General features: G+C 59.8%; 58 protein-coding genes, 2 tRNA genes and 2 pseudogenes (1 of these 62 running past the window's edge). 37 read left to right on the top strand and 25 right to left on the bottom strand.

Annotation, left to right across the window (positions count from 1 at the left end; all coding sequences use genetic code 11):
- Positions 1-1,330: 1,330 nt before the first annotated feature.
- Together RHP74_RS31490 and RHP74_RS31495 are read left to right on the top strand one after the other, a co-directional pair.
- Positions 1,331-1,390, top strand: a pseudogene (locus RHP74_RS31490) (hypothetical protein); the annotation flags it as partial.
- A 198-nt stretch (positions 1,391-1,588) separates the two neighbouring features.
- Entirely contained in the window at positions 1,589-2,293 is a 705-nt protein-coding gene (locus tag RHP74_RS31495; RefSeq protein WP_372242822.1) for a methyl-accepting chemotaxis protein, read from the top strand.
- A 95-nt stretch (positions 2,294-2,388) separates the two neighbouring features.
- Here the strand turns inward: RHP74_RS31495 and RHP74_RS26005 are convergent, their stop codons facing one another.
- Genes RHP74_RS26005 through RHP74_RS26015 form a run of 3 tightly spaced genes read right to left on the bottom strand, consistent with a single transcriptional unit; the run spans position 2,389 to position 3,500 of the window.
- Positions 2,389-3,012, bottom strand: a complete 624-nt coding sequence (locus tag RHP74_RS26005) for an SOS response-associated peptidase (protein WP_010458207.1) — start codon at positions 3,010-3,012, stop codon at positions 2,389-2,391.
- 35 nt (positions 3,013-3,047) lie between these two features.
- Positions 3,048-3,308, bottom strand: coding sequence for a putative signal transducing protein (locus RHP74_RS26010; protein WP_010458208.1), 261 nt, complete (start codon positions 3,306-3,308; stop codon positions 3,048-3,050).
- A 9-nt stretch (positions 3,309-3,317) separates the two neighbouring features.
- On the bottom strand, positions 3,318-3,500 hold the full coding sequence (locus tag RHP74_RS26015) for a CPXCG motif-containing cysteine-rich protein (protein WP_010458210.1): 183 nt from the start codon (positions 3,498-3,500) through the stop codon (positions 3,318-3,320).
- Between the two features lie 139 nt (positions 3,501-3,639).
- Here RHP74_RS26015 and RHP74_RS26020 point away from each other — a divergent pair, with 139 nt between their 5' ends.
- The gene (locus RHP74_RS26020; protein ID WP_077749002.1) at positions 3,640-4,806 is read left to right on the top strand and encodes a 1-acyl-sn-glycerol-3-phosphate acyltransferase; all 1,167 of its coding nucleotides are present in this window, start codon (positions 3,640-3,642) and stop codon (positions 4,804-4,806) included.
- A 231-nt stretch (positions 4,807-5,037) separates the two neighbouring features.
- Here RHP74_RS26020 and RHP74_RS26025 read toward each other — a convergent pair whose 3' ends face one another.
- Complete coding sequence (locus tag RHP74_RS26025) at positions 5,038-5,316, bottom strand: hypothetical protein (RefSeq protein ID WP_010458213.1); 279 nt, start codon at positions 5,314-5,316, stop codon at positions 5,038-5,040.
- Positions 5,317-5,508: 192 nt separating this feature from the next.
- On the opposite strand from RHP74_RS26025, the gene RHP74_RS26030 reads away from it, so the two are divergent.
- Positions 5,509-5,715: a hypothetical protein gene (locus tag RHP74_RS26030; protein WP_010458215.1), complete on the top strand. Its 207-nt coding sequence runs from the start codon at positions 5,509-5,511 to the stop codon at positions 5,713-5,715.
- Between the two features lie 97 nt (positions 5,716-5,812).
- Here RHP74_RS26030 and RHP74_RS26035 read toward each other — a convergent pair whose 3' ends face one another.
- Complete coding sequence (locus RHP74_RS26035; protein WP_010458217.1) at positions 5,813-6,397, bottom strand: YajG family lipoprotein; 585 nt, start codon at positions 6,395-6,397, stop codon at positions 5,813-5,815.
- A 205-nt stretch (positions 6,398-6,602) separates the two neighbouring features.
- On the opposite strand from RHP74_RS26035, the gene RHP74_RS26040 reads away from it, so the two are divergent.
- Together RHP74_RS26040 and mqo are read left to right on the top strand one after the other, a co-directional pair.
- Positions 6,603-6,836 (top strand): hypothetical protein, encoded by a 234-nt coding sequence (locus RHP74_RS26040; protein WP_010458219.1) that lies wholly within the window; start codon positions 6,603-6,605, stop codon positions 6,834-6,836.
- A gap of 738 nt (positions 6,837-7,574) precedes the next feature.
- Positions 7,575-9,083 carry a malate dehydrogenase (quinone) gene (gene mqo / locus RHP74_RS26045; protein WP_077749003.1) on the top strand — a complete coding sequence of 503 codons (1,509 nt, stop codon included), beginning with the start codon at positions 7,575-7,577 and terminating at the stop codon, positions 9,081-9,083.
- Between the two features lie 202 nt (positions 9,084-9,285).
- Here mqo and RHP74_RS26050 read toward each other — a convergent pair whose 3' ends face one another.
- Together RHP74_RS26050 and RHP74_RS26055 are read right to left on the bottom strand one after the other, a co-directional pair.
- On the bottom strand, positions 9,286-9,573 hold the full coding sequence (locus RHP74_RS26050) for a PA4642 family protein (RefSeq protein WP_010458223.1): 288 nt from the start codon (positions 9,571-9,573) through the stop codon (positions 9,286-9,288).
- A 63-nt stretch (positions 9,574-9,636) separates the two neighbouring features.
- A complete protein-coding gene (locus RHP74_RS26055) occupies positions 9,637-10,122 on the bottom strand; it encodes a hypothetical protein (protein WP_010458225.1) in 486 nt (161 codons plus the stop codon).
- A gap of 151 nt (positions 10,123-10,273) precedes the next feature.
- Here RHP74_RS26055 and dauA point away from each other — a divergent pair, with 151 nt between their 5' ends.
- A complete protein-coding gene (dauA, locus tag RHP74_RS26060) occupies positions 10,274-11,995 on the top strand; it encodes a C4-dicarboxylic acid transporter DauA (RefSeq protein ID WP_311096644.1) in 1,722 nt (573 codons plus the stop codon).
- Positions 11,996-12,004: 9 nt separating this feature from the next.
- Here dauA and RHP74_RS26065 read toward each other — a convergent pair whose 3' ends face one another.
- Positions 12,005-12,478, bottom strand: coding sequence for a WbuC family cupin fold metalloprotein (locus RHP74_RS26065; protein ID WP_311096645.1), 474 nt, complete (start codon positions 12,476-12,478; stop codon positions 12,005-12,007).
- 4 nt (positions 12,479-12,482) lie between these two features.
- Positions 12,483-13,040 carry a hypoxanthine-guanine phosphoribosyltransferase gene (locus RHP74_RS26070; RefSeq protein ID WP_010458232.1) on the bottom strand — a complete coding sequence of 186 codons (558 nt, stop codon included), beginning with the start codon at positions 13,038-13,040 and terminating at the stop codon, positions 12,483-12,485.
- A 164-nt stretch (positions 13,041-13,204) separates the two neighbouring features.
- Between RHP74_RS26070 and upp the strand changes: the two genes are divergently transcribed.
- Together upp and RHP74_RS26080 are read left to right on the top strand one after the other, a co-directional pair.
- Entirely contained in the window at positions 13,205-13,843 is a 639-nt protein-coding gene (gene upp / locus RHP74_RS26075; protein ID WP_010458234.1) for a uracil phosphoribosyltransferase, read from the top strand.
- Positions 13,844-13,845: 2 nt separating this feature from the next.
- Positions 13,846-15,120 carry a uracil-xanthine permease family protein gene (locus RHP74_RS26080; protein WP_010458235.1) on the top strand — a complete coding sequence of 425 codons (1,275 nt, stop codon included), beginning with the start codon at positions 13,846-13,848 and terminating at the stop codon, positions 15,118-15,120.
- Between the two features lie 104 nt (positions 15,121-15,224).
- Here RHP74_RS26080 and hemH read toward each other — a convergent pair whose 3' ends face one another.
- Together hemH and RHP74_RS26090 are read right to left on the bottom strand one after the other, a co-directional pair.
- Complete coding sequence (hemH, locus tag RHP74_RS26085; protein ID WP_282411257.1) at positions 15,225-16,250, bottom strand: ferrochelatase; 1,026 nt, start codon at positions 16,248-16,250, stop codon at positions 15,225-15,227.
- Between the two features lie 13 nt (positions 16,251-16,263).
- Positions 16,264-17,166, bottom strand: a complete 903-nt coding sequence (locus RHP74_RS26090; protein WP_010458241.1) for a TIGR01777 family oxidoreductase — start codon at positions 17,164-17,166, stop codon at positions 16,264-16,266.
- Positions 17,167-17,362: 196 nt separating this feature from the next.
- Here RHP74_RS26090 and RHP74_RS26095 point away from each other — a divergent pair, with 196 nt between their 5' ends.
- The 12 genes from RHP74_RS26095 to RHP74_RS26150 all read left to right on the top strand — a co-directional run bounded on the left by RHP74_RS26095 (position 17,363) and on the right by RHP74_RS26150 (position 27,488).
- Positions 17,363-18,349 carry an NAD(P)/FAD-dependent oxidoreductase gene (locus tag RHP74_RS26095; protein ID WP_311096648.1) on the top strand — a complete coding sequence of 329 codons (987 nt, stop codon included), beginning with the start codon at positions 17,363-17,365 and terminating at the stop codon, positions 18,347-18,349.
- A complete protein-coding gene (locus tag RHP74_RS26100) occupies positions 18,346-18,561 on the top strand; it encodes a TIGR02450 family Trp-rich protein (protein ID WP_010458245.1) in 216 nt (71 codons plus the stop codon). The genes RHP74_RS26095 and RHP74_RS26100 overlap by 4 nt, the downstream gene beginning before the upstream one ends.
- Before the next feature lie 203 nt (positions 18,562-18,764).
- Positions 18,765-19,727, top strand: a complete 963-nt coding sequence (locus RHP74_RS26105) for a DUF523 and DUF1722 domain-containing protein (RefSeq protein WP_010458247.1) — start codon at positions 18,765-18,767, stop codon at positions 19,725-19,727.
- Positions 19,727-20,668, top strand: coding sequence for a MerR family transcriptional regulator (locus RHP74_RS26110; protein WP_311096650.1), 942 nt, complete (start codon positions 19,727-19,729; stop codon positions 20,666-20,668). The genes RHP74_RS26105 and RHP74_RS26110 overlap by 1 nt, the downstream gene beginning before the upstream one ends.
- A gap of 11 nt (positions 20,669-20,679) precedes the next feature.
- Positions 20,680-22,125: a deoxyribodipyrimidine photo-lyase gene (gene phrB / locus RHP74_RS26115; protein ID WP_311096652.1), complete on the top strand. Its 1,446-nt coding sequence runs from the start codon at positions 20,680-20,682 to the stop codon at positions 22,123-22,125.
- The gene (locus RHP74_RS26120; RefSeq protein WP_077749009.1) at positions 22,118-22,540 is read left to right on the top strand and encodes a nuclear transport factor 2 family protein; all 423 of its coding nucleotides are present in this window, start codon (positions 22,118-22,120) and stop codon (positions 22,538-22,540) included. Before phrB ends, RHP74_RS26120 begins: the two co-directional genes overlap by 8 nt.
- Positions 22,537-23,319, top strand: a complete 783-nt coding sequence (locus RHP74_RS26125; protein WP_311096654.1) for an SDR family NAD(P)-dependent oxidoreductase — start codon at positions 22,537-22,539, stop codon at positions 23,317-23,319. Before RHP74_RS26120 ends, RHP74_RS26125 begins: the two co-directional genes overlap by 4 nt.
- Positions 23,316-24,563, top strand: coding sequence for an NAD(P)/FAD-dependent oxidoreductase (locus tag RHP74_RS26130; RefSeq protein ID WP_282411258.1), 1,248 nt, complete (start codon positions 23,316-23,318; stop codon positions 24,561-24,563). Before RHP74_RS26125 ends, RHP74_RS26130 begins: the two co-directional genes overlap by 4 nt.
- Positions 24,560-25,375, top strand: a complete 816-nt coding sequence (locus tag RHP74_RS26135) for a DUF1365 domain-containing protein (RefSeq protein ID WP_311096655.1) — start codon at positions 24,560-24,562, stop codon at positions 25,373-25,375. Before RHP74_RS26130 ends, RHP74_RS26135 begins: the two co-directional genes overlap by 4 nt.
- Positions 25,362-26,633, top strand: coding sequence for a cyclopropane-fatty-acyl-phospholipid synthase family protein (locus tag RHP74_RS26140; RefSeq protein WP_077749013.1), 1,272 nt, complete (start codon positions 25,362-25,364; stop codon positions 26,631-26,633). The genes RHP74_RS26135 and RHP74_RS26140 overlap by 14 nt, the downstream gene beginning before the upstream one ends.
- Positions 26,626-27,129, top strand: coding sequence for a DUF2878 domain-containing protein (locus RHP74_RS26145; RefSeq protein WP_010458261.1), 504 nt, complete (start codon positions 26,626-26,628; stop codon positions 27,127-27,129). Before RHP74_RS26140 ends, RHP74_RS26145 begins: the two co-directional genes overlap by 8 nt.
- A gap of 53 nt (positions 27,130-27,182) precedes the next feature.
- Positions 27,183-27,488, top strand: a complete 306-nt coding sequence (locus RHP74_RS26150) for a YkgJ family cysteine cluster protein (protein ID WP_102594936.1) — start codon at positions 27,183-27,185, stop codon at positions 27,486-27,488.
- Between the two features lie 129 nt (positions 27,489-27,617).
- Here RHP74_RS26150 and RHP74_RS26155 read toward each other — a convergent pair whose 3' ends face one another.
- The 6 genes from RHP74_RS26155 to hemA all read right to left on the bottom strand — a co-directional run bounded on the left by RHP74_RS26155 (position 27,618) and on the right by hemA (position 32,986).
- Positions 27,618-28,136 carry an acyloxyacyl hydrolase gene (locus RHP74_RS26155; protein WP_010458265.1) on the bottom strand — a complete coding sequence of 173 codons (519 nt, stop codon included), beginning with the start codon at positions 28,134-28,136 and terminating at the stop codon, positions 27,618-27,620.
- Between the two features lie 117 nt (positions 28,137-28,253).
- Complete coding sequence (murI, locus tag RHP74_RS26160) at positions 28,254-29,045, bottom strand: glutamate racemase (protein WP_311096657.1); 792 nt, start codon at positions 29,043-29,045, stop codon at positions 28,254-28,256.
- Positions 29,038-29,793, bottom strand: a complete 756-nt coding sequence (locus RHP74_RS26165; protein ID WP_282411260.1) for a molybdopterin-synthase adenylyltransferase MoeB — start codon at positions 29,791-29,793, stop codon at positions 29,038-29,040. The genes murI and RHP74_RS26165 overlap by 8 nt, the downstream gene beginning before the upstream one ends.
- Positions 29,787-30,617 carry a peptide chain release factor N(5)-glutamine methyltransferase gene (gene prmC / locus RHP74_RS26170; RefSeq protein ID WP_172791640.1) on the bottom strand — a complete coding sequence of 277 codons (831 nt, stop codon included), beginning with the start codon at positions 30,615-30,617 and terminating at the stop codon, positions 29,787-29,789. The genes RHP74_RS26165 and prmC overlap by 7 nt, the downstream gene beginning before the upstream one ends.
- Positions 30,618-31,700, bottom strand: coding sequence for a peptide chain release factor 1 (prfA, locus tag RHP74_RS26175; protein ID WP_172791641.1), 1,083 nt, complete (start codon positions 31,698-31,700; stop codon positions 30,618-30,620).
- Positions 31,697-32,986, bottom strand: coding sequence for a glutamyl-tRNA reductase (gene hemA, locus RHP74_RS26180; protein WP_010458274.1), 1,290 nt, complete (start codon positions 32,984-32,986; stop codon positions 31,697-31,699). The genes prfA and hemA overlap by 4 nt, the downstream gene beginning before the upstream one ends.
- 182 nt (positions 32,987-33,168) lie before the next feature.
- On the opposite strand from hemA, the gene RHP74_RS26185 reads away from it, so the two are divergent.
- From RHP74_RS26185 to ychF, 8 genes are all read left to right on the top strand, one after another.
- A complete protein-coding gene (locus RHP74_RS26185) occupies positions 33,169-34,893 on the top strand; it encodes a tetratricopeptide repeat protein (protein WP_311096658.1) in 1,725 nt (574 codons plus the stop codon).
- A 4-nt stretch (positions 34,894-34,897) separates the two neighbouring features.
- The gene (gene lolB, locus RHP74_RS26190; protein WP_010458278.1) at positions 34,898-35,515 is read left to right on the top strand and encodes a lipoprotein insertase outer membrane protein LolB; all 618 of its coding nucleotides are present in this window, start codon (positions 34,898-34,900) and stop codon (positions 35,513-35,515) included.
- A gap of 2 nt (positions 35,516-35,517) precedes the next feature.
- The gene (gene ispE, locus RHP74_RS26195; RefSeq protein WP_010458280.1) at positions 35,518-36,369 is read left to right on the top strand and encodes a 4-(cytidine 5'-diphospho)-2-C-methyl-D-erythritol kinase; all 852 of its coding nucleotides are present in this window, start codon (positions 35,518-35,520) and stop codon (positions 36,367-36,369) included.
- Between the two features lie 36 nt (positions 36,370-36,405).
- Positions 36,406-36,480: transfer RNA gene (locus RHP74_RS26200), tRNA-Gln, on the top strand.
- A gap of 46 nt (positions 36,481-36,526) precedes the next feature.
- Positions 36,527-37,468 (top strand): ribose-phosphate pyrophosphokinase, encoded by a 942-nt coding sequence (locus tag RHP74_RS26205; RefSeq protein ID WP_010458281.1) that lies wholly within the window; start codon positions 36,527-36,529, stop codon positions 37,466-37,468.
- A gap of 141 nt (positions 37,469-37,609) precedes the next feature.
- A complete protein-coding gene (locus tag RHP74_RS26210; protein WP_010458284.1) occupies positions 37,610-38,212 on the top strand; it encodes a 50S ribosomal protein L25/general stress protein Ctc in 603 nt (200 codons plus the stop codon).
- Positions 38,213-38,382: 170 nt separating this feature from the next.
- The gene (pth, locus tag RHP74_RS26215; RefSeq protein WP_010458286.1) at positions 38,383-38,967 is read left to right on the top strand and encodes an aminoacyl-tRNA hydrolase; all 585 of its coding nucleotides are present in this window, start codon (positions 38,383-38,385) and stop codon (positions 38,965-38,967) included.
- Positions 38,968-38,989: 22 nt separating this feature from the next.
- On the top strand, positions 38,990-40,090 hold the full coding sequence (gene ychF / locus RHP74_RS26220) for a redox-regulated ATPase YchF (RefSeq protein ID WP_010458288.1): 1,101 nt from the start codon (positions 38,990-38,992) through the stop codon (positions 40,088-40,090).
- Between the two features lie 175 nt (positions 40,091-40,265).
- On the opposite strand, the gene RHP74_RS26225 is transcribed toward ychF, so the two are convergent.
- Positions 40,266-41,483 (bottom strand): MFS transporter, encoded by a 1,218-nt coding sequence (locus RHP74_RS26225; RefSeq protein WP_311096660.1) that lies wholly within the window; start codon positions 41,481-41,483, stop codon positions 40,266-40,268.
- Positions 41,484-41,815: 332 nt separating this feature from the next.
- On the opposite strand from RHP74_RS26225, the gene RHP74_RS26230 reads away from it, so the two are divergent.
- Together RHP74_RS26230 and RHP74_RS26235 are read left to right on the top strand one after the other, a co-directional pair.
- Positions 41,816-43,873, top strand: coding sequence for a methyl-accepting chemotaxis protein (locus RHP74_RS26230; RefSeq protein ID WP_010458292.1), 2,058 nt, complete (start codon positions 41,816-41,818; stop codon positions 43,871-43,873).
- 116 nt (positions 43,874-43,989) lie between these two features.
- Positions 43,990-44,066: transfer RNA gene (locus tag RHP74_RS26235), tRNA-Met, on the top strand.
- A 71-nt stretch (positions 44,067-44,137) separates the two neighbouring features.
- Here the strand turns inward: RHP74_RS26235 and RHP74_RS26240 are convergent.
- Positions 44,138-45,247 (bottom strand): DUF2817 domain-containing protein, encoded by a 1,110-nt coding sequence (locus RHP74_RS26240; protein ID WP_311096661.1) that lies wholly within the window; start codon positions 45,245-45,247, stop codon positions 44,138-44,140.
- Between the two features lie 164 nt (positions 45,248-45,411).
- On the opposite strand from RHP74_RS26240, the gene ggt reads away from it, so the two are divergent.
- From ggt to RHP74_RS26255, 3 genes are all read left to right on the top strand, one after another.
- A complete protein-coding gene (gene ggt / locus RHP74_RS26245) occupies positions 45,412-47,244 on the top strand; it encodes a gamma-glutamyltransferase (protein WP_311096662.1) in 1,833 nt (610 codons plus the stop codon).
- A 246-nt stretch (positions 47,245-47,490) separates the two neighbouring features.
- On the top strand, positions 47,491-47,793 hold the full coding sequence (locus RHP74_RS26250; protein WP_077749021.1) for a type II toxin-antitoxin system HigB family toxin: 303 nt from the start codon (positions 47,491-47,493) through the stop codon (positions 47,791-47,793).
- Positions 47,794-47,796: 3 nt separating this feature from the next.
- Entirely contained in the window at positions 47,797-48,168 is a 372-nt protein-coding gene (locus RHP74_RS26255) for a type II toxin-antitoxin system HigA family antitoxin (protein WP_077749022.1), read from the top strand.
- A gap of 76 nt (positions 48,169-48,244) precedes the next feature.
- Here RHP74_RS26255 and RHP74_RS26260 read toward each other — a convergent pair whose 3' ends face one another.
- Both RHP74_RS26260 and ddlA read right to left on the bottom strand, forming a co-directional pair.
- Positions 48,245-48,589 (bottom strand): gamma-glutamylcyclotransferase family protein, encoded by a 345-nt coding sequence (locus RHP74_RS26260; RefSeq protein WP_010458309.1) that lies wholly within the window; start codon positions 48,587-48,589, stop codon positions 48,245-48,247.
- A 33-nt stretch (positions 48,590-48,622) separates the two neighbouring features.
- A complete protein-coding gene (gene ddlA / locus RHP74_RS26265) occupies positions 48,623-49,717 on the bottom strand; it encodes a D-alanine--D-alanine ligase (protein ID WP_010458310.1) in 1,095 nt (364 codons plus the stop codon).
- Between the two features lie 186 nt (positions 49,718-49,903).
- Between ddlA and RHP74_RS26270 the strand changes: the two genes are divergently transcribed.
- Together RHP74_RS26270 and RHP74_RS26275 are read left to right on the top strand one after the other, a co-directional pair.
- Positions 49,904-50,713: an AraC family transcriptional regulator gene (locus RHP74_RS26270; protein WP_311100563.1), complete on the top strand. Its 810-nt coding sequence runs from the start codon at positions 49,904-49,906 to the stop codon at positions 50,711-50,713.
- A gap of 76 nt (positions 50,714-50,789) precedes the next feature.
- Positions 50,790-51,158: a cupin domain-containing protein gene (locus tag RHP74_RS26275; RefSeq protein WP_010458312.1), complete on the top strand. Its 369-nt coding sequence runs from the start codon at positions 50,790-50,792 to the stop codon at positions 51,156-51,158.
- Positions 51,159-51,170: 12 nt separating this feature from the next.
- On the opposite strand, the gene RHP74_RS26280 is transcribed toward RHP74_RS26275, so the two are convergent.
- The 4 genes and pseudogenes from RHP74_RS26280 to RHP74_RS26290 all read right to left on the bottom strand — a co-directional run bounded on the left by RHP74_RS26280 (position 51,171) and on the right by RHP74_RS26290 (position 54,585).
- Entirely contained in the window at positions 51,171-51,770 is a 600-nt protein-coding gene (locus RHP74_RS26280; protein ID WP_311096664.1) for a flavin reductase family protein, read from the bottom strand.
- A gap of 56 nt (positions 51,771-51,826) precedes the next feature.
- The gene (locus RHP74_RS31500; protein WP_372242823.1) at positions 51,827-52,435 is read right to left on the bottom strand and encodes a methyl-accepting chemotaxis protein; all 609 of its coding nucleotides are present in this window, start codon (positions 52,433-52,435) and stop codon (positions 51,827-51,829) included.
- A pseudogene (locus RHP74_RS31505) lies at positions 52,415-53,191 on the bottom strand (PAS domain-containing protein); the annotation flags it as partial. The gene RHP74_RS31500 and the pseudogene RHP74_RS31505, both read right to left, overlap by 21 nt.
- A gap of 80 nt (positions 53,192-53,271) precedes the next feature.
- Positions 53,272-54,585, bottom strand: a complete 1,314-nt coding sequence (locus RHP74_RS26290; protein ID WP_311096665.1) for an MFS transporter — start codon at positions 54,583-54,585, stop codon at positions 53,272-53,274.
- A gap of 201 nt (positions 54,586-54,786) precedes the next feature.
- Here RHP74_RS26290 and RHP74_RS26295 point away from each other — a divergent pair, with 201 nt between their 5' ends.
- Positions 54,787-55,315, top strand: the 5' portion of a protein-coding gene (locus RHP74_RS26295) for a short-chain fatty acid transporter (RefSeq protein WP_010458328.1). It continues 890 nt past the right edge of the window; only the first 529 of its 1,419 coding nucleotides appear in the window; its start codon is at positions 54,787-54,789; the stop codon falls past the right edge of the window.

The raw sequence follows: 55,315 nt of genomic DNA on the forward strand, positions 1-55,315 counted from the left end.
TAACGGCGCTCGCCACGGCCGCCAACGCCCGGCAATGATTCATTTACGACATCAACCACTCCAAAACAGCCATTTCGCGCTGCCTCGCTCATGGCCCTCCAGCATCCTGCCGATACACCACCGCAGACGTCCTCTTGCGTGCGGAGCACCCATGAAATTCAAGTCGATCCAGTTTTCCGTGGCCGCCCTCGCCGGCGCCATCGTCCTTAGCGTAGTCGCCGCGCTGGTGCTGTACGCACTGTTTTCCGGCGCCCGGACGCAAGACATGGTCCAGGAGCGGACCCAGGCGCAATTCGAGCAAGTCATCGAGCAGCGCCTGACCTCTCTGGCGCAAACCCAGGTCAGCCAGATCCAGCGCGAACTCGAAGCGCCGCTGCTGATCGCTGGCGGCCTGGTGCGGGTCAACGCGCTGATCGGTACGCCGGGGGCCGATGGCCAGCCGACATTGAGTCTGAGCCGGGAGCAGTTGATCAGCCTGATCAAGGAAAACGTGGCCAAGAACCCGAAAATTCTCGGCACCTATATAGGTTGGGAAAAAGACGCGCTCGATCACAACGATGCGGCCTACGTCGACACCAAGGTGGTCGGCATCGACGCCAGCAACGGGCGCTTCCTGCCGTGGTGGTTTCGCAACGAGGACGGCACCCTGGGCCTGGACAAACTGGTGGACGTCGATGACCAGAAAACCCTGTCCACCGGCGTGCGTGCCAGCGAGTACTACCTGTGTTCGAAAGAAACCAAGAAGTCCTGCGTGATCGATCCGGCGCCCTACAAGGTCGGCGACAAAATCGTCATGCTCGCCTCCTTTATTGAACCGATCATGCTCAACGGCGCCTTCCAGGGCATCGTCGGTGCCGACCTGTCGGTGAACTTCATCCAGGAAATGTTGCTGGGGGCGAATCAGAAACTGTACAGCGGCGCAGGGGAAATGGCGCTGATCGGCGGTAATGGCCGGATCGTTGCCTACACCAAGGACCCGAGCAAATTCGGCGAAAAGGTCAGCGACATTCTCGACAGCAAGCAGATCGCCAACATGACCCACCTCAAGGGCGGCGAAGTGACTTACACCGTCGACAAGGCCCAGGGCAGGATCGAGTTGTACCTGCCCTTCGGCATCGGCCAGACCGATGCGCGCTGGACCTTGATGCTGCAACTGCCGCTGAACGCCGTGATGGCCGACCTGCAAAAACTCCAGGGCGACCTGGACGCTCAGCGCAAATCCGACACCTTCGGAATGGCCATGGTCGGTTTGTTGATCGCCGGTATCGGTCTGTTGGTGATCTGGCTGGTGGGCCACGGCATCGCCCGTCCGCTCAAGCAAATGGTGGCGATGCTCGACGATATCGCCAAAGGCGAAGGCGACCTGACGCGCCGCCTGACCAGCGACCGCGCCGACGAACTGGGCTCGATTGCCAAAGGCTTCAACACGTTCCTCGCCAAGCTACAGGCGATGATCACCCAGGTCGTGACCTCGGTGCAGAGCGTCAGCGATTCATCGGAACACACCGCCGACATTGCCATCCGCACCAACATCGGTGTGCAGAAGCAAATGGCCGAGATCGATCAAGTGGCGACGGCGGTGCATGAAATGACCGCCACCGCCCAAGACGTGGCACGCAACGCCACCCAGGCCGCGCAAGCTGCCAGCCATGCCGATCAGGCAGCGGCCCAGGGCATGCAAATTGTCCGGGATACGTCGAATTCGATTGGCGTCCTGGCAATTGAAATCGGCAAGGCTGTGGGCGTGGTGCAAACCCTGGCCAAGGACAGCGAGAACATCAACGCGATCCTGACCGCCATTCGCGGGATCGCTGAACAAACCAATCTGCTGGCCTTGAATGCGGCCATTGAAGCGGCACGCGCGGGCGAACAGGGCCGCGGTTTTGCGGTGGTGGCCGATGAAGTGCGCAACCTGGCGCAGAAGACTCAGAAAGCCACTGAAGAAATCCAGACCATGATCCAGCAACTGCAACAAGGCACCCGCGATGTAGTGCGGGTCATGGAGGACAGCCAGAACCGCACAGACGAAAGCGTGCAACATGCGGCGAAAGCGGCCGAGGCCCTGGAGACCATTACTCAGGCGGTGTCGGTGATCAATGACATGAACACCCAGATTGCCAGTGCGGCCGAAGAGCAGAGCGCGGTGGCGGATGACATCAACCGTAACGTGATCAACATCGGGCAAGTGGCCAATGAAGTGGCCGGCGGGGCGGATGAATCCAGTGCGGCGAGTGCGGATCTGACCAAGTTGGCTGAGCAGCAGCGGCGGTTGATCAATCAGTTCAAGGTTTGATCCAAAAAACCCTTCGCGGGCAAGCCTCGCTCCTACAGAACACGGTGGTCCGTAGGAGCGAGGCTTGCCCGCGAAGGCGTCAGCACAGGCAACCTTTAACCAGGGGTCAGACACTCCGGCCCATTCAGCTTCGGATCATTCACCAGATTTGCCAATACCCGCTCGCGCAACGCCGCGGGCTCACTGGCCAGCAACCCTTGTAATACATGCAGCGGCGTCTCGGGATCAAGCCACGCCGCCTGCCCTGCCTCATCCAGAATCAACGGCCGACGCTGACTCGCGGCCGGCTGGGTGATCACCGCCGTGCTCAGCCACACCTGCTCCTGCACCGGATACGCTTCCCAGATCGCCGCAAAAAACAAGGTCGAGCCTTCTCCCGGCGTCAGCCAATACGGGCGCTTGCGGGTCGTGCCACGCCATTCGTAGAAACCGTTGGCCGGCAGCAGGCAACGGCGTTCGCGCAAGGCCTGACGAAACATCGGTTGTTCAGCGACGGTTTCGGCCCGGGCATGGGCCGGGGTGCGGGAAAGATCGGTCAGCCACGGCGGCGTCAGCCCCCAACGCGCCCGCGCCAACTCACGCTGAGCGTCTGCACCGGCACGCAGCATCAGCACCGAATCATTGGGGGAAATATTCCACTGGGCCTGCTGATCGGCGGGGAAGCCAGGCAGGGCCGCGAAGGCGGGGTTCCAGCGAAACAGGGCATAACGTCCACACATGGGGCAACACGACTCTCAATAAAACGAACGCCAGCCTAACAGACCAGCGTGCCGGGAAAGCTGTCCGGTTCATCACCGGGCAGTGGCAGCGCGGCATTGTACGCGGTGATCAGCTCGCGGGCGTATTCGGCCTGGTCGTTGTCCACCGACAAACCCAGCAGGCCGTAGATCGGCAGTTCACCGGTCCCGCCGATCAAATCGCGGCCCACCAGATGCGCCTCGATGCCCTCGCTGGCCAGCATGCCTTGCAGCAACTCCCCTTCCATCAGGTTTTCCGGCTCGTAGATTCGCTGCATAGACGCCCCTTACTCGTTTTCGCTGAACACTTCGAGATGCCATTCCTCTCCGTCTACCTGCAACACAAACGTTATCGGCCGACAGCACACCTGACAGTCCTCGATATAGGTCTGATCGCCACCGGACAGGTCCACCGTCGTCTCGACCTCTTCACCACAATACGGACATTCGTACAACGCAGGTTCCAGCATCGCGGTCTCCCAAGTGACTTGTGCGTATAATCGCCGGTCTATTTGCAGGGCTATTTTTGTCTGGCTAACTTTTCAGACCGTGCCCCGTTGGTTTTCGAGCAAAACCTTTACTTACCCTAGCCGTTTCTAACAAGAGAGCATGATGGGCGAATTCGATGCCATCCGACCTTACAATGACAGCGAAGTCCCTGCGGTGCTGGACCGACTGCTCGGCGACAAGGCGTTTCTAGATATCCTCATCCATTTCCGCTTCCCGCGTTTTGCCGGTGCCTTTGGCTGGGCGCTCAAACCTCTTATAGCTCATCGGCTGCGCCGTGAGTTCGCCAGCGTCACCTCGGTGGCGACGTTGCAGGATAAAGTCGAGATGTATGTCGACCACACCATCGAACGAGCCACGGACGGTGTGACGTACACCGGTGTCGAGCAGTTCAAGTCCGGCAGCGCCTACTTGTTCATCGCCAACCACCGTGACATCGTGATGGACCCGGCCTTCGTCAACTACGCCGTGTACCACGCCGGCCTGCCGACACCGCGCATCGCGATCGGCGACAACTTGCTGCAAAAGCCCTTTGTCAGCGATTTGATGCGCCTGAACAAGAGCTTCATCGTGCACCGTTCGATCACCGGGCGTCGCGAGAAGATGGCGGCGTATCAGCTGCTGTCCGCCTACATCAACCACTCGATCCGCAACGATTGCGCCTCCATCTGGATCGCCCAGGCCGAGGGCCGGGCCAAGGACGGTGATGACCGCACCGAGTCGGCGATCCTGAAGATGTTCCACATGAGCCGCAAGGACGAGCCGTTCGGCGAAGTCATCCGCTCGCTCAACGTCAGCCCGGTGTCGATCAGCTACGAATACGACCCGTGCGACCAGGCCAAGGCCCGCGAGTTGTTCATCCGCGCCACCACCGGCAGCTACACCAAAGTCCCGGGCGAGGACGACGTCAGCATCGCCAAGGGCATCACCGGCTACAAGGGCCGGGTGCACGTGAACTTCGCCGCGCCGATCACCGAACTGTTCGACGACACCAAGCAATTGGCGATCGAAATAGACCGGCAGATTCTCGGCGGCTACCGGTTATTCCCGGTGCATTACCTGGCTTACGCGCAGTGGAAAGACGCTGACCCGCAATTGCAGGTGCCAAAAGCTGCCGAGGTGTTTGCGGCCGACGAACTGGCCAAGGCCCAGGAAGAATGGCAACGCCGACTGGAAGCCTGCCCTGAGGAACATCGGCCGTATCTGGTGCTGCAATATGCGACGCCGGTGCGTAATCAGTATCGGGTCAAGGCAGGTTTGCCGCTGTAATTGACTGGATACAACAACGGCGCCTTCGAGGCGCCGTTTTTATTTGCCTTGACGCGGTAGGTCGGCAAGGCACTGTCCCTGTGGCGAGGGAGCTTGCTCCCGCCCGACTAAGCAGCAGTCGAAACATCGGTGCTCGCGGTTTGCCTGACGCTACAAGGATGGCTGGTTGTGGGGCCGTTTCGCAGCCCAGCGGGAGCAAGCTCCCTCGCCACAAGGTTCTGCGTCAAAGATTCAGAACCAGGTGCTGATCCAAGACACCAGCAACGCCAACCCCAGGCACGCGAAGCCGAAGCGGTAGAAGAAACGGTTCATGCGCAACGTCGCCCAATCCAGGGTGGGCTCTTCGTTCGGACGGCTCTGGCGTTGGGCGACAAGGCTCGCCATGGCGCGTTGTTCACGGCGACGCGTGGCATGCAGCAGCCAACTACCCGGGAAGGCCAACAGCAAGGCCAGCAGGTTGATCAACTTGGCGGGATGGTGGGTGAACAGCGAAATCAAATGCAACGACATCACGGACCTCGGCAAAACAGGTGTGGCAGACGCCGAACCGACGACCGCGGCGAGAATTCTACCGAAAGCCTGTCCCCCTGCCCTGCCTTTCCGACAAATAACGAACCATCTGAGCAAATGCTGCCCTGTGTCACGGCTCCGTCATCTGAATACGCCAGTCTGGCGGCCCTCGAAACCGACACGGATACCGTCATGCTGCACGCCGAAAACCAGGACCGCCTCTACCTCATCGCCCAGAGTGACGAACAACAAAACCTCGTAGGAAGCCTCGCCTTTAACGTTCAGGACCGCCATTGGCTGGTTTATTGCGCACTGGGCGGGCATCAGCATGCGGATTTGCCAGAGACGGATTTGCTGACCGGCGTGAGCGTGCTGGATTTCTATTCACAAGCGGCCTGACCCCACCAGCCTCGCGCCTGCTGGTGATCGGTAATCAGCAGGCATGAAAAAGCCCGGAGCCATTGCTGGCACCGGGCTTTTTTGAATCTCGCGAAAGTTACTCGCCGAGAATCTGACCAATCGTCGGGTCCTTGAACAGACGCGTCAACGCATCGCTCAACACGTCGCTGACCAGCTTGGTGTTGGTTTCCTGATTCGGCGCCATACCGAAACGCTGGTCCAGGGATGCGCCGTAACGGCCGCTGTAGCGACGGTTGGCGTTCTGCACATCCGAGCGGAAGGTTGCGCCGATGGTCGCTTCAGTCACGTACATGCCTTCTTTAGGCGACTGATACTTCAACTCGGCCAGGGTCACGGTCAATTGCGGGGCATTCAGCGCATTCGAGGTCGGGGTGAAGCCCAGCAACCGCACGGCCGCCTCGGCCTGTGCCTGCAACTTCGGCAGGATCTGCGCGCCCTGCACGGTGATCGCGCTGGTCTCGGGGTACAAGCCACCACGGGTGCCCAGGGTTGGCGACGGACGACCATCCACCACACGCACCACCACCGGCTGACCGCGGCCGACCGGCGCCAGCTGAGCTGTCAGCTTGGGTTCAGGGTTCAGTTGTTGCGGGCTGTGGGCGCAGCCGACGAGGGTCAAACTGGTCACAGTGATCAAACCGAACAACAGGCGTTGCAACATGCTCTTCTCTCCAGAATCAGGCACAAACAGGCCCGCAGTATAGCCGTGCGCCACTGCAGCGAACTAGGGCGCTGCAATGATTGAAGTAATTTCCTACAAACCCATCAGAAACCCCCTCGTGTCACAGATCTGTCATCGCCCATACACTTTCACGTCACGGCTTGCTGGCAACCTTCTCGGCAGGTCACCCACAAGGTACTTTGTCATGCGTTATCTCATCTCGCTGTTCGCGCCACGCCCCTTGCACCGCAGTTTTGCCCTGCTCGACCGCAATGGCCATTGCCAGGCGTTCAAGCAGTGCAGCCTCCAGCCGATGGGCGATGGCTGGGTCGAAATCGAAGAAATCCGCCTCAATTGGTTGCACCATCCCCTGCCCCCGAGTGCCCGCGTCAGCCAGCGCCGGCCACGTGCACGGGTGCAACATCTGTTGACCACCTGACCAGACGCCTAATAAAAGTCATTAAACACGTCCATTTCCCTGCGTTTCTTAGATACAATCTCCCCCCGATTATAAGGACGTCTCCTGATCGGGCCTCGCAGCATCGTCAATGCTTCGGTATTGGCACCCCGCACCGCCCACAGAGAGCCGCCCACACAGATCGAGTGAAGCTGGCGCGCTTGCTGTTCCTTGAGCAAAAACCCCACTTTTCGCGAATCTGCAGAGCTGTCATTACGCTCGGTCACTGAGCTGTTTGCCCGTTTTGCCTGTCATGTACCCCATGACGGCAATCCATCCGGGCACGGTGCCAGGCTGGGACAGCCCTTTTTTGAGGTTCACGTCTTCAAAAGAGCGTGAAAAAAACGGGTTTTCACAACTTCACAAGAGTGTGGCGAGCAAATGAATAGTTTTGCGTCTGAACATGCACCATTAGCGTCTGAAACAGCCCAACGACACAGGACCGAGTACTCCTCGAACACCGGAGCCTGAAGCCTGTCCGCTACGGATTTGGTTGCACAAACGGATGTCTCGACCATAAGTCGAATTGCCAGCCGCGCGCTGAGATGAGTTCATGTAACTCTTTAGGCCCGGCCGCATGCATCCGTCGAAGTTGCGAAAAATTGCGAAGATTCGGACATGGCAACACTGACCACGGGTACCTGGGCATCACTGACACGCCCCGGAACGCCTGGCAGCCATGCCGACAATTTGGTGCTGCAGATTTTGGAGACGCGTTAAATGGCGCATAACGAAGCAGTCGACGTAGTACTGGTTGGGGCCGGCATCATGAGTGCCACCCTTGCCGTACTGCTCAAAGAACTCGACCCCGCGATCAAGCTGGAAGTCGTCGAGCTGATGGATTCCGGTGCTGCGGAGAGTTCCAACCCATGGAACAACGCCGGTACCGGTCACGCCGGGCTGTGTGAGCTCAATTACACGCCGCAGGCGGCCGACGGCAGCGTCGACATCAAGAAAGCCGTGCACATCAACACTCAGTTCGAAGTGTCGAAGCAGTTCTGGTCCTACCTGACCAAAAAAGGCACGTTCGGCTCCTGCAAGACGTTCATCAGCCCGGTGCCGCACCTCAGCTTCGTGCAGGGCAATGATGGCGTTTCCTTCCTCAAGGAACGCTTCAAGACCCTGAGCAAGCACCACGCCTTCTCGGACATGGAATACACCGAAGACAAGGCCACCATGGCCGACTGGATGCCGTTGATGATGCCGGGCCGGCCAGCCGACGAAGTCGTCGCAGCCACCCGCGTAATGAACGGCACCGACGTCAACTTCGGCGCCCTGACCAATCAATTGCTCAAGCACCTGACCAGCGCACCCGATGCCCAGGTCAAGTATTGCAAGCGCGTGACGGGCCTCAAGCGTAACGGCAGCGGCTGGACCGTCAGCATCAAGGACGTCAACAGCGGCAACACCCGTGAAGTCGACGCCAAATTCGTCTTCCTCGGAGCGGGCGGCGCGGCACTGCCGCTGTTGCAAGCCTCGGGCATCGAAGAAAGCAAAGGCTTCGGCGGCTTCCCGATCAGTGGCCAGTGGCTGCGTTGCGACAATCCGGAAGTGGTCAAGCATCACCAGGCCAAGGTCTACAGCCAGGCTGCGGTGGGTTCTCCACCGATGTCGGTGCCGCACCTGGATACCCGCGTGGTCGATGGCAAGAAGTCCCTGCTGTTCGGACCTTATGCCGGTTTCACCACCAAGTTCCTCAAGCATGGCTCCTTCATGGACCTGCCGATGTCGGTTCGCGCCGGCAACATCGGCCCGATGCTGGCCGTGGCGAAAAACAACATGGACCTGACCAAGTACCTGGTCAGCGAAGTAATGCAGTCGATGGAGCAGCGTCTGGACTCCCTGCGTCGCTTCTACCCTGAGGCGAAAGCCGAAGACTGGCGCCTGGAAGTGGCCGGCCAACGGGTGCAGATCATCAAGAAGGATCCGAAAAAAGGCGGCGTTCTGCAGTTCGGTACCGAACTGGTCGCGGCCAAGGACGGTTCCCTTGCCGCCCTGCTCGGCGCCTCCCCAGGCGCTTCGGTGACTGTTTCGATCATGCTTGAGCTGATTGAAAAATGCTTCCCGAACAAGGCATCCGGCGAATGGGCTGCCAAACTGGCGGAAATCTTCCCGGCCCGGGAAAAAGTTCTGGAAACCGACGCTGCGCTGTATCGCAAGATCAATGCGCACAACAACGTCGCCCTGGAACTGGTTGAAGCCAGTAACGAGACCGAAAGCTACGCTTGATTCGGCCCCATGAAAAACGCCCCGTTCTCAGTGAGAGCGGGGCGTTTTTTTTAGGACGCTGAAATTATCTTTGTGGCGAGGGAGCTTGCTCCCGCTGGGCTGCGAAGCGGCCCCAAAGCTCTGCGAACGGCATAGATTTTGTGAGCGCTGCGCACTCAAGCGGGAGCAAGCTCCCTCGCCACATATTCCGGTGTGTCCGGGATCAGCCGCGCGCCTTGGCAATCAACTCGATGTACTCGGCCGCATTGCGCTGATCCTTGATCAGGGCGACGAAGTCATTGCCGTGCTCATCCTTGCCATCCAGGTCCAGGCCGGCTGCGACGAAGAATGTCAGAAAACGCTCGAAGTCATCGATGCGCAGGCCACGGTAGGCCTTGATCAGCTTATGCAGGGACGGCGAAGTGGCGTCGACCGGTTCGAAATCGAGAAACAACTTGATCTGCTCATCGCCGATCTCGTCACCAATCACTTGTTTCTTATCTTTACGCATTGCCGACTCCAGCTCGCAGACATTTCACGGGGCGGGCAGTTTACCCCTGCCCGGGCACAAGGCTCAACGCGGACGAACAGCGCCCGTGTGCAGATCGGCCCAGACATGGCCGTTGGCGTAGCTGAGGAACTGGCAATACACCGTGCCATTGCGCAACAAATCGATCACCACCCGATACTGCGCCATCGGGTAAAACAGCGTCAGGGTTTTGCTTTTTTCGTCATAGATCGGCTTTTTCAGGCTTTTGCTTTCGCCGTCGAAATTGACCAGCACCTGGTTGATGGTCGCGCCCTTGTTCAAGGATTTGCCCTTGAGGCGGATCATCATCGGAGACGTGACCGGAATCGGTTGTTGATTGGACTGACGCTGGCTGCCAACCACCACCGAATATTCGGTGACCTGCAACAACTGTTGCTGCTCGGGCTCCGCGTCACGCAAGGTCAGGTCATCAGGCGGCAGAAACTGCGCGTGCATCGGCGCCGGGGCGGCCGCCAGAGGCAGGCTGAGGGTCAGCAACAGGACGGCGCAGCTGCGGATCAAAAGGCTCATGACGGGCTCCGAAGACGAGGCCAAGCACTCTAGCATGAGGATCAACCGCGCGAATTGGCGATATAGGTCAATACTTCGCAGTACGAGGTTGGCCATGCTGGACGAGCTTTCAGCCGTCGTTCAACAGTGCATCGTCTTCTAGGGAGTGTGCATGACGTTCTCCGTCCCCCCGTTGTTTGCGGCCTGGCGTCAGACCTGGCGCGCCGGCTACACCCTCAGGCGCTTACGCGGCGACATCAGTGCCGGGGTGACGGTAGGGATTATTGCCATCCCGTTGGCCATGGCCCTGGCGATTGCCGTAGGTGTACCGCCCCAGCAAGGGTTGTATACGGTACTGATCGCTGCGCCCCTGATCGCCCTGACGGGAGGTTCACGTTTCAATGTCAGTGGGCCGACCGCCGCGTTCGTGGTCATTCTGTTGCCCATCACCCAACAATATGGCCTGGGCGGCCTGCTGCTTTGCACCATGCTTGCCGGCGTCATTCTCATTGCCTTGGGGCTGATTCGAGCCGGGCGGTTGATTCAGTACATTCCGTACCCGGTCACCCTGGGCTTTACCGCCGGGATCGGCATTGTCATTGCCACCCTGCAATTGAAGGATTTGCTGGGCCTGACCACCGCCGGCCAGGCAGAACACTACATCGAACAACTGGGCGTATTGATTCTGGCGTTGCCCAGCGCCCGACTAGGGGACGGGATCATCGGCCTCACATGCCTGGCCGTTCTGATTGTCTGGCCACGGTGGGTGCCGAGGATTCCGGGGCATCTGGTGGCGCTGACAATCGGCGCGCTCCTGGGGGTGGCGCTGGAGCACGGCGGGCTGGCGGTGGCGACATTGGGTGAGCGCTTCAGCTATATGGTCGACGGCGTCAGCCATCCCGGCATTCCGCCGTTCCTGCCAAGCTTCGATTGGCCTTGGAATCTATCCGGCCCCGACGGCCAGCCGCTGCACCTGTCTTACGATTTGATCCGTCAGTTACTGGCGCCCGCGTTCGCCATTGCCATGCTCGGCGCCATCGAATCCTTGTTGTGTGCGGTGGTGGCGGATGGCATGACCGGCAGCAAACACGACCCCAACGCAGAACTGCTGGGCCAGGGCCTGGGCAACCTGATCGCACCGTTGTTCGGTGGCATTACCGCCACGGCGGCCATTGCCCGAAGTGCCACCAACGTGCGCAGCGGCGCCTTTTCGCCACTGGCCGCCATAATTCATAGCGCCGTGGTGCTGATGGCAATACTCGTCCTGGCACCGCTTTTCAGCTACTTGCCGATGGCGGCACTGGCCGCGTTGCTGGTCATGGTGGCGTGGAACATGAGCGAGGCCCGGCACGTGCTCCATACCTTGCGCATCGCGCCTCGCAGCGATGTGCTGGTCTTGCTGACCTGCCTGAGCCTGACGGTGTTGTTCGACATGGTGATGGCCGTCGCCGTCGGCCTGCTGCTGGCCGCCGGGTTATTTATCAAGCGCATGAGCGATCTCACCGACACCGCCGAACTGCCTCGCGGCTTCCATCAAGCCTTGCAGGACATGCCGGAGCACGTCCGCTGCTACGCGATACGCGGGCCGCTGTTCTTCGGCGCAGCTGAAAAAGCGCTGGGGGTGCTACGCAAATTCAACCCGGAGGTCAAAGTGGTGATCGTCGAGATGAGCGCCGTGCCGATGCTGGACATGACGGCGCTGGCCGCCTTCGACAATATCCTGAGGGATTACCGCAAGGACGGCATCGGCCTGATTCTGGTGGCGACCGCTCCACGGGTGCGCCTGAAGCTCAGGCGCGCGGGCATCCATCGGGAACAGCGTCAGCTGGCCTACGTGAACAACCTGGAACAGGCCCGTCGCAAAAGCGAACGCTGGCTGGCCGAGGAAAATTGAGCGCACGGCTCAATCAAACTGTGCGCGCATCCACGCCTGATACTCGGCCACACCCGGCTCGCCTTCACGTGGTGCCCAGTGCGCCAGCTCACCCTCACCGACCGGCCGATAAGGCCCGGCCTTGCATTCGAACATCAGGCTATCGGCTTCCAGCACGACCAGGCCATGGAACACGCCGGGAGGAAGATCCACGCCTACCGATTCGCCAGCGGCTTGCAGAACGCGCCTGTGGATAACGCCTCCAGACTCATCAAAAATCAACAGGCCAAGACGCCCCCGCAGCACCAACAGCGTTTCCGCCTTGTCATCACTCAAGTGCCTATGAGGGGGAATATACGTACTCGGCTGCAATCCCACGGCCATGCGGTGGCAAGCCTCTTCCATTTGATGGAAGTTGTGATGCTGGCGCCCGCGCGGATTGGCCGCAGCTTTCTCGGCCAATCCGGCGAACAACGTTTGATCAAGAAAGCTGGGCACGGTCATGTTCTTACATTCCTTTAACAGCAAAAATCCCGTTGGCGTTACGCCAGTAGCCTTTGTAGTCCATGCCGTAACCGAAGATGTAACGGTCGATGCACGGCAGGCCGACGAAATCGGCTTTCAGGTCCGGGCGAGCCTTGCGGTCGTGGTCCTTGTCGATCAGCACGGCGGTGTGCACTTTACGCGCGCCAGCGTGTTTGCAGTAATCGATGATCGCCCCCAGGGTGTGACCTTCATCGAGGATGTCGTCGATGATCAGCACGTCGCGGTCGAGGAACGAAACTTCCGGCTTGGCTTTCCAGAACAGGTCGCCGCCGCTGGTTTCGTTGCGATAACGGGTGGCGTGCAGGTAGGACGCTTCCAGCGGGAAGTGCAGATGGGTGAGCAGCTTGCCGGCGAAAATCAGGCCGCCGTTCATCACGCAGAACACCACCGGGTTAGTGTCAGCCAGCTGTTCATTGATGTGTGCACCGACGCGGGCGATGGCCGCCTCGACTTCAGCTTCGGTGTACAGGCAGTCAGCCTCTCGCATGATTTGACGGATATGCTCGAGATCAGCGGACATGGCGCTCTCCAGGGGGGGACGGATTCGGGAAAAGCGGGCAAAGGTACGCATCCCGCACGGCCAGATCAAGCGTTTGTGGACTAACGTACTGTATGTCTATAGGACAACACCCTCGGATAGATTAATCTAGGCCGGTTTTTTTGCCCGCCGCCGGAGCCTTTCCCATGCCCATCCTCGAGATCCGCCATCCGCTGATCCGTCATAAACTCGGCCTCATGCGCCGCGCCGACATTAGCACGAAGAATTTCCGTGAGCTCGCTCAGGAAGTCGGTGCCCTGCTGACCTATGAAGCCACCAAAGACCTGCCGCTGGAAACCTACGACATCGAAGGTTGGTGCGGCACCGTGTCGGTGGAGAAAATCGCCGGCAAGAAAATCACCGTGGTGCCAATCCTGCGCGCCGGCATCGGCATGCTCGAAGGCGTGCTGAGCCTGATCCCGGGTGCCAAGGTCAGCGCCGTCGGCGTGGCCCGCAACGAACAAACCCTGCAGGCCCACACCTACCTGGAAAAACTGGTTCCGGAAATCAACGAGCGCCTGGCAATGATCATCGACCCGATGCTCGCCACCGGCAGCTCCATGGTCGCCACCATCGACCTGCTGAAAAAGGCCGGTTGCCGCGACATCCGCGCCATGGTGCTGGTTGCCGCGCCGGAAGGCATCGCCGCTGTAGGCAAAGCGCACCCGGACGTGATGATCTACACCGCCTCCATTGATGAAAAACTCAACGAACACGGTTACATCATCCCAGGCTTGGGCGATGCCGGTGACAAGATCTTCGGTACCAAGCAGAAGGACGCTTGAGCATGCAGCAAGAGTTCAACGATCCGCTCTGGCGCACGGTTCTGTCTGGCGCACAGATGCTGTTCGTGGCCTTCGGCGCCCTGGTGTTGATGCCGCTGATTACCGGCCTTGACCCTAACGTGGCGCTGTTTACCGCAGGCCTGGGGACGATTCTGTTCCAGATCGTCACCGGGCGCCAGGTGCCGGTATTCCTCGCATCGAGCTTCGCCTTCATCACCCCGATCATTCTCGCCAAGGGCCAGTTCGGCCTCGCGGCGACCATGGGCGGCGTGATGGCGGCGGGTTTCGTCTACACCTTTCTCGGCCTTGCGGTGAAGATCAAAGGCACCGGTTTCATCGACCGTCTGCTGCCACCGGTAGTGATTGGTCCGGTGATCATCTCGATCGGCCTGGCCATGGCGCCGATTGCCGCCAACATGGCGATGGGCAAGGCTGGCGACGGCACCGAGCTGATTCCGTATCAGACCGCCATGCTGATCTCGATGCCGGCGCTGCTCACCACGCTGATCGTCGCCGTGTTCGGTAAAGGCATCTTCCGCCTGGTGCCGATCATTTCCGGCGTGCTGGTCGGTTTTGCCATGGCGTTCTATTTCGGCGTTGTCGACACCGCGAAGATTGCCGCCGCACCGTGGTTTGCGATTCCGCACTTCACCGCGCCGGAGTTCAACTGGCAGGCGATTCTGTTCATCGTTCCGGTAGCCCTGGCGCCAGCCATCGAGCATATCGGCGGGGTAATTGCCGTCGGCAGCGTGACCGGCCGCGATTACCTGAAGAAACCCGGCCTGCACCGCACCCTGCTCGGCGATGGCATTGCCACCACCGCTGCCGGTCTGTTCGGCGGCCCGCCCAACACCACCTACGCCGAAGTGACGGGCGCGGTGATGCTGACCAAGAACTACAACCCGAAAATCATGACCTGGGCGGCGATCTTTGCCATCAGCCTGGCGTTCGTCGGCAAGTTCGGCGCACTGCTGCAAAGCATCCCGGTGCCGGTAATGGGCGGGATTCTGTGCCTGTTGTTTGGCTCGATCGCTGCGGTGGGGATGAACACGCTGATTCGCCACAAGATCGACCTGGGCGAAGCGCGCAATCTGGTGATTGTGTCGGTGACGTTGGTGTTCGGGATTGGCGGTGTGCTGGTCGGCACTGGCACCGGCCCCGATGACTTCGGCCTCAAAGGCATTGCGTTGTGCGCGGTGGTAGCGATCGGGCTGAATCTGTTGCTGCCGGGCAATGACAGCTGGAAGCACAAGAAGGCGGATGAGCCGTTGTTGTAGTCAGCCTTGAGAATGCCTTCGCGGGCAAGCCTCGCTCCTACAAGTTGTGTGTCGCTCGACACAACGACGCAATTCTGTAGGAGCGAGGCTTGCCCGCGAAGCTTTTAAAGCGCCAACGGCGCCCTTTCACACAAGGCACTCAACGCCCGCGCCCACTGCGGATCATCGTTGAGGCAAGGCACCAGCACCAATTCCTCGCCCCCCGCCTCGCGGAACAATTCCTTCCCGCGATCACCGATTTCCTCAAGCGTCTCGATGCAATCGGCAACGAACGCCGGGCACATCACTAGCACCTTCTTCACGCCCATTCCCGCCAGCTCATCGAGGCGCGCTTCGGTGTAGGGTTCGATCCATTTCGCCCGGCCCAAACGCGACTGGAACGACACCGACCACTTGCCATCCGCCAGCCCCATGCGCTTGGCAAACTCCGACGCCGTGCGCAGGCATTGGGCGCGGTAGCAGGTCGCCAATACTTCTGGCGAAGCGTTCTGGCAGCAATTATCGCTTTGGAAGCAATGGTGACCGGTAGGGTCGATCTTCTTCAGGTGCCGCTCCGGCAAACCATGGAAGCTCAGCAACAGGTGATCGTAATCCTGCTGCAAATAAGGTTTCGCGCTGGCGACCAATGCGTCGAGGTATTCCGGCTGATCGTAGAACGGCTGGAGAATCGAAAACTGCACATCGAGCCGCTTCTCACGCACCACCCGCTTGGCTTCTTCAATCACCGTGGTCACGGTGCTGTCGGCGAATTGTGGATAAAGCGGTGCGAGGGTGATTTTTTTGTGGCCCTGAGCCGCTAGCTCAACCAGTTTCGTCTCAATCGACGGCTCGCCGTAGCGCATCGCCAGCTCAACCGGCCCATGGTGCCATTGCGCAACCATGGCCTCGCGCAGGCGACGGCTGAGCACCACCAGCGGCGAGCCCTCCTCCCACCAGATCGACGCGTAGGCGTGGGCGGACTGCTCCGGACGCTTGATCAGGATCAGCGACACCAGCAAGCGTCGCACCGGCCATGGCAGGTCGATCACGTAGGGGTCCATCAGAAATTGATTGAGGTAACTGCGCACATCCGCCACCGATGTAGAGGCAGGTGAACCCAGGTTAACCAGAAGCAATGCGTGATCGGTCATGCAACGTCCTATTTCAAAGGCGGCTGGACAGGTCGTCCAGGGCCGCGCGCAAATCGGTGAACTGGAACGTGAAACCCGCTTCCAGCAAGCGCGCCGGTACGGCCTTCTGGCCGCCCAGCAACAGCAGTGACAACTCACCCAGGCACACTTTCAAGGCCAAGGCCGGCATCGGCATGAACGCCGGTCGGTGCAGCACGGCGCCCAATGTTTTGGCGAACTCGCGGTTGCGCACCGGTTTTGGCGCGCAGGCATTATATGGACCGCTGGCGTCATTGCGATGCAGAAGAAAATCAATCAGGGCGATTTGATCGTTGATATGAATCCAGGGCATCCACTGCCGACCACTGCCCAAAGGCCCGCCCAGCCCCAGTTTGAATGGCAGCAACAGCCGCGACAAAAAGCCGCCCTCGGCAGACAGCACCAAACCGGTTCGAATCAGGATCACCCGAATACCCATGGCCTCGGCGCGTTGGGCGGTTTCTTCCCAGGCAATGCACAACTGACTGGCGAAATCATCGATGGACGGCGGAGACGCTTCGGTCAGTTCGCGCTCGCCACTGTCGCCGTACCAGCCGATGGCAGAACCCGAGATCAACACCTGCGGTTTCTGCGCGCGGGTCTCGAGCCAGGCCAGCAAGGTTTCGGTCAGGGTGATGCGACTCGCCCAGAGCAAGGCTTTGCGCCTGGACGTCCATGGCCGATCGGCAATGGGCGCGCCCGCCAAATTGATAATTGCGTCCACCGGTTCTTGCCCGAGGTCTTCGAACAACGCGACGCCGCGAACTTGGGCACCGCAGATTTTCGCGACTTTTTCCGGCGTGCGGCTCAAGACTGTCAGGCGATGTCCCTGACTCAACCAGTGTCGGCAGAGTTGACGTCCTATCAAACCAGTACCGCCGGTCAGCAATATGTGCATGACTTCTTCCTCGCGTGGCGTTTTACCCTGATCACTAGTCTATTTTTATAAGCAGGGATCTTTGGTATCGGGCAGTGTCTGTGTTTAACAATAGGCCAAGCTGTCAGATCGAGAACGCTAAAAGTTATACCAAAAAACAATATTGTACAGGTTTAAACCACGGCGTAGTCTGTACAGAAAGGTAAACGAGGCCCCTATGACTGTACCTATCGCAATCATCGGCACCGGCATCGCCGGGCTCTCAGCCGCTCAGGCCCTGACAGAAGTCGGGCACAGTGTTCAACTTTTCGATAAAAGCCGCGGCAGTGGCGGACGCATGTCGAGCAAGCGCTGTGATGCGGGTGCCTTGGACATGGGCGCGCAGTATTTCACTGCCCGCGACCGGCGCTTCGTCACCGAGGTCCAGCGTTGGCAATCCAACGGCTGGGTCGCCGAGTGGACGCCGCAGCTCTACACCTTCCACGGCGGGCAGCTCAACCTGTCGCCGGACGAACAGACACGCTGGGTCGGAACACCGCGCATGAGCGCCATCACCCGCGGCCTGCTCGGCGACCTGGAAGTGCATTTCGCCTGCCGGATCACCGAGGTCTATCGCGGTGAAGAACACTGGCACCTGCAAGACGCAGAAGGCTTCACCCATGGTCCGTTCAGTCATGTGGTGATCGCCACGCCGGCGCCTCAAGCCACGGCACTGCTGGCCTCCGCGCCGAAACTCGCCGGGGCCGCCGCCGGGGTAAAAATGGAGCCAACGTGGGCGGTGGCGCTGGCGTTCGATACGCCGCTGGATACACCCATGGAAGGTTGCTTCGTGCAGGACAGCCCGCTCGACTGGCTGGCGCGCAACCGCAGCAAACCCGGGCGCGACAACACCCTGGATACCTGGGTACTGCATGCGACGAGCGCCTGGAGCCGGCAACATATCGACCTGCCCAAGGAGGCGGTGATCGAGCAACTGCACGGTGCATTTGCCGAGCTGTTGCACAGCGCCATGCCCGCCCCGACCTTTAGCCTCGCGCATCGCTGGCTTTACGCGCGTCCCGCCAGCAGTCACGAATGGGGTGCCTTGGCCGATGCCGACCTGGGACTGTATGTATGCGGCGACTGGTGCCTGTCCGGGCGTGTCGAAGGCGCCTGGCTCAGCGGCCAGGAAGCTGCACGACGGTTACACGAGCACTTGCAGTGAATAGAATCAATCCGAGTAAATTGCTGCTGTCGAAATGGACAGCAGCCCACCCGCGAAACCGCGAGAAACATTTTCTGGTGACCGAACTGTTCCGCGATGAGGAAGGCACGGTGCTGGACGTCGAATTGCAGGCGGTGCTGACCCAACGCAGTGAGCGTCTCCCATGGCAATCGCTGAAAGCCAGCGACGACTGGATACTCGGCTGGAAATAGATCCTGCCCGCGGATGCGGTGTGTCAGCTACCCATGTGTCGCCTGATCCACCGCTATCGCGAGCAAGCCCTCTCCCACAAGGGAATGCAACCCCCTCTCGAAAACCTATACAAATAATTTGACTTGTACACCTTTGAATCTATGATGAAGACAAAGTTGTACAGAGTTACCGCTCTGTACAGGTCTGGATTCGAGGTGTTCCGATGCATGTACAGCCAGCGACTCTACCGAAAATCGCCATCAGCGCCTGCTTGATGGGAGCGGAGGTGCGTTTCAACGGTGGGCACAAGGAATCGCGCCTGTGCAGCCGAACCCTCACCGACTATTTCGAGTTCGTACCGGTGTGCCCTGAAGTCGCCATTGGCCTGGGTATCCCTCGCGAACCGATCCGCCTGATCGGCGACCCCGAACATCCCGAAGCCGTTGGCACCGTCAACCCTGAGACCAACGTCACCCGGCCGCTCGCCGAGTACGGTCAGAAAATGGCTGCGGAGCTGGACGATATCTGCGGCTACATCTTTATGCAGAAATCCCCTTCCTGCGGCCTCGAGCGGGTCAAGGTCTACCAGGCCAACGGGTCGCCGGTGGACGGAGGTGGACGTGGTATCTACGCCCAAGCGTTCTGCGCCCTGCACCCCGACTTACCGGTGGAAGAAGATGGCCGCCTCAACGACCCGGTATTGCGCGAAAACTTCCTGACCCGCGTGTTCGCCTACAGCGCCTGGCAGCAGCTATTGCGAGAAGGGGTGACACGACGCGGCCTCATAGAATTTCACTCGCGCTACAAATACTTGCTGATGGCCCATAACCCCTTGCAATACAAAACCCTGGGCAACCTGCTGGGCAACATGGGCCAGACCGATCCTGCGGAACTCGGCCCGCGCTATTTCAGCGAACTGATGGCGGCATTGAAAAAATGCGCGACGCGGCGTACCCACACCAACGTCCTGCAGCACATCAGCGGTTATCTCAAGCAATTCATCAGCCCTGAAGACAAGCAGGAAATGCAGCACGTCATCGGCCAGTACCGGCACGGCATCGTGCCGTTGGTGGTGCCGCTGACGCTGCTCAAACACTATTTCCGTCAACACCCGGATCCGTACATCGCGCAGCAGGTTTACCTTCAGCCGCACCCGGAAAACCTCAGCCTGCGAAACGCCATCTAATGAAAAGCCCAATCGACACCAGCGCCAGCGAAGACCTTGGCGCCGACTTCAAGAAAGCCCTGGACGAAGGCTGGTTGCCGATTCGCGAAGTGGCGCGCCAGACTGGCGTGAACGCCGTGACCCTGCGTGCCTGGGAACGTCGTTACGGGCTGATCGTGCCCCAGCGCACGCCCAAGGGGCATCGCCTGTTCTCTGCCGAACACGTACAACGGATTTTGACCATCCTCACCTGGCTCAATCGCGGCGTGGCCGTCAGTCAGGTCAAGCATCTGCTCGACACGCCCCAGGCCTTTACCGAAACCGTCGAAAACGATTGGCAAGTGCTGGGCCAGACATTGCTGCAAGCGGTGACCCAGCTCAATGAACGCACGCTGGATGACACCGTCAATCAAGCCATGGCGCTGTATCCGCCTCGTACCTTGTGCGAACAACTGCTGATGCCGTTGCTGGCGGAGCTGGAGCAACGCTGGCAGGGCCAGTTCGGCGCGCAGATGGAGCGGGTGTTTTTCTTTTCCTGGCTGCGTAGCAAATTCGGCGCACGCATCTACCATAACAACCGTCAGTTACGTACCGCGCCCTTGCTATTGATCAATCACTCGGACCAGCCACTGGAACCTTGCCTGTGGCTGACCGCGTGGCTGATCAGCAGCGCCGATTGCCCGGTGGAGGTCTTCGACTGGCCGCTGCCGCCGGGCGAACTCGCGCTGGCGGTCGATCACCTGCAAGCCCGCGGCGTACTGCTGTATTCCAGCAAAGCCATGAACATTTCGCAGCTGCCGAAACTTTTGAATGGCGTCAGTTGCCCAAAAATGATTGCCGGACCAACGGTATGCATCCACCACGCCGAGCTGTCCGCAAAAACGTCCGAGAGTGTTGATTTGTTCCTGGCTGAAGACCCGCTATCGGCTCACCAGGAACTGGTCAAGCGTGGGCTTATTTAATGGACACTTCCATGCATTTGATCTGGTTGCGTAGCGACTTGCGCCTGCACGACAACACCGCCCTCTCGGCTGCTGCCGCTCGCGGCCCGACGGTGGCCGTGTACCTGTTGAGCCCGGCGCAATGGCTGGAACACGATGACGCGCCGTGCAAAGTGGATTTCTGGCTGCGCAATCTGGGTGAACTGAGCGACGCGCTGGGCGAACTGAACATTCCCCTTTTGGTCCGCCACGCCCCTCGCTGGGATGAAGCGCCGCAGGTTTTGCTCAAGCTGTGTCAGCAATTAAACGCGGAGGCGGTGCACGTCAACGAGGAATACGGGGTTCATGAAAGCCGTCGCGATACGGCAGTCGCCGAAACGCTCAAGGCCCATGGCATCGACTTCTTCAGCTACCTCGATCAGTTGTTGTTCAAACCGGGAACCGTGTTGACCAAGACTGGCACCTACTTCCAGGTCTTCAGCCAGTTCCGCAAAGTCTGTTACGAACGTCTGCACCGGTCGCTTCCGGGACGGGTGGCCAAACCGGCCGTACAGGATCCGTTGCCCATCAGCAGTGACGACATTCCATCGAGTGTTAAAGGGTTCGACATGCCCAGCGAGAGCTTGCGCCAGCTCTGGCCCGCAGGCGAAGCCGAAGCTCAACGCCGTCTCGACACCTTCGCCGACGCACAAATCGATTACTACAAAAGCGAGCGCGACTTCCCGGCCAAACCCGGCACCAGCCAGCTCTCGGCTTACCTCGCTGCCGGGGTGATTTCCCCGCGTCAGTGTTTGCACGCCGCCCTGCACAGCAATCAAGGCGAGTTCGAAAGCGGCAAGGTGGGCGCGGTCACCTGGATCAACGAGTTGCTGTGGCGCGAGTTCTACAAACACATTCTGGTGGGCTACCCACGGGTCTCGCGTCACCGTGCCTTCCGCCCGGAAACCGAAGCCCTGGCCTGGCGCGACGCCCCGGAAGAACTGCTGGCCTGGCAGCAAGCCCGTACCGGCCTGCCGATCATCGACGCAGCGATGCGTCAATTGCTCGAAACCGGCTGGATGCACAACCGCTTGCGCATGGTGGTGGCGATGTTCCTGACCAAGAACCTGCTGATCGACTGGCGCGAAGGCGAACGCTTTTTCATGCGCCACTTGATCGACGGTGACCTGGCGGCGAACAACGGTGGCTGGCAGTGGAGTTCGTCCACGGGCACTGACTCGGCCCCTTATTTCCGTATTTTCAATCCGCTGAGCCAATCGGAGAAATTCGACGCTGAAGGCGTGTTCATCAAGCACTGGCTGCCGGAACTGGCTGGGCTGAACAAAAAAGACGTGCACAACCCGGCGAACGTCGGCGGTCTGTTCGGCGTGGCGGATTATCCGTCGCCGATCGTCAACCTGAGCACTTCGCGCCAGCGAGCCTTGGCCGCGTTCAAGAACTTGCCCTCGCGACACGATGCCGGAGGCGCTCATGAGTGATTTCCTGCGGCAGTTTGCCCGGCAATTCGCGCAGCTGGATAAAAACAGTTTGCAACGCCTCGGCGAGCTGTACACCGAAGACGTGCACTTCACCGATCCGCTGCATGAAGTGCAAGGGCTCGGACAGTTGCGCAGCTACTTCACGGAGCTCTACGCCAACGTCACCGAACTGCGTTTCGATTTTCACGGTTTCGACCAGACCGGCGAAGGTCAAGGTTATCTGCGCTGGGTCATGAGTTACCGCCATCCGCGCCTGAGTGGCGGCCAGTTGATTCGTGTCGACGGCTGCTCGTACCTGCTCTGGCGCGACAAGGTTTATCGTCACCGGGATTACTTCGATGCCGGGGCACTGCTTTACGAACATTTACCCGTATTGGGTCGGGCGATTGCCTGGCTGAAAAGGAGAATGGGATGAGTCTTACAACTCCACGGCGATACTGGCTGACGGGTGCCAGCAGCGGCATCGGCGCCTCGCTGGCTGAAGAAATCCTCAAAACCGGTGCTCATCTGGCCGTGAGCTCGCGCTCTACAGCGGTGCTGAAAGTCTTGTCCCTGCGTTATCCGGGGCAAGTGCTGGTCGTGCCCGGCGATTTGACGAGCAGTCAGGCGGTGCGCGAAATCGGCGAACAGATCGCCCATGAATGGGGCTCGCTGGACACGGTGATCCTCAACGCCGGCACGTGCGAATACGTCGACGTCAAGCAGTTCGATTCCTCGATCGTCGAACACGTGGTGCGCACCAACCTGCTCGCGAGCGCCTATTGCATCGAGGCCGCGTTGCCCTTGTTGCGCAAGGGCACCGCGCCGCATCTGGTGGGCGTCGCCAGTTCGGTGACCTACCTGCCGCTGCCACGGGCCGAAGCCTATGGCGCGTCGAAGGCCGGGCTGCGTTATCTGTTCGAATCCCTGCGCATCGATCTTGCGCCGGAAGGCATCGAAGTCACGGTGGTCAGCCCGGGGTTTGTCGAGACCCCGCTGACGGCGAAAAACGACTTCCCGATGCCGCTCAGTTGGCCAGTGGCGAAAGCCGCCCGGCACATCTTCGCCAAACTCAAGAACCGTCCCCTGGAGATCGCTTTTCCGGGGCTGTTCATGGCGGCTCTCTGGCCCCTGTCGAAAATGCCCAATTGCGTGAAACTGGCCATCGGCAAACGCATGGTGCGCAGCAGCCCACCGATCAGGGACGTGCCGTGAACATTGCGATCATTGGCAGCGGAATCTCTGGGCTCACCAGCGCCTACCTGCTCAATCGCAGGCATGAGATCACCCTGTTCGAGGCCAGCGACTGGATCGGCGGGCACACCCATACCGTGGACGTGACCGTGGATGACCAGCGCTACGCCGTGGACACTGGTTTCATTGTGTTCAACGACTGGACCTACCCGAATTTCATTCGCCTGCTCGGCCAGATCGGCGTGGAGTCGAAACCGACTGAAATGAGTTTTTCAGTGAAGGATCCGGACTCGGGCCTGGAATACAACGGCAATAACCTCAACAGCTTGTTTGCCCAACGGCGAAATCTGTTGTCACCCGGCTTCTGGGGCATGTTGCGCGATATCCAGCGCTTCAACAAAGAGGCGCAGCGTGACCTGGCCGAGGGTCGGATCGCCGCCGACACCACGCTGGACGACTATCTGAAAAACGGCCGCTATGGCGAACGCTTCATCCTGCATTACATCGTGCCGATGGGCGCAGCAATCTGGTCGATGTCCATGGCTGACATGTTGGGTTTCCCATTGCAATCTTTCGTCAGGTTTTTCAAGAATCATGGACTGCTGTCCATCAGCAATCGTCCGCAGTGGCGGGTGATCGAAGGGGGTTCGAGCGCTTACATCGAGCCACTGACGGCGACGTTCAAACAGAACATCCGACTCAACTGCCCCGTCACCCGGGTCGAGCGTGATGAACAAGGCGTCATTATCCACAGCGCCGCCGGCAGCGAACGATTCGATAAAGTGGTGTTTGCCTGCCACAGCGATCAGGCCCTGCAACTGCTGGCCAAGCCGAGCGATGCCGAACAATCGATCCTCAGCGCCCTGCCCTACGCCGACAACGAAGTGGTGCTGCACACCGACACACGCCTGCTACCCACCCGAAAACTCGCGTGGGCCAGCTGGAATTACCGCCTCGGTGGCCCAGGCCATACACGGGCCGCCGTTACCTACGACATGAATATCCTGCAAGGCATCCAGAGCGACACCACGTTCTGCGTCAGCCTCAACCAGAGCGCTGGCATCGACCCGAGTAAAGTGCTCGCCAGATTCACTTACGCCCATCCGCAATTCAGCCTGGCGGCCGTTGCTGCGCAAAGCCGTTGGGAGGAACTGGACGGCGCGCAACACACTTATTATTGCGGCGCCTATTGGGCCAACGGTTTCCATGAAGACGGCGTGGTCAGCGCGTTGCGCGTTGCTCGCTCGTTTGGTGAAGTGTTGTGAACAGCGCCCTCTACAGCGGCTGGATCTCGCATCGGCGGTTCGCCCCAAAGCCTCATGCCTTCCGTTACCGGATCGGTCTGTTGTACCTGGACCTCGACGAACAGGAGGCCGTGTTCGACCTGTCGCCGTTCTCGGGCAACCGTCGCTTTGCACCGTTCTCGTTTCGCGAGAGCGATTACCTCAAAACCTATACCGGCAGCGGCATGCGCCTGATTGACGCGGTGCGCCAGCTCGTCGGCCAGGCCATCGGTCATGCGCCCCAAGGCTCGATCTGCCTGCTGACCCAGCCGCGCAGTTGGGGTTTGTCGTTCAACCCGGTGAGTTTTTTCTACTGCCATGAGGCTGACGGGCAACTGGCGGCGATTCTTTGCGAAGTCACCAACACCCCGTGGCGCGAGCGTTATCACTATGTATTGCCGGCCAAGGCCCCGGAGAATCTCGGCGATTTCCATCAACATTTTGCCGTGGCGAAGGCGTTTCACGTTTCGCCGTTTCTACCGCCAGACCTGGAATACCGCATGAGTTTCAGCCCCGCCGCGAAACGGCTCGGCGTGCACATGGCGGACTGGCAGGGCGAGCTGAAGTTGTTCGACGCCACGCTCAGCTTGAAACGCCAGGCACTGGACCGTGCCAGCCTGCATCGTTACTTGCGGCGCTTTCCATGGATGACGGCGAAAACCTGCCTGGCGATCTATTGGCAGGCCCTGCGCCTGCTGCTCAAGCGCGCACCGATATTTGCTCATCAGGCTGCCGTTGGCAGCGTTCAAACCGCCATCGTTCCTCCCAAGGATCACCGTCATGAAATCCTCTAGCGCCTCGGCCAAAGTCAATCTGCTCAGCACCAACGGCCTGACCGGATCGTTGCTGCGCCGTGGTGTACTGCGGCAACTCACGCAGCTCAAACATGGACAACTGGTGGTCATCGAAAACGGCGAACGACAAGTTTTCGGGACCGCAGGCAGCCCATTGATCGGGGAGATCCATATCCTCGACGCGGCGGCGTGGGGGCTGGTGGCGGGTAACGGCTCGATCGGCGCTGGCGAAGCGTTTATCCACGGTTATTGGAGCTCGCCGGACTTGACCGCGGTGGTTCGCGTGTTCGTCAGTAACCTTGAGGTGCTGGATGCGCTGGAGGGTGGCCTGGCGAAACTCGGCCGCCCTTTCGTTCAAGCGCTGCACTGGCTCAATCGCAACACGCGCAAGGGTTCGCAGAAAAACATCGCCGCCCACTACGATCTGGGCAACGACCTGTTCGAACAGTTTCTCGACCCCACCATGATGTATTCCGCCGCACAGTTCCTGACGGACGAAGACAGCCTGGAACAGGCGCAGTTGAACAAGCTGGAACGGATCTGCCAGAAACTCGCGCTCAAACCCAGTGATCACTTGCTGGAAATCGGCACCGGTTGGGGCAGCATGGCGCTTTACGCGGCGCAGCATTACGGCTGCAAGGTCACCACCACCACGCTTTCAAAAGAACAGTACGCCTTCACTGCCCAACGCATTGAAGCCCTCGGCCTGCAAGACCAGGTCACGCTGCTGCTCAAGGATTACCGCGACCTCACCGGGCAGTACGACAAACTGGTGTCGATCGAGATGATCGAAGCGGTCGGCCATCGCTTCCTGCCGGTCTATTTCAAGCAATGCGCGCAGTTGCTCAAAAGCAACGGCTTGATGCTGTTGCAGGCCATCACCATCCGCGAACAGCGCTACGAACAGGCCAAGGGCAGCGTCGATTTCATTCAGCGTTACATTTTTCCTGGCGGTGCCCTGCCCTGTGTGCAGAAGATGCTGGAAGTCATCAGCCGCGACACCGACATGAATTTGCTGCACATGGAGGATTTCGGCCTGCACTACGCCCGAACCCTGCGCCTGTGGCATGAGAATTTTCGCCGAGCCCAGGGCCGCTTGAGCGAGTTGGGCTACGACGATTATTTCCTGCGGTTGTGGGAATTTTATCTGTGCTACTGCGAAGGGGGGTTTCTGGAGCGCACCATCGGCACCGCGCAAATGGTGCTGGCCAAACCCTCGGCAATGCCCGCGCCGCTGCTAGGGCGCTTCGATGCGTGAGCGCTTGGCCAATGCCGCACTGTTTCAGCTCGGCTGGTTTGCCTGTGTGATGGGCGGCGACAGTTTATGGTTGCTGGTGGCGTTGGCGGTACTGGTGATTCATCTGCTGTGGATAAGTCGCTGGGCGGATGAAGGCCGACTGATTCTCAGCGTTGTGCTGCTGGGCACCACCGTCGACAGTTCGTTGCGCTGGCTTGGTGTGTTCGATTTCGCCGACGTCGCGCCCTTGATCCCGCTGTGGCTGATGCTGTTGTGGGCGTTACTGGCAACCACGTTGCGCCACTGCCTGCAATGGACCGCCAAACCTTGGTGGCTCGGCAGCCTGCTGGGCGCCGTGGGTGGGCCATTGTCGTATTACGCCGGTGGACAACTGGCCGGCGTGCAGTTTCCTTACGGTCAGGTGCCCACGCTGCTGGGTATCGGCCTGCTCTGGGCCATGCTGTTCCCAACGCTGCATTTCATGGCGCAACGGCTGGCGGCGGACACCCGCAGCTAAGCGTCCGTCAGGCCTTTAACACAGCCAGGGCCCACTGCCTTACACTGCCCGCCATGAAAACCATTCCCCACACGCAAATCACCGAACCGGCCGTCACGTGCTCGACTTGCGCAGCCTGTTGCTGCCAGCTCGAAGTCATGCTGATCACCGACACGGGCGTGCCTGAACGTTTTATCGATACCGATGATTGGGGCGGGGAAGTCATGCTGCGTCTGGATGACGGCTGGTGCGCTGCGCTGGACCGCAACAGCATGATGTGCACCATCTACGAAAAGCGCCCGCTGATCTGCCGGGAGTTCGAGATGGGCGCACCGGAGTGCCTCGAAGAGCGCCAGGGGATTACCACGGCGTATCGCTGAATTTGAAGTCGACGCACATCCAGTGTGGGAGCGAACCTGCTCGCGATGGCTTCCTGTCAGTCAACACTGTTGCTGAATGGCAGACCGCAATTGCGAGCAGGCTCGCTCCCACACTTAAAGGAGCGAGTCTCAGAGCGGCATCGTGTAGTGCAGCGCGTAACTTTCTACACCGTTGTTCGGGCTACTGAGCCCGGCATTGGAATAGTGCGTCGCACGAATGCCGACTTCATGTCCACCGGTAAAGCGCAGGCCAAAACCGAACCGGTCTTCAAACTGAAAAGCACTGCCGAGTTGATTGTTTTCGACTTCGGTATTGGCGAATACCGCGACGCCAACGCCCAACTCCACATAAGGCTTGACGGTCTGGCCAGCAAATTCGTAAACCAACACCGGCGCGAACGACAGGCTGTGGTTGCTGGAGGTCTTGTCGCCGTCCCAATAGGTGTAGGCACCGCTCCAGTACCCCGTCAAACGACCGATATCACTCTGCAACCAGCTCTTGTCCCAATCGAATTGCATGCCCAATCGATAGGTCATGGTCGACTCGCTGGTCTGTCCGACCGCGAATTCCACGCCTGCCGCCTGCGCGGTAAAACTGTGCCCCATCAGTGCGGCCGCAATCGCGGCCAAGCAGAATAGTCGCTTCACTAGAAACATCCTTTTCCGAACGATTTCATATGGTTTTTTTGTTGCTCACCGCTATAGAAGTCGACGATTAATCAGAAGTTCAGCCCAATTATTCGTTTTCGCCTACTTTTTTTTTAGTTATCTATCGAAGCTTTGCACAACACCGCCGCTGTTCCACAGCGTCGGCAAAATAGTCCTGAAATGCTCCGGATCGGCACTCGTCCAGAACTGCGCAGCACGTGCCGGCCCCTCGGCAAGTAACTCACGCTCGGCCAACAAACGCTGGAGTTGCCGCGCAACAGCGGCACCGGTGTCGATCAAGCTGATGTCTTCAGGGATCATCTGCTTAAGCAATGGCTTTAGGAAGGGATAATGCGTGCAGCCCAGAATTATCGTGTCGCACCCGGCGCCGAGCAGCGGCCCGACGTACCCGGCCAGCAACTGACGCAATGCCTCGCTGTGCAGATCGCCGTTTTCAATCAGCTCCACCAGGCCGGGGCACGGCTGAGTTATAACGCGTACATCAGTGGCGAAACGATCGAGCAACGCCGCGAACTTGGCGCTCTGCAACGTGCCAGTGGTGGCAAGTACGCCGACCACACCACTGCGGGTGGCGGCAGCGGCAGGTTTGACGGCGGGCTCCATGCCGACGATGGGCCACGCAGGGAAATCGCGCCGCAAGTCCGCAACACCGGCGACGGTCGCCGTGTTGCAGGCCAGCACCAAGGCCTTCGCGCCCTGCTGCTGAAAAAATTCGGCCATCACGCTGCAACGCTGCTGGATGAATTCAGGGGTTTTTTCGCCGTAGGGAACATTGCCGCAATCGGCGACGTACAGCAGCGACTCGTTGGGCAGCAAACGCTGGACCTCGGCCAATACCGAAAGCCCACCGACGCCGGAGTCGAATACGCCGATTGGCGCTTCACGCATGTTTTGAACCACAGACGCTGCAGCCAGGATCGCGCTTGACCCGCAATTCACGGAAGCGCGAGCCCAGGGCATCGATCAGCAACAGGCGCCCCACCAATGGCTCACCGAAACCCACCAGCAGTTTCAGGGCTTCCAGCGCCTGGAGGCTGCCCACCAGCCCAACCAGTGGACCGACAACACCGGCCTCACTGCAGGTCAATTCGGCTTCGCTGCCGTGACCGTATAGACAGTGGTAGCACGGGCTTTCCGGGCGTCGCGGGTCAAACACCGACAATTGCCCTTCGAGGCGAATCGCCGCGCCGCTGACCAGCGGTTTGCTGGCAGTAACGCAGGCCGCGTTGACCGCTTCACGAGTCGAGAAATTATCGGAACAGTCCAGCACCAGATCCACCGCCGCCACGGCGGCCGCCAGGGAATCTTCGTCCAGTGCGGTGCGATGGGCGATCAGTTGGATCTCGGGATTGATCGCGCTCAGTCGGCGGATCGCTGAATCGACCTTGCTCAAGCCGACGCTGTCAGTGTCGTGAACGATCTGGCGTTGCAGATTGGTCAGGTCGACCGTATCGAAATCCGCCAGGTGCAGCTCGCCGACACCGGCCGCGGCCAAATACAGCGCCACCGGTGAGCCAAGACCGCCGAGACCGACGATCAATACGCGGCTTTCTTTCAGCCGCAACTGGCCGTCGATATCGACGTGTTGCAACAGAATCTGCCGGCTATAGCGCAACAACTCCTGATCATTCAGCACGGCAGGCGCCCCAGGCTGATACGTTCGTGACCGCCCAGATCGGTGCGGCTGTGGACTGCTTCAAAGCCGCGGCTCAACAGCAAGTCGCGCACGGCTTCGGCTTGATCGTAACCGTGCTCGAGCATCAGCCAGCCACCCGCTTCCAGATAATCCGGCGCCTGGGCGACGATCAGGCGCAGATCATCGAGCCCGTCGATGCCAGCCACCAGAGCGCTGGCTGGTTCGAAGCGCACATCGCCTTCTACCAGATGCGGGTCGGCGGAGGCGATGTACGGCGGGTTGCTGATGATCAGATGAAAACGCTGACCTTCCAGGGCGCTGAACCAATGGCTGCTCAGTACCGTGGCATTGTTCAAGTGCAGGCGCTGACGATTGCGTTCGGCCAGCGCCACGGCCTCGAGTATGCGATCCACCGCAGTGACTTTCCACGCCGGACGCTCGCTGGCCAAAGCCAGGGCAATGGCGCCGCTGCCGGTGCCAAGATCGAGCACTTGGGCCGGTGTGGCTGGCAGCAATTCCAGCGCCGCTTCCACCAGCAGTTCGGTATCCGGGCGCGGGATCAGCGTGTGCGGCGCGACTTCCAGATCAAGCTTCCAGAACCCTTGCTGCCCCAGAATGTAGGCCACCGGCTCACCGCCGCGACGACGTTGCAGGTACTCGGCAAACTTCAGCGCGGCTTCGCTCGGCACAATGCGTTCCGGCCAGGTGTGCAGAAAGCTGCGGGACTTGCCCAAGGCCGCGGCCAGCAATAATTCGGCATCCAGACGCGCCGTGGGCGAGTCGGGCAAATCGGCGGCGCGCAACAAACTGGCAATGATCGTCATTTACTCACCTATCGCTGCCAATTGATCGGCCTGGAACTCGGCCAGTAACGGTTCAATCACGGCCTCGACGCCGCCCGCTAGGATTTCGTCGAGGGAATACAGCGTCAGGTTGACCCGGTGGTCGGTCACCCGGCCCTGGGCAAAGTTGTAGGTGCGGATGCGCTCGGAGCGATCGCCCGAACCGACCAGCAGCTTACGCTCGCTGGCGATGGCGTTCGCGGCGGCGCTGGTTTGTTGATCGTTGAGCTTGGCCGACAACCAGGACATCGCCCGGGCGCGGTTCTTGTGTTGCGAGCGTTCTTCCTGGCATTCGACGACGATACCGGACGGCAAGTGCGTGATGCGGATCGCCGAGTCGGTCTTGTTGACGTGCTGGCCGCCGGCCCCGGAGGAACGATAGGTATCGACCCGCAGATCCGCCGGGTTGATCTCGATCGTTTCCTGCTCATCCGGCTCAGGCAACACCGCCACGGTGCAGGCCGAGGTGTGGATGCGACCCTGGGATTCGGTGGCCGGAACCCGTTGCACGCGGTGCACGCCGGATTCGAACTTCAGTTTGCCGTAGACGTTTTCGCCTTCAACACGGGCGATGACTTCTTTATAGCCGCCGTGCTCACCGATGTTCTCCGAGAGAATTTCCACCCGCCAGCCACGCCGCTCGGCATAACGCGAATACATACGGAACAGGTCGCCGGAAAAAATCGCCGCTTCGTCACCGCCGGTGCCGGCACGGATTTCGAGGAACACGTTGCGCCCGTCATTCGGGTCCTTGGGTAGCAGCATGCGTTGCAGGCTGGCTTCGATGTCGATCAGTTGCTCTTTGGCTTCGCGAACTTCTTCCACGGCCATTTCGCGCATGTCCGGGTCGCTGTCCTTGAGCAGTGCCTGGGCGCCTTCGAGGTCGCCTTGCACTTTGAGCAGCTGTTTATAGGTGGCGACAATCGGTTCGACTTCCGCGTATTCCTTGGAATAGGTGCGGAATTTGTTCTGATCGGAAATGACTTCGCCATCGCCAAGCAGGGCGGTCAATTCCTCGAAACGGTCCTGGAGGATGTCCAGCTTATTGAGCAGTGACGCTTTCATTGCGGTTTCTTATCCGAAAAGCTATCCGATGAGCCCTCATTCAGGGCAAAGAGTTCCTGGGCCATGGCCAGCGCATCGAGGCGGCCTTCGGCAGAAAGCTTTTTCAACTGCACACTCGGGGCGTGCAAAAGTTTGTTGGTCAGGCCACGCGCCAATTGCACCAGCACCTCTTCGGGGCTGCTGCCATTGGCCAGCATGCGCTGGGCCTTCTGCAATTCTTCGTCGCGCATGCGCTCGCTTTGTTGGCGATAGGCCTTGAGCACATCCACCGCCGCCAGTTCACGCAGGCGGACCATGAAATCTTCGGCACCGACCAAGACCATATCTTCCGCCGCCTGGGCAGCGCCCTGCCGGCTCTTGAGGTTCTCGGCGACCACTTCGTGGAGATCGTCGACGCTATAGAGGTAAACGTCGTCCAACTCGCCGACTTCCGGCTCGATATCCCGAGGAACAGCGATGTCTACCATGAAGATCGGTTTGTGCTTGCGCAGTTTCAACGCGCTTTCCACGGCGCCTTTGCCAAGGATCGGCAACTGGCTGGCAGTGGAACTGATCACGATGTCGCTGCGCACCAGCTCTGCCGGGATGTCCGAGAGCAAAACGGCATGGGCACCAAACTGCTCGGCAAGGATGCTCGCGCGTTCCAGGGTTCGGTTGGCGACCACAATGCGCTTTACACCCAGTTCATGCAGGTGGCGGGCGACCAGGGTGATGGTCTCTCCGGCGCCAATCAGCAAGGCCTGGCTGCGCTGTAAATCGCTGAAAATCTGTTTCGCCAGGCTGACCGCGGCAAACGCCACGGACACCGGGTTCTCGCCGATGGCCGTGTCGGTGCGCACTTGCTTGGCCGCGTTGAACGTCGCTTGAAACAAGCGCCCGAGCAGCGGACCGATGGTGCCGGCCTCACGCGCCACGGCGTAGGCCGATTTCATCTGGCCGAGGATCTGCGGTTCGCCCAACACCAGCGAATCGAGCCCGGAAGCCACCCGCATCATGTGACGAACTGCCGCATCATCTTCGTGCACATAAGCGCTCGCACGCAGCTCTTCGAGGCTCAAATGATGATAATCGGCCAGCCAGCGCAAGATGATGTCAGCCGAAAGGTGATCCTGTTCTATATAGAGTTCACTGCGATTGCAGGTGGAGAGGATCGCAGCTTCGCGGCTGTCGGTAAGTCGGCAGAGCTGCTGCAAGGCCTCCACCAGCTGCTCAGGGGTAAAGGCCACGCGCTCGCGGACGTCTACTGAAGCAGTCTTGTGGTTGATACCGAGTGCAAGGAAGGCCATTCAAGGTCGCTGATGGTGACGTGAAGCCGGCAATTGTCCTACTTCGACAGAGCCAGAACAACTACCGCTGACTATTGTCCCAATGACCTGCCTCTATAAAGGCATCCATCGAGACTCGGTTATGTTTGGCCGAAGGCTTGTGTCATGATGATCCGACCGCAGGTTAGTCGTCCTCTTCCTATATGAATAGATCCTCCGCGTTGCTCCTCGCTTTTGTCTTCCTCAGCGGCTGCCAGGTCTTGGCACCCGTTTCGTCGGACGGTACGCCGCCGGTCGAAGACAGCACTCCGGCCCCTGAAAAGCCCAAGGTTTACAGCTCATTCAGTGAAGAAACCGTCTTCAGCCTGTTGAGCGCCGAACTGGCTGGCCAGCGCAATCGTTTCGACATTGCCCTGGACAACTACGTCACCCAGGCCATCAACACTCAGGATCCGGGCATCTCCGAGCGAGCCTTCCGCATTGCCGAATACCTTGGCGCCGATCAGGCTGCCCTGGATACCGCGCTGATCTGGGCAAAAAACGCCCCGGACGATCTCGAGGCGCAACGCGCGGCTGCCGTGCAGCTGGCGCGCGCCGGGCGTTATGACGACTCCATGGTCTATATGGAGAAAGTCCTGCTCGGCAAAGGCGACACGCATTTCGACTTTCTTGCCCTGTCCGCGGCCGATACCGACCAGGACACGCGCAACGGCCTGATGAAAAGTTTTGACCGCTTATTGCAGCGCCACCCGAACAACAACCAGTTGATTTTCGGCAAGGCTTTGCTGTTGCAACAGGACGGTGACGCCAAAGGCGCGCTGACCTTGCTTGAAGACAATCCGCCGGACGACGGCGAAATTGCCCCGATCCTGCTGCGCGCGCGCCTGTTGCAAGTGCTCAACCGTGGCGATGAAGCCTTGCCACTGCTGCAAAAAAGCATCAAGAAATACCCGGACGACAAACGCCTGCGCCTGACCTATGCACGCATGCTGGTTGAACAAGACCGCATGGACGACGCCAAGGTCGAGTTCTCAAGCCTGGTCCAGCAATACCCGGAAGACGACGAACTGCGTTATTCCCTGGCGCTGGTGTGCCTGGAAGCCAAGGCCTGGGACGAGGCCAAGGGTTATCTGGAAGACTTGGTCGCCCGGGAAAGCCACGTCGATTCGGCGCACCTGAACCTCGGTCGTATAGCTGAAGAGCGCAACGACCCACAAGGCGCACTGATCGAGTACGCCCAGGTCGGCCCCGGCAATGACTATCTGCCTGCGCAACTGCGCCAGACCGACATTCTGATCAACAACGGCAAGACCGCCGAAGCCCAAAGCCGTCTGGCTAAGGAACGCGACGAGCAACCTGATTACGCGATCCAGTTGTACCTGATCGAAGCCGAGACCTTGTCTGCCAACAATCAGCCCGACAAGGCGTGGAAGGTTCTGCAAACCGCGCTGCAGAAGTACCCGGACGATTTGAACCTGCTTTACACCCGCGCCATGCAGGCGGAAAAACGCAATGACCTGGCGCAGATGGAAAAAGACCTGCGCCTGATCATCAAGCGCGACCCGGACAATGCGATGGCGTTGAACGCCCTCGGCTACACCCTGTCGGACCGCACGACGCGTTACGCCGAAGCCAAGGCCCTGATCGAACAAGCGCACCAGATCAACCCGGAAGACCCAGCGGTACTCGACAGCCTCGGCTGGGTGCACTTCCGCCTGGGCAATCTCGATGAAGCCGAGCGCTATCTGCGTCAGGCCCTGGATCGCTTTCCCGATCAGGAAGTTGCCGCTCACCTGGGCGAAGTCCTGTGGGCCAATGGCAAACAGCGGGAAGCCAGGCAAATCTGGAGCAAGTTCCTCAAGGAACAACCCGACAGCCCCATCCTGCGCAGCACCATCAAGCGCCTGACCGGATCAGAGACTCTTTAAGATTATGTTTTTGCGCCACCTTGTTGTTTTCAGTTTCATCGCCCTGCTCGCCGGTTGCGCGGGCTTCGGCGCCCGCGAATCGGTCCAGGGCCAAGGCAACACGGCCCAATGGCGCGATTACAAACAGCAGCTGACCAGCCTTGATGGCTGGCAGATCAACGGCAAGATCGGTATTCGTGCGCCAAAAGACTCGGGCAGCGGCACGTTGTTCTGGCTGCAGCGACAGGATTACTACGACATTCGCCTCTCCGGCCCGCTGGGTCGCGGCGCGGCTCGTTTGACCGGCCGTCCGGGCAAAGTCTCGCTGGAAGTGGCCAATCAGGGCCGTTATGACGCCACGACCCCCGAAGCGCTGGTTGAAGAACAGCTCGGCTGGAAGCTGCCGGTGTCCAATCTGGCGTGGTGGGTTCGCGGGCTTCCGGCCCCGGACAGCAAAAGTCGCCTGACCCTGGACGCCGACAGTCGGCTGGCCAATCTCGAGCAGGACGGCTGGCAAGTCGAATACCTCAGTTACGCCGAGCAAAACGGCTACTGGCTGCCCGAGCGGATCAAACTGCACGGCACCGACCTTGATGTCACGCTGGTGATCAAGGAATGGCAACCACGCAAACTGGGGCAGTGAACATGACCGTTGCGCGCTTGACGCTGCCCTCCCCGGCCAAACTCAATCTGATGCTGCACATTCTCGGCCGCCGTGAAGACGGTTATCACGAGTTGCAGACGATTTTTCAGTTTCTCGATTACGGCGACGAAATCACGTTTGCCGTTCGTGACGACGGTGTGATTCGGTTGCACACCGAATTCGATGGGGTCCCTCACGACAGCAACCTGATCGTCAAAGCCGCGAAAAAACTTCAGGAGCAATCCGGTTGTTCGCTCGGCATCGATATCTGGATCGAAAAAATCCTGCCCATGGGCGGTGGAATCGGTGGCGGCAGTTCAAATGCCGCGACGACTTTGCTCGGCCTCAATCATCTCTGGCAACTGGGTTGGGATGAGGATCGACTGGCCGTGCTGGGCCTGACACTGGGCGCCGACGTGCCGGTTTTCGTGCGTGGGCACGCGGCTTTCGCCGAGGGCGTAGGGGAGAAACTCACCCCTGTAGACCCCGAAGAACCGTGGTATCTCGTGCTTGTGCCGCAAGTATCTGTAAGTACAGCAGAAATTTTTTCAGATCCGTTGTTGACACGTAACTCTTCTCCCATTAAAGTGCGCCCCGTTCCCAAGGGAAACAGTCGAAATGACTGCTTACCGGTGGTAGCAAGGCGTTATCCAGATGTACGTAACGCATTGAATTTGTTAGGTAAATTTACCGAAGCAAAACTCACCGGAACTGGAAGTTGTGTGTTTGGGGGCTTCCCAAGCAAAGCTGAAGCTGATAAAGTCTCGGCCCTTCTTACAGAGACCCTTACAGGGTTTGTAGCAAAAGGAAGCAACGTTTCGATGTTGCATCGCAAGCTGCAAAATCTGCTCTAAAGGAATCGATTACTGGGTAATCGTTGCAACAGATACAGGGGCGTCGCCAAGCGGTAAGGCAGCAGGTTTTGATCCTGCCATGCGTTGGTTCGAATCCAGCCGCCCCTGCCATTTTCCTATACTCATCCAGGTTACCCTCAGCCTTCAGGTACTGCGCGTGTCCAAGATGATGGTCTTTACGGGGAACGCTAACCCCGATCTGGCTCGGCGTGTTGTACGTCAGCTGCATATCCCTCTCGGTGACATCTCTGTCGGTAAGTTCTCCGACGGCGAAATTACTGCCGAGATCAATGAAAACGTCCGCGGTAAAGATGTTTTCATTATTCAGCCGACTTGCGCTCCGACCAACGATAACCTGATGGAACTGGTAGTGATGGCTGATGCCTTCCGCCGCTCCTCGGCTACTCGTATCACTGCTGTTATTCCTTACTTTGGTTATGCCCGTCAGGATCGCCGTCCGCGCTCCGCACGTGTGGCTATCAGCGCGAAAGTCGTTGCTGACATGCTTACCGTAGTCGGCATCGACCGTGTTCTCACGGTTGATCTGCATGCTGACCAAATCCAGGGTTTCTTCGATATTCCGGTAGATAACATCTACGGCTCCCCGGTTCTGGTGGATGACATTGAAGATCAGCGCTTCGAAAACCTGATGATCGTGTCCCCGGACATTGGCGGCGTCGTGCGTGCACGTGCTGTTGCCAAATCCCTGGGCGTGGATCTCGGGATCATCGACAAACGCCGTGAGAAAGCCAATCACTCTGAAGTGATGCATATCATCGGTGATGTCGAAGGGCGTACCTGTATTCTGGTCGATGACATGGTCGATACCGCCGGCACTCTGTGCCACGCGGCCAAGGCCCTGAAAGAGCATGGCGCCGCCAAGGTTTTCGCCTACTGCACACACCCTGTGCTGTCCGGTCGGGCGATCGAAAACATTGAAAATTCCATGCTGGACGAACTGGTGGTGACTAACACCATCCCGTTGTCCGCTGCTGCTCAAGCCTGCACGCGTATCCGTCAACTGGATATCGCGCCGGTCGTTGCCGAGGCGGTCCGCCGCATCAGCAATGAAGAATCGATCAGCGCGATGTTCCGTTAAGGGCCCTGCCCTTCTCGACTGTCTCGCTGACGAAAAGCGCCCCGCCCCGGCATTCCTGCCGGGGCGGGGCTTTTTTGCCCATATCGCCTTTAGCGCTGGTCGCAACCGCTGGGGCGAATGTGGTTATTTTGGAGATACAAAATGAACGAATTTACTCTGAATGCTGAAGTGCGTTCCGACCTGGGGAAAGGTGCGAGCCGCCGCCTGCGTCGTCTCGCAAGCCTGGTTCCAGCTGTAGTTTACGGTGGCGAAAAAGCCCCTGAATCCATCAGCATGCTGGCTAAAGAAGTTGCCAAACTGCTCGAAAACGAAGCGGCTTACAGCCACATCATCGAGCTGAACGTTGGCGGCACCAAGCAAAACGTAATCATCAAGGCTCTGCAGCGTCACCCGGCCAAAGGCCACGTACTGCACGCTGACTTCGTGCGCGTTGTAGCTGGCCAGAAACTGACCGCTATCGTGCCTGTACACTTTGTTGGCGAAGAAGCCCCGATCAAGAAAGGCGGCGAAGTTTCGCACGTTGTTTCGGAAATCGAAGTGACCTGCCTGCCAAAAGACCTGCCTGAATTCATCGAAGTCGACCTGGCTAACGCCGAAATCGGTTCGATCATTCACCTGTCCGACCTCAAAGCCCCTAAAGGCGTTGAGTTTGTTGCTCTGGCACACGGCGATGACAAGGCTGTTGCCAACGTCCACGCTCCACGTGTTGCTCCAGAAGCTACTGAAGAAGGCGAAGCAGAGTAATTCACTCTGTCATGCCGGAGTGATCAAGTAACATCGCGGACTGGAACGTAGCGAGAAAGCGGGCGAGAACGCGGAGTTTACATAATGGTAAATGAGCACTTTTCGTCCACTTTCGCCGCACACACTGATTGCGGCGATGTTATCCACCACTCCAAAGAAGGGCCCCTATCGTGACTGCCATCAAACTGATCGTTGGCCTGGGAAATCCAGGCGCTGAATACGAACAGACCCGGCATAACGCAGGGGCCCTTTTTGTTGAGCGCATCGCGAACGCGCAAGGCGTCAACCTTGTGGCCGATCGCAAATATTTCGGCCTGACCGGGCGCTATTCGCATCAGGGTCAGGATGTTCGTCTGCTGATTCCCACCACCTACATGAACCGCAGCGGCCAGGCCGTCGCGGCACTTGCCGGCTTCTTCCGCATTACGCCTGAAGAAATCCTGGTGGCGCATGACGAACTCGACCTGCCACCCGGCGTTGCCAAGCTCAAACAGGGCGGCGGCCATGGCGGTCACAACGGGTTGCGCGACATCATCGCGCAACTGGGCAATCAGAATACCTTTTACCGCTTGCGGCTTGGCATTGGCCACCCGGGCGTTGCCAGTATGGTTTCAAATTTCGTCCTGGGTCGTGCGCCACGCGCCGAACAGGAAAAACTCGATGCCAGCATCGACTTTGCCCTCGGCGTGCTGCCGGATATCCTCGCCGGTGAATGGAACCGCGCGATGAAAAACCTGCACAGCCAGAAGGCCTGACTCACTCCTCGGGGAAAACACCATGGGATTCAATTGCGGCATCGTCGGCCTGCCTAACGTCGGCAAGTCCACCCTATTCAACGCCCTGACCAAATCCGGGATCGCGGCCGAGAACTTCCCCTTCTGCACCATCGAGCCGAACACCGGTATCGTGCCGATGCCGGATCCACGCCTGGAAGCCCTGGCGGCCATTGTCAATCCAAAGCGCATCTTGCCAACCACCATGGAATTCGTCGACATCGCGGGCCTGGTGGCCGGCGCCTCGAAAGGTGAAGGCCTGGGCAACAAGTTCCTCGCCAACATCCGCGAGACCGATGCTATCGCTCACGTGGTCCGCTGCTTCGAAGACGAGAACGTGATTCACGTCTCCAACAGCGTCGACCCGAAACGCGACATCGAAATCATCGACCTGGAACTGATCTTCGCCGACCTCGACAGCTGCGAGAAGCAACTGCAGAAAGTCGCCCGTAACGCCAAGGGTGGTGACAAGGACGCCGTGGTCCAGAAAGGTCTGCTGGAGCAACTGATCGCTCACTTCACCCTCGGCAAGCCAGCGCGCACGCTGATGAAGAACATGGGCGCCGACGATAAAGCGGTGATTCGTGGCTTCCACCTGCTGACCACCAAGCCGGTCATGTACATCGCCAACGTCGCTGAAGACGGTTTCGAGAACAACCCGCTGCTGGACATCGTCAAGGCCATCGCCGAAGAAGAAGGCGCCATGGTGGTTCCGGTCTGCAACAAGATCGAAGCCGAAATCGCCGAACTCGAAGACGGCGAAGAGAAAGACATGTTCCTCGAAGCCCTGGGCCTCGAAGAGCCTGGCCTGAACCGCGTGATCCGCGCCGGATACGAAATGCTGCACCTGCAGACCTACTTCACCGCCGGTGTCGAAGAAGTCCGCGCCTGGACCGTCCGCGTAGGTGCGACCGCGCCACAAGCCGCTGGCGTGATCCACACCGACTTCGAAAAAGGCTTCATCCGCGCTGAAGTCATCGCCTACGACGACTTCATCCAGTACAAGGGCGAAGCCGGCGCTAAAGAAGCCGGTAAATGGCGCCTGGAAGGCAAGGACTACATCGTTAAAGACGGCGACGTGATGCACTTCCGTTTCAACGTGTAAAAGAAGCCGAACAAGAAAAAGCCGCGTTTAAGACGCGGCTTTTTTGTGCCTGAAATCCGGGCGAGACCTAATCCTGCAGGAGCGAGGCTTGCCCGCGAAGAACGATGACGCAGTGTTCCTGGCAAACGCGTAATGGCCTTCGCGGGCAAGCCACGCTCCTACAGGTGGAGCGGTGCTACGCCTTTTTGGTTCTTGGCAGGAAGATCGCCAGTACGCCAAACAATGGCAGGAACGAGCACAGGAAGTACACGTATTCGATGCCGTGGACATCCGCCAGATGCCCGAGCAACGCCGCGCCAATCCCGCCAAAACCGAACATCAATCCGAAGAACACCCCGGCAATCATCCCGACATTGCCCGGCACCAGTTCCTGTGCGTACACCACAATGGCCGAAAAGGCTGACGCGAGGATAAAGCCGATCAGCACGCTCAGAATGCTGGTCCAGAACAGATCAACGTGAGGCAGGATCAGCGTGAATGGCGCCACGCCAAGGATCGAGAACCAGATCACCGCCTTCCGCCCGATCTTGTCGCCAATCGGCCCACCGAAGAACGTCCCCGCCGCCACGGCGCCCAGGAACAGGAACAGATGCAGCTGCGAGCTGGCCACCGACAGGTCGAACTTCTCGATCAGGTAGAAGGTGAAGTAGCTGGTGAAACTGGCCATGTAGAAATACTTGGAGAACACCAGCAGCCCGAGCACCACCAGCGCGCTGATCACCCGGCGTTTCGACAGGCCGTGCGTTGCCGCCTGACCTTGTTTGAGCTTGAACAGGTTTAAGTGGTTGGCGTACCAGCGGCTGATCCGATAGAGCACGAACAGCGCAAACACGGCGAACAATCCAAACCACGCCACATGGCCCTGGCCGAAGGGAATGATGATCGCCGCTGCCAGCAACGGGCCGAAGGCCGAGCCGGCATTGCCTCCGACCTGAAAGGTCGATTGCGCCAGACCGAATCGCCCGCCCGAGGCCAGTCGAGCCACGCGAGAAGCTTCCGGGTGAAAGGTCGACGAGCCGATGCCAATCAACCCCGCCGCCAGCAGAATCAGCGGAAAAGTACCGACCACCGACATCATCAAAATACCGACCAGCGTGCAGACGGTTCCCGCCGGTAGCAGCCAGGGCTTGGGATGGCGATCGGTGTGGTAACCGACCCATGGCTGCAACAGCGAAGCCGTCAGCTGGAACGTCAAAGTGATCAATCCAACCTGGGTAAATGTCAGGCCATAGTTGGCCTTCAACATCGGATAAATCGACGGTAGAACCGACTGGATCAGATCATTGATCAAATGCGCCAGCGCCACCGCGCCAATGATGCGCATGACCAGAGGGCTGCTTTGTGAAGTCGCGGGTGCCGACGTCGTGCCGGTCTGAACATTGCTGATAGCCATGAGAATTTCCGTACAGCAGATGGGTGCACGCAGGCAGGTGCGTCAATGTGCCATTTTTCAGTGCGGCAGCGCCATCCCCTTAGCCTGCTAACGACCTCGACACTCATCGCCAAGAAGGTGATAGCGCAACGCCATGGTCTGAATCTTGCCTTGTTAATCCGCTTCAACGCGGCCCCTTACAAAGGGGACCGAGAATGGGAAGTTTCGCTACAGAGTCGGCCTACAGAGCTGACAAGGGTGAACTTTCGAGGCCTTTTAAAAGGGCACAAGTCGCGGTCGCAACGACCCCGACGCACGCCATTGGTGCGTGGTGTCCAGAGGAGTCATGGGGCATGCAGGCTTTTTTATCACCGGGGATCGGATTGCTGGGGCGTTTTGGCTTCGCACGCAAATTTCAGTTGTTGTTTCTGCTGTTTATCCTGCCGCTGGCAGGCAGCCTGGTGATGATTGGTCAGGACTATCGCGCCAAACTTAACTTGATCTCCGGCGAACGTGCCGGTGTTCGGCAACTGCTCGCCCTGGATGCGCTCGATAACCTGCTCGCCGCCCAACGTGACCGCGCCGCCCGCTGGCGTGCGACGGAAACCAATCGCCAGCCAACGCCTGCAACCCTTGCCGCGATGGCTGGGTTCGATGCGGTTCAACCCGCCGTCGCCCAAGCCACCTCGGACCTCGGTGATGCGCTGAAAACCGAAGGCGCCGAGGGCGAAACCCTGACCCGTTATCAGGCCCTGCAAACCGCCCTCAACGGCCTCGACTCGAAAAGCCTGAGCAGCGTTGGTTGGTGGCCGGATGGCTACGATCGTTTCACCAATGCCTTGAGTGCGCTGCAAGCCCTGCGCGAGCAGATCGCCATGGACAATCGCCTGACCCTCGCGCCGTGGCTGGAAACCTACTTGCTGACGCAAATCTCGACACAGCATGCGCCGGACCTGATTGAGCGGGTTGGCCGCCTGGCCAGCGTCGGTCAGGCATCGGTGGTGTCCGGGCAGTTCACCCTGCAAAGCCGTCTGCAATTGCGCGATTTGCGCAGTCGTATCGGCGATGCCCGGGAACAGCTGGCGAAAACCGCCAGCCTGCTGGAAGCACGCCTGCCCAGCGCGTTGCAAAGCTGGGCCGGGCAATACCACGACAGCCTCAAGCATCTCGATGCTGAACTGAAAGTCCTCGATGACGGCGTCTTCGGCGGCAGCATCAAGCTCAAGCCGGAAGAATTCGAGCGCAGCCTCGACAGCCTGCTCACCGACCTCGCCTCGCTGCGCCAGCAGTCATTGGTTTCGCTGGATCAACGCCTGGATTACTACCATGGCTCGGCGATCAGCCAGTTTATTCTGGTGGCGACGATCTTTGGCTGCCTGCTGCTGGCCGCGCTGTACCTGTTCATCTGCTTGCAGGCCTCGATCCGTCGCAGCGCCAGCGGCATCACCCTGCTGGCAGAAGCATTGCGCGACGGCAACCTAAGCCTGCAAGTGCCGGTGCAGGGGCGCGACGAGCTGGCGGCCATCAGCACCGCCCTGAATGTCGCCGTGGTGCAGCTGCGCAACAGTTTGCTGGGGGTCGATCACGAAACCTTGCAGGTGAGCAACGCGGTGCGCACCCTCAACCATCACTCCAGCGGCGCCTTGGGCGAAGTTGAAGCGCAGCAATTGCAGATCAGCCAGATCGCCGCTGCGGCCACGCAGTTGGCCGCGACCTCTCAGGGTGTCGCCCAGAGTTGCGAACAGGCGTCCGGCAGCGCTCAACACACCCAACGCATTGCGGCCGACAGCAGCCGCGACAGCCAACGCACCACGGCGAGTATTCAGCAGCTCAACCAGCGCTTGAACGACACGGCGGCGGCACTCGGCCGGGTCAGCGAACAAGGCCAGCAGATTCAATTGGTGGTCGACACCATTCGCGGCGTGGCCGAGCAGACTAATCTGCTGGCGCTCAACGCGGCGATCGAGGCGGCTCGCGCGGGCGAACAGGGTCGCGGCTTTGCGGTGGTGGCGGATGAAGTGCGCAGCCTCTCGCAACGCACTCAGTCCTCCACCGCGCAGATCGCCGGCACTGTCGACAGTCTGCGCAGCACGGTGAATGAGGCGGTCAGCCTGATGGAAGCGGCCTGTAGCCAAGCGCAAAGTGATGCCCAGTCGGTCACCGGCCTGGGCGAGCGCCTCGGGGAAATTGCCCACGCGGTGCAAGGCGTTACCGACACCCTGGCGCAGATCGCCACGGCGGTTGAGGAACAGGCCAGCACCGCCGATGAAGTCAGCGGCAACATCCAGCAGGTCGATCAGGCCGCGGTAAGGTTGCTCGAAGGCGCGCGGGCGGTGAACCTGGCGGCGGACACCTTGAGCCAGGGCAGCAAGGCCTTGAGTGCCAATACCGGGAGATTTCAGCTCAGTTGACGCCCTCACCCGGCCCGAATATTCGGCTCAGGTGGATAAGCGGTTGAAAGCGTAGAGAAATATTTTGGATTTACGCTTGACGCATCTGCATTACCGGTGAATAATGCGCGCCACTTGGCTACATAGCTCAGTTGGTTAGAGCATAGCATTCATAATGCTGGGGTCCGGGGTTCAAGTCCCTGTGTAGCCACCAAGTACTAAAAACGGCTTACCGAAAGGTAGGCCGTTTTTTTATGCCTCGCGAAAAGTGCCCCTAACAGCACTTCAAGAACGAACCGTCGGCAACGCCGATAACGCGCGCTCCCAAATCTGCCACGTCCGCAGCCAGACCATCGCCTGCCAGTCGCTGTCGGCAGGATAGAACTGCTCCAGCAGATTCAGTTTGATCTCGCGCCCCACCGCATTACTTGGATTGCCGTGCAGATGCAGCCAGTGGTCATCGCGCAAATGACGATGAACGTCCGGCCCCGGATACGTCCCGCACTCGATCACGAACGGCATCAGTTTGACCTGCGGCAGTGCATTGATCAGTGCCTGCGAGGTGTAGCCCGTCGCGGTGGCCGCCACGCCGGTTTCACTCAAGGTGTCGGCACCGGTCAGCAACGTGTAGAGCCAGGGTCCATAAATGGCCTGCGCATCGGGTAGCGCCGGATAAGCCGCCTCGGTGATGGTCAGCAACATCGGATGACCGTACTCGCCAGCGCCGGTGTGCAAATCGAAACACATCGCGACCTCGGCGTGGGCAACATGCGTTTGCAGGATTTCGTGCAGCGTGCGGTTCGACCAGCTCGGCGCCAGGCCGCCATAAAACAGCCCATCGGGATGACTGTGCTGGCCGCCCTCGACGATTGACATCACCGCTGGCCAGCCGTGTTCGCGAATCTGTCCGTCGAGCAAGGCGTCGGCGCGCTCACGTTCGGGCCCCCGCAACTCAGTGAACGCATAGATGTCATGCAGCGTTGCGTAAGCCTGATTGTCCGGCAGCGGACGTTCGAAGTTCAGGTGATTGCGGTTCAGATCGATGTTGTCTTCGTTGACCCGACGCAGCCATGCGGTGCCCCAGGGATTGATCAGGTGGATCATCACCACCGCGACATCGACCGGCAGTGAACGCTTGCCCAACTCCTGCATCCACTTGATCTGGCATCCCGAGCCATAGAAACCTTCCACCCCATGGGTGCCGCTCAACGCAATCAGCAATCGCTTGGCACCTGGATCACCCAACACCGCCACATCGGTGCTCAAGGGTTCACCGAAAGGTCCTTTGAGGGGATGCGGATATTCAGTCAACGTCGCTCCGGCCGCGGTCGCTGCGGCGAGGAATTGCTCACGCTGAGTGCGATAACTCGGCTGGGTGGGAAACTCGGTCTGCATGGCTGCCTCTTGTTGATTTTCTGATCCGTCTGATGCCCTCGACCCTACAGAAAATCAGTCAACTCATGAAGGGTAAAAGCGTCTTGGCTCTCATCCGTGGTTTGCACCACGCCCTGTCGGCCGATAAAGTCCCCTGATCTTTTCCCACGGACGGAGTGCCCAACGTGTTCTCAGCCTTCCGCTTGAGCCGCTATCGCCTGTCAGCCTTTTCGCTGATCGCCACCGCGCTGACCCTTGCAGCGTGCAACGCCCCGCCCACGTCGACATTGCCGATCGCGCCGGAAGTCGCCTCGGGTTATCGCACCGACCTGCAAACCCGGCACGCCTCGAAACACATGGCGGCGGCAGCCAACCCTCTGGCGGCCGAGGCCGGGCGGGAGATGCTGCGTCAGGGCGGCTCGGCGGTGGATGCCGCGATTGCCATGCAAGCGGTGTTGACGCTGGTGGAACCTCAATCCTCGGGCATCGGTGGCGGCGCGTTCATTGTGTTGTGGGATGGCAAGAACGTGCGCACTTACGACGGTCGCGAAACCGCACCGGCCGGCGCCACGGAGAAGCTTTTCCTACAAGCCGACGGCAAACCGATGGCCTTCACCCAGGCGCAGATTGGGGGTCGCTCAGTGGGCACGCCCGGTGTGTTGCGAGCGCTTGAGCTGGCACATCAGAAACACGGTCGTCTGCCATGGGCGCAACTGTTCGAACCGGCCATCCGACTCGCGGAGCAAGGTTTCGCCATCTCGCCGCGCTTGCATCAGCTGATCGCTTCAGATTCCTCCATGCGTCGCTCGCCTGACATGATGGCGTACTTCCTGAATGCCGATGGCAGCCCGAAAGCCGCCGGCACTCAGCTGAAAAACCCGGCACTGGCCGCCGTGCTCAAACGCATCGCCACAGAAGGTCCCGATGCATTGTACAAAGGGCCGGTTGCGCAAGAAATCGTCGCCAAGGTTCAGGGCCACGCCAACCCTGGCAGTCTGTCGCTGAACGATCTCCAAGGCTATACGGCCAAGGAACGCGCGCCGCTATGCACCGACTACAAACGCTGGCAGGTCTGCGGCATGCCGCCGCCGTCGTCGGGCGGGATCGCCGTGGCGCAGATCCTCGGCACACTCCAGGCGTTGGAAGTACGCGACCAGCGTTTTGCCTTGGCCTCAATGAAACCGGTCAAGACCGACAAACCCGCCGGCACCGAGCCGACGCCAGAAGCCGTGCACCTGATTGCCGAAGCCGAGCGCCTGGCCTACGCCGACCGCGCGCTCTATCTGGCCGACGCCGACTTCGTGCCCGTCCCTGTCAAAGGCCTGGTGGACCCGAGCTACCTGGCCAGCCGCGCCGCCCTGATCGGCGATCGCAGCATGGGCACGGCCAAACCCGGCACCCCGCCGGGCATCAAGATCGCCTACGCACCGGACCGTTCACCGCTGCGCATCTCGACCTCGCAAGTGGTCGCGGTCGATGACGAAGGTGGCGCGGTGTCCATGACCACCACCGTCGAATCCGCGTTTGGCTCGCACGTGATGGTTCAGGGTTTTCTGCTCAACAATCAGATGACCGACTTCTCGTTCATCCCCGAAGAAAACGGGCAGAAAGTCGCCAACCGCGTCGAACCCGGCAAACGCCCCCGCTCGTCCATGGCACCGACGCTGATTTTCGACCGTCAGAGCGGCGAATTCCTCGCCACCATCGGCTCGCCGGGCGGCTCGCAAATCATCGAGTACGTCGCCAAATCCACCATCGGCCTGCTCGACTGGAACCTCGACCCGCAAGCCGCCATCAGCCTGCCCAACTTCGGCAGCCGAAACGGCCCGACGGAACTGGAAGAGGGGCAGTTCAGCGCCGGGTTGATTCAGGCGCTGAAGGACAAAGGGCACAGCGTGAGCGAGATCGACATGACCAGCGGCACCCAGGCGATTGTTCGGATGAAGGATGCGCAGGGGAAGGCTTCGTTGGCGGGCGGGGCCGATCCTCGGCGTGAGGGGGCTGCGTTGGGGGATTGATTCCTACAGAGGGTGGAAAAGGCTTACCGGGAGGTAGGCCTTTTTTGTATGTAATGAGTCCTGTTCGGCTACCTCGCGCCGACTTTTCCTACCTGCACACCACTGCTTCTTCGATAGAGTTCAAAGATCATTTTTCGCATCAGTTCAGCCACCCGAAGCACCTAGGTACAAAGTCGAGTCCGCACCTCCCATCGGCCACACCTCCACAGACTTGCATCAGTCCCATCACGGGACTAGGATCACGCCATGAGAATTATCGCCATTAGTCAGCTTAAAAGTTTTTGGGAGCGCTACCCGGACGCAGAACAATCCTTACTAGCTTGGATTGACGAGGCAAGAAATGCCGAGTGGAAAACACCTGCGAACATAAAAGCGCACTTTGCTACCGCCAGCATTCTCAAGAGCCGTAGAGTCGTGTTCAACATCAAGGGTAATGACTTTCGGCTGGTAGTCGCTGTGGCTTATCGCTTCGGCGCCGTTTACATAAAATTTGTCGGCACTCACAAGCAGTACGACGCAATCGACGCCGATACCGTCGAGATGGAGTAACCAATGAACATTCGTCCGATTCACACCGACGAGGACTACCGCGCAGCCCTCAAGACTGTATCTGCCCTTTTCGACAATGAGCCAGAGCCTGGCACGCCTGAAGGGGATTATTTCGACATCATGATCACACTGATCGAAGCTTATGAATCGAAGCAGTTTCCAGTTGATCTGCCCAATCCAATCGATGCGATAAAATTTCGCATGGAACAATCAGGTCTGTCCGCAGCGGACCTTGCGCCTGCCATTGGCCGGACAAACCGGGTTTACGAAGTGCTTAATGGCAAGCGTGCGTTGACGCTCCCGATGATATGGAAACTACATGATCTGTTCGGAATACCAGCAGAGAGCCTGATTAAACCTATGAAACAAGCTTGATCAAACGTCGGTCGAAGCGTACTGGCCGACGCTGAAAATCTCCCCTCCCCGGCTCATCGGATATCACGCAGGCACACTACACGCTCACGTACACCCACGCTTCAATCCCGGATTGAAGGACTACGCTGACACGCTTGTAATCCGATACCTCATAACTGTCGGCGGCGGCTAGTTCCTCGGGTGTGATCTGGAACACCATGCCGGGAATCGGGACGCTGCTATCGCTTCCCGGACGAAGAATCGGATGGTGAGTCTTGCCGCTGGTGGCCAACACCTCTGGGTCGGTGATTTCGACCCAGGACTGCTCGTACCCCAGCATCGCATCGGCACTGCCGCTGAGCTCGCGCCCGAAGTTGGCCAGTTGCACGACTTTGTCCTGCAAGGTGCCGTAGGAAAACAGGTACTCCGTTTTATCGCTCATCCATAAATCCTTGTTTGAATAGTCCCGAGTAGCTTATCGGGTGATCTTCAGCGCTTGCCGTGCCTTGTGCTTCTCCAGCGCCAGATCGATCAAGCGGCTGACCAGCTCGCTGTAAGTCATGCCGGTGGCTTGCCAGAGCTTGGGGTACATGCTGATTCGGGTGAAGCCGGGCAGCGAGTTGATTTCGTTGATCAGCACTTCGCCGCTGTCGGTCAGGAACACATCGACCCGCGCCAGCCCGGAACAGCCGAGCACCTGAAACGCCTCGACAGCCAAGGCGCGGATGCGCTCACTGGCCTCGCTGCTGATGTTGGCCGGCACCACGACCTCTGCCGCTTGAGCGTCGATGTATTTGCTGTCGTAGGAATAGAAGCCGCTGCGCACCACGATCTCGCCACAACCGCTGGCGATGGCATCCTCGTTGCCCAGCACCGCGCACTCGATCTCGCGACCGTTGACGGCGGATTCGATCAATACTTTTTCATCGAAACCCAGGGCCAGTTCCACTGCCGCCGTGTACTCGGCTTCGTCACTGACCTTGCTGACGCCCACGGACGACCCCTGGTTCGCCGGCTTCACGAACAGCGGCAGACCGAGTTTGGCCTGGACCTCGGCGAACCCGGTGCGCGCGGCGCTGGCACGAGTCAGGGTCACGAAGGGCGTGACTGCAATCCCGGCGTCACGCAACAGCCGCTTGCTGATGTCCTTGTCCATGCACACCGCCGAGCCGAGCACATCGGAGCCGACAAAGGGTAAATCCGCCATGCGCAACAGGCCTTGCAGGCAACCGTCTTCACCCAGCGTGCCGTGCACGATCGGGAAGATCACATCGACGTGGCCCAGCATTTCTTGACTCGAGGTTTCGACCAATTGCTGGCTGGCCTTGCCCGGCACCACGGCCAGTTCCCGGTTGGACTGGTTGAGGGCGATCAGGGCCGGATTTTCCTGGTTGAGCAGGAAGTTCGATGGATCATTGAGGTGCCAATGGCCTTGCTTGTCGATACCGATCAGCACCGGTTCGAAGCGCGACCGATCCAGCGCATCGACGATGTTTTTCGCCGATTGCAGCGATACTTCGTGCTCCGCCGAACGACCACCAAAAATAATCCCTACCCGCAGTTTGCTCATACCAGACACCTCGACGAACGATCAAACGCACCCGCGCCTCGATGGCTTACAGGGTGCAGAGAATGCTCGATACCTTGCTACATTTGTATGCGGTTTTCTACCAGCCCCATGGGTTTTGTCGGCCAGCAGACAGGTGGCCGGTCCCTGGGTTACCGTGATCGACATTGCGCTCAAGACAACGACACCATGGCCAAGCACACGTCTCCCATCGACTGGTTCCATCGCGCCCCCGACGTGGGCGGGGTTCAGCGTTTCGAGGCATTTTTTGCCGGCCACGGCTACGACCTTCACCGCCATGACACCTACGCAATCGGCCGGACCCTGGCCGGCGTGCAGAGTTTTCAATACCGCGGCGGCTGGCGCCACAGTCTGCCCGGCGGGACCCTGGTGCTGCACCCGGACGAAGTCCACGATGGCGAGGCTGGCACCGAGGCCGGCTTCAAGTACCGGATGATGTACATCGAGCCGGCGCTGATCCAGCAGATACTCGGCGGGCAACCGCTGCCGTTCATCAAGACCGGATTGTCGACCGACCCACGCCTGTTCGCCGCCACCGACGTGCTGCTGCGAAGCCTGGATTGCCCCCTCGATCCCTTGGAAGAGCAGGACGCGCTGTTCGATCTGGCGCAGGCATTGAGCACTGTCTCCGGCGCGCCCGGTAAACGCCAACGCTTCGACTACGTGGCGGCGGAGCGCGCGCGGGAGTTCATCCACAGCGCCCTGGATCGCACGGTGACACTGGAGGAACTGGCGCAGCACAGCGGTCGGGATCGCTGGAGTCTGTCGAGGGATTTCCGCCTGTTGTTTGGCACCAGCCCTTATCGATACCTGACCATGCGTCGCCTGGACCTGGTCCGCGCCCTGCTGATCCAGGGCCAGTCTCTGGTCAGTGCCGCACTGATCGCCGGTTTCACCGACCAGAGCCACATGACCCGGCAATTCAGCAAGGCATACGGCCTCTCACCGGCCCGCTGGATGAAAATGCACCGCCGCTGAGCGCGCACAATCGTACAAGAAGCCCGCTGCCGTGCTGACTATCGTGGCTTCACGATCAACCACGAGAGCTTTCTTCATGAACGCCTACCAAAGCCTGAACTTCGCTGAAAAAATCGCCCGGATCGACTCGCACTGGAGCCCTCGGGTCATCGCCGAGATGAACGACTACCAGTTCAAAGTGGTGAAACTGCTGGGGGATTTCATCTGGCACGATCACCTGGACACCGACGAGACCTTCATCGTGATCGAGGGGCAGCTGCGCATCGACTTTCGCGATGGCCACGTCCTGCTGAACGCGGGGGAAATGTACGTGGTGCCAAAGGGTGTCGAGCACAAACCCTCTGCCGCGCAGGAAGTGAAACTGCTGCTGATCGAGCCCAAGGGTGTGCTGAATACAGGCAGCGAAGGCGGCGAACGCACGGCGCAGAATGACGTCTGGGTGTAAAAGGCCGCCGGTTTACGGCTGCAGAGTCTTGCCGTCCACCGGCTCGCCGATCGTCAGGAAATGCCCGCCCGCCACATGATGCAGGGTGCGTAGCGCATCGTGTCCCTCGAAGTGCCAACGGCCTTCGCTGAACACGCGCTCATCGACCTGGGCGGCAATCACCTCGGCCAGGAACAGGTCGTATTGCTGATGGTTGTTGGGCTCCGGCAGCAGTCGGCACTCCAGCCAGGCGACGCAACCTTCAAGCATCGGCGCATCGATCAGCTCGCCACTGAACGTCTGCAGGCCGTAGATCTGAAACTTGTCCAGGCCCTGGCCCTGAGTCAGCTCCAGGCCCGACGTCGAGCCCACAGTCTGGGCGATATCGGCCTGGGCCGCGCAGGGAACGTTCAGCACGAAGGTGCCCGACGCTTCCAGCAGTTGGCGGGTCCAGGTGGACTTGTCCAGCACCACGGCGATTTTCGGCGGTTCGAAGTCCAAAGGCATGGCCCAGGCCGCGGCCATGATGTTGCGCTTGCCTTCATGCGCCGCGCTGACCAGCACGGTCGGCCCGTGATTGAGCAAGCGATAAGCCTTGGACAAGGGAACCGGACGGCGGTGAGAAACGCTCATGAGGGCTGCTCCTGGGGAAACGCCGATTGTAGCGATTTCCACCTGGAGGTCAGTTATCAAGTCGCCAGTTGATTGGCAAACTGCCCGACCGCGTTCACCACTTTCTGTGCGCCGTCCTGAATCTCGACGATCACCGTGCCCGCTTCCGCCGCCAGCGCCAGGCCTTGTTCAGCCTGAAGTTTGCCGTCGGTCATCAGGGCCACGGCATTGCGCGCCATGTCCTGGTTCTGGCGTACCACGCCAACGATTTCATCGGTGGCCTGGCTGGTACGGGACGCCAACTGCCGGACTTCATCCGCCACCACCGCAAAACCTCGCCCCTGTTCACCGGCGCGCGCCGCTTCGATGGCCGCGTTAAGCGCCAGCAGGTTGGTCTGTTCGGCAATGCCGCTGATGGTTTTGACGATGGTGCCAATCACCAGCGACTGCTCGTTCAACGCTTCGATGCCTTCGCCGGCGGTTTGCATGTGCCGGGCCAGGTCACGCATTACGTCCACCGCCTGAGTCACCACGGCGGTTCCACGCTGAGCGCTTTGATCGGTTTGCTGGGAGGTGCTGTAGGCAATGTTTGCCGCTTCGGCGACCGCCTGCTCCTGATTGACCTGATCGGTAATCACCGTGGCGAATTTCACCACTTTGTAGAGCGTGTTGTTGGCATCCACCACCGGGTTGTAGGACGCCTCCAGCCAGACCACACGACCGTGGTTGTCCACACGCTTGAAGCGGCCTGCCACGAATTCGCCGGCGTTCAGGCGGCGCCAGAAGTTCTGGTATTCCGCGCTGTTGTACTCTTCAGGCTCGCAGAACGTACGGTGATGTTTGCCCTTGATTTGCGCCAGGCTGTAACCCATGCCGCTGAGGAACCGCTCGTTGGCCGCCAACACGTTGCCATTGAGATCGAACTCGATGACCGCCGTCGAACGCACCAGCGCGCCGATCAGGTTCTCATGCTCGCGGGACGCCTCGATGGTGCGGGTCAGGTCGCTGGAATAAATCGAGAAGTGCTTGATCCGCCCCTCCGAGGACAACACGGGCTGCACAATCGAACGCAACCAGGCTTCCTTGCCATTGCCCCGCAGCAAACGCACGGCGCCGGCAAAGTGCTCGCGGCGGGTCAGCGCAGCCTTGAAGCGGAGGTGGAATTCGTCCGATTTCACATGGGGCGGGACGATGTCTTCAATGTGCCGGCCGATCAGGTCGCTGCTTTTGTAGAGCATCTCGCCGAGGAAATTCTGATTGACCGATTGAATCCGTCCATCAGGATCCAGGGTCAGGACCAGCATCTCGCTTTCCAGACTGTCCTTCACTTGCTGAAGGCTGGAGAGTTCTTCGCGAAGAGCCGACAGCTCCTGCTTCAAGCGTTTGTTGAACATGGAAAGCACCGATGGACAGGAATGGAAAGCGGCATGCAGCCTAGCCATCGGCCTTGCGGATATTTTCTGAAGAGCGTTTCAGGGTTGTCCTACAAAAATAGTTGCGGCACGCCTGAGTGACCTTGCGTTCATGCCGTGCCAGCGGCCGGGCAATGCTCAACCCGGGGCATCCGTGTGCCGAAATAAGCAGCGCTGCTCACGCCCACCGCGCCCATCACCGCACTGAAGATCACGCAAATCCACGGACTCCACGGCATCAGACCGATCAGCAACAACGGTGTGACACTCGCCCACGCTGCGTAGGCAATGTTGTAGGTGAAGGAAATCCCCGAGACGCGAATTCGCGCGGGAAACAGGCTGATCATCACCGACGGCACCGCGCCGACGACCCCGCAACCGAGTCCGGCAATCGCGTAGGCCAAGCCGATCCATTGGCCCCCGGTGATCAGGCACGTATAAAGCACGCCGATGCCCAGCGGCAGCAGCAGGCTATAGAGCATGACCGTGCGCCAGGCGCCGAAGCGATCGACGAGCAGCCCGGCGAGTACACAGCCGATGTTCAGGAACACAATGCCCAAGGCACTCAAGGCGAAGGTGTGGCTGGCGGTCATGCCGAAGGTTTTCTGCATCATGGTCGGGGTGATGACCACGAACACCACCACCGCCGACGTCAGTACGCAGGTGAGGAGCATCGCTGGCAATATCGCCAGGCGATGTTCGCGCAAGACCGTGCGCAGCGGCAGTTCGACAGCGGCCTCGCGCTTGGCCTGCATGGCCATGAACACCGGGGTTTCGCTGAGCCAGCGGCGTAGCCAGACGCCAATCACCCCAAACACGCCGCCCAGCAGGAACGGGTAACGCCAGGCGTAATCGAGGATTTCCGTCGGGGTGAACGCCTGCGCCAGAAAGGTCGCGGTCAGGGCGCCGATCAGGTAGCCAAAGGTCAGCCCGGCTTGCAAGAAGCCCAGGGCATAACCGCGATGCCCGGCGGGCGCGTGCTCGGCGACGAACACCCAGGCGCTCGGCACTTCACCGCCGACCGCAGCGCCCTGCAGGACCCGCAGGACCAACAGCAGCAGCGGTGCGAAATAGCCGATCTGGGCGTAGGTCGGCATGATGCCGATCAGCAGGCACGGCAGCGCCATCATCAGGATGCTCAGGCTGAAGACCTTCTTGCGCCCCAGCCGGTCGGCGAAATGCGCCATCAGAATGCCGCCCAATGGGCGCGCCAGATAACCCGTCACGAAAATCCCGAAGCTTTGCAGCAAGCGCAGCCACTCGGGCATTTCCGGTGGGAAAAACAGCTGACTGAGGGTCAGCGCGAAAAAGACGAAAATGATGAAATCGTAGATTTCCAGGGCGCCGCCAAGGGCCGCCAGGCCAAGGGTCTTGTAGTCCGAGCGGCTGAAGGGCGCCGGGCGCGAATCGGTATTGGCAGTCATGAAAAGAACTCTGGCACGGGCAAAAAACCAAGGCGCCCATGGTCTACGCAAACGCGCCCACCGACAACCCGTTAGACCAAAGTCTCAGCCTGGTTAATCTTCGTCACAAAATATGACTGATTGATTTACTGTTGGCACCTGTCCAGACGGGCCTTTGCCGCCCCAAAGACCACAATAAACATAAAAATTCGAGGTACTCCCGTGGCCGCTGATATCGAAGATACCCGCTCCGCACGCTTTGCCCTGCGCTGTTCAAGTTTTGCCGAACGCTGGTTCCCCGACTCGTGGGTATTTGCCGCGCTGGCGGTGATCATCGTGGCCGTGGCGACCCTGTTCATGGGCGCCAAACCCACTGACGCGGCCATGGCTTTCGGTGATGGGTTCTGGAGCCTGATCCCGTTCACCATGCAGATGGCGTTCGTGGTCATCGGCGGTTATGTGGTCGCCAGCTCCCCGCCCGCGGTGAAACTCATCGACCGCCTGGCCCGGATCCCGAAAAACGGCCGCTCGGCCGTGGCCTGGGTCGCGTTGATTTCCATGGTGGCGTCGCTGCTGAACTGGGGCCTGTCGCTGGTGTTCGGCGGTCTGCTGGTGCGCGCCCTCGCTCGCCGCACCGACCTGAAAATGGATTACCGCGCCGCCGGTGCTGCCGCGTATCTGGGCCTTGGCGCCGTGTGGGCCTTGGGCCTGTCGTCGTCCGCCGCGCAATTACAGGCCAACCCGGCCAGCC

Source organism: Pseudomonas sp. SG20052 (genome assembly GCF_031766055.1).
GTDB lineage: Bacteria > Pseudomonadota > Gammaproteobacteria > Pseudomonadales > Pseudomonadaceae > Aquipseudomonas > Aquipseudomonas mandelii.

Excerpts from the sequence above, each read along its gene's own strand:
- RHP74_RS31495 (WP_372242822.1), top strand. The coding sequence starts at position 1,589 with ATGACCGCCACCGCCCAAGACGTGGCACGCAACGCCACCCAGGCCGCG.
- RHP74_RS26005 (WP_010458207.1), bottom strand. The coding sequence starts at position 3,012 with ATGTGTGGACGTTATGCCCTGTTTCGCTGGAACCCCGCCTTCGCGGCC.
- RHP74_RS26010 (WP_010458208.1), bottom strand. The coding sequence starts at position 3,308 with ATGCAGCGAATCTACGAGCCGGAAAACCTGATGGAAGGGGAGTTGCTG.
- RHP74_RS26015 (WP_010458210.1), bottom strand. The coding sequence starts at position 3,500 with ATGCTGGAACCTGCGTTGTACGAATGTCCGTATTGTGGTGAAGAGGTC.
- RHP74_RS26020 (WP_077749002.1), top strand. The coding sequence starts at position 3,640 with ATGATGGGCGAATTCGATGCCATCCGACCTTACAATGACAGCGAAGTC.
- RHP74_RS26025 (WP_010458213.1), bottom strand. The coding sequence starts at position 5,316 with ATGTCGTTGCATTTGATTTCGCTGTTCACCCACCATCCCGCCAAGTTG.
- RHP74_RS26030 (WP_010458215.1), top strand. The coding sequence starts at position 5,509 with ATGCTGCACGCCGAAAACCAGGACCGCCTCTACCTCATCGCCCAGAGT.
- RHP74_RS26035 (WP_010458217.1), bottom strand. The coding sequence starts at position 6,397 with ATGTTGCAACGCCTGTTGTTCGGTTTGATCACTGTGACCAGTTTGACC.
- RHP74_RS26040 (WP_010458219.1), top strand. The coding sequence starts at position 6,603 with ATGCGTTATCTCATCTCGCTGTTCGCGCCACGCCCCTTGCACCGCAGT.
- mqo (WP_077749003.1), top strand. The coding sequence starts at position 7,575 with ATGGCGCATAACGAAGCAGTCGACGTAGTACTGGTTGGGGCCGGCATC.
- RHP74_RS26050 (WP_010458223.1), bottom strand. The coding sequence starts at position 9,573 with ATGCGTAAAGATAAGAAACAAGTGATTGGTGACGAGATCGGCGATGAG.
- RHP74_RS26055 (WP_010458225.1), bottom strand. The coding sequence starts at position 10,122 with ATGAGCCTTTTGATCCGCAGCTGCGCCGTCCTGTTGCTGACCCTCAGC.
- dauA (WP_311096644.1), top strand. The coding sequence starts at position 10,274 with ATGACGTTCTCCGTCCCCCCGTTGTTTGCGGCCTGGCGTCAGACCTGG.
- RHP74_RS26065 (WP_311096645.1), bottom strand. The coding sequence starts at position 12,478 with ATGACCGTGCCCAGCTTTCTTGATCAAACGTTGTTCGCCGGATTGGCC.
- RHP74_RS26070 (WP_010458232.1), bottom strand. The coding sequence starts at position 13,040 with ATGTCCGCTGATCTCGAGCATATCCGTCAAATCATGCGAGAGGCTGAC.
- upp (WP_010458234.1), top strand. The coding sequence starts at position 13,205 with ATGCCCATCCTCGAGATCCGCCATCCGCTGATCCGTCATAAACTCGGC.
- RHP74_RS26080 (WP_010458235.1), top strand. The coding sequence starts at position 13,846 with ATGCAGCAAGAGTTCAACGATCCGCTCTGGCGCACGGTTCTGTCTGGC.
- hemH (WP_282411257.1), bottom strand. The coding sequence starts at position 16,250 with ATGACCGATCACGCATTGCTTCTGGTTAACCTGGGTTCACCTGCCTCT.
- RHP74_RS26090 (WP_010458241.1), bottom strand. The coding sequence starts at position 17,166 with ATGCACATATTGCTGACCGGCGGTACTGGTTTGATAGGACGTCAACTC.
- RHP74_RS26095 (WP_311096648.1), top strand. The coding sequence starts at position 17,363 with ATGACTGTACCTATCGCAATCATCGGCACCGGCATCGCCGGGCTCTCA.
- RHP74_RS26105 (WP_010458247.1), top strand. The coding sequence starts at position 18,765 with ATGCATGTACAGCCAGCGACTCTACCGAAAATCGCCATCAGCGCCTGC.
- RHP74_RS26110 (WP_311096650.1), top strand. The coding sequence starts at position 19,727 with ATGAAAAGCCCAATCGACACCAGCGCCAGCGAAGACCTTGGCGCCGAC.
- phrB (WP_311096652.1), top strand. The coding sequence starts at position 20,680 with ATGCATTTGATCTGGTTGCGTAGCGACTTGCGCCTGCACGACAACACC.
- RHP74_RS26120 (WP_077749009.1), top strand. The coding sequence starts at position 22,118 with ATGAGTGATTTCCTGCGGCAGTTTGCCCGGCAATTCGCGCAGCTGGAT.
- RHP74_RS26125 (WP_311096654.1), top strand. The coding sequence starts at position 22,537 with ATGAGTCTTACAACTCCACGGCGATACTGGCTGACGGGTGCCAGCAGC.
- RHP74_RS26140 (WP_077749013.1), top strand. The coding sequence starts at position 25,362 with ATGAAATCCTCTAGCGCCTCGGCCAAAGTCAATCTGCTCAGCACCAAC.
- RHP74_RS26145 (WP_010458261.1), top strand. The coding sequence starts at position 26,626 with ATGCGTGAGCGCTTGGCCAATGCCGCACTGTTTCAGCTCGGCTGGTTT.
- RHP74_RS26150 (WP_102594936.1), top strand. The coding sequence starts at position 27,183 with ATGAAAACCATTCCCCACACGCAAATCACCGAACCGGCCGTCACGTGC.
- murI (WP_311096657.1), bottom strand. The coding sequence starts at position 29,045 with ATGCGTGAAGCGCCAATCGGCGTATTCGACTCCGGCGTCGGTGGGCTT.
- prmC (WP_172791640.1), bottom strand. The coding sequence starts at position 30,617 with ATGACGATCATTGCCAGTTTGTTGCGCGCCGCCGATTTGCCCGACTCG.
- prfA (WP_172791641.1), bottom strand. The coding sequence starts at position 31,700 with ATGAAAGCGTCACTGCTCAATAAGCTGGACATCCTCCAGGACCGTTTC.
- hemA (WP_010458274.1), bottom strand. The coding sequence starts at position 32,986 with ATGGCCTTCCTTGCACTCGGTATCAACCACAAGACTGCTTCAGTAGAC.
- RHP74_RS26185 (WP_311096658.1), top strand. The coding sequence starts at position 33,169 with ATGAATAGATCCTCCGCGTTGCTCCTCGCTTTTGTCTTCCTCAGCGGC.
- lolB (WP_010458278.1), top strand. The coding sequence starts at position 34,898 with ATGTTTTTGCGCCACCTTGTTGTTTTCAGTTTCATCGCCCTGCTCGCC.
- ispE (WP_010458280.1), top strand. The coding sequence starts at position 35,518 with ATGACCGTTGCGCGCTTGACGCTGCCCTCCCCGGCCAAACTCAATCTG.
- RHP74_RS26210 (WP_010458284.1), top strand. The coding sequence starts at position 37,610 with ATGAACGAATTTACTCTGAATGCTGAAGTGCGTTCCGACCTGGGGAAA.
- ychF (WP_010458288.1), top strand. The coding sequence starts at position 38,990 with ATGGGATTCAATTGCGGCATCGTCGGCCTGCCTAACGTCGGCAAGTCC.
- RHP74_RS26225 (WP_311096660.1), bottom strand. The coding sequence starts at position 41,483 with ATGGCTATCAGCAATGTTCAGACCGGCACGACGTCGGCACCCGCGACT.
- RHP74_RS26230 (WP_010458292.1), top strand. The coding sequence starts at position 41,816 with ATGCAGGCTTTTTTATCACCGGGGATCGGATTGCTGGGGCGTTTTGGC.
- RHP74_RS26240 (WP_311096661.1), bottom strand. The coding sequence starts at position 45,247 with ATGCAGACCGAGTTTCCCACCCAGCCGAGTTATCGCACTCAGCGTGAG.
- RHP74_RS26250 (WP_077749021.1), top strand. The coding sequence starts at position 47,491 with ATGAGAATTATCGCCATTAGTCAGCTTAAAAGTTTTTGGGAGCGCTAC.
- RHP74_RS26255 (WP_077749022.1), top strand. The coding sequence starts at position 47,797 with ATGAACATTCGTCCGATTCACACCGACGAGGACTACCGCGCAGCCCTC.
- RHP74_RS26260 (WP_010458309.1), bottom strand. The coding sequence starts at position 48,589 with ATGAGCGATAAAACGGAGTACCTGTTTTCCTACGGCACCTTGCAGGAC.
- ddlA (WP_010458310.1), bottom strand. The coding sequence starts at position 49,717 with ATGAGCAAACTGCGGGTAGGGATTATTTTTGGTGGTCGTTCGGCGGAG.
- RHP74_RS26270 (WP_311100563.1), top strand. The coding sequence starts at position 49,904 with ATGGCCAAGCACACGTCTCCCATCGACTGGTTCCATCGCGCCCCCGAC.
- RHP74_RS26275 (WP_010458312.1), top strand. The coding sequence starts at position 50,790 with ATGAACGCCTACCAAAGCCTGAACTTCGCTGAAAAAATCGCCCGGATC.
- RHP74_RS26280 (WP_311096664.1), bottom strand. The coding sequence starts at position 51,770 with ATGAGCGTTTCTCACCGCCGTCCGGTTCCCTTGTCCAAGGCTTATCGC.
- RHP74_RS26290 (WP_311096665.1), bottom strand. The coding sequence starts at position 54,585 with ATGACTGCCAATACCGATTCGCGCCCGGCGCCCTTCAGCCGCTCGGAC.